Source organism: Streptomyces sp. NPDC048277, assembly GCF_040652235.1.
Classification (GTDB): domain Bacteria; phylum Actinomycetota; class Actinomycetes; order Streptomycetales; family Streptomycetaceae; genus Streptomyces.
The window spans coordinates 80,085-137,068 of the sequence record NZ_JBEZLQ010000031.1 but is presented as its reverse complement, the minus strand read 5'-3'; the positions used below and the strand labels follow the sequence as shown (position 1 = coordinate 137,068).

Genomic DNA, 56,984 nt, shown 5'->3' with positions numbered 1-56,984 from the left:
GGAGCTGGGCGCACATCGAGAGCAACTCCGGTCCCCTGTTCGTCTTCGGTTTCCTCGCCGCCTACCGGGGCGTGGTGCGGTTCCTCGGGCTGACCCTGCTGATCGCGCTGAGCAGCGGTGCGGTCGTCTGGTTCTTCGAGCGCGGCGATGTGGCGACGGTCGGCGCCAGCGGCCTGATCTTCGGGTACTTCGGCTACGTCGTCGTACGGGGACTCTTCGACCGGCACCTGATCGACACGCTGGTCGGAGTCGTCATGGGCGCCTCCTTCGCCTACCTGCTCACGGTCGCCGTGCCCGGCACACCGGGAGTGAGCTGGCTCGGACACCTCGGCGGGCTGCTCGGCGGCCTGGTCGGGGCATGGCTCTTCCGGGACCGCCGCGCGCGGACCGCCGCCGGGGGCGGCGGCACCGGCCGAACGACGGCCGGCGGCGCCCCGAAGGCACTCCCCGACACCCCGCGCGCCGACCTGTACAAGGAACTCGGCGACCTGGGCCTGCTCTGAAAGGCGTTTTCAGACACCACGGAACACACCGAGGGGCGGCACCCCCGCACAGGGTTGCCGCCCCTCTCTTGCGTGCCGGGGCCACCGTCCATCGGTCTTGAGGGTCGGGGACGGACGGCGGACCCGGGGTTCACAGGAGACCTGAGTCGGTCTCAGCGGTGGTCGCTGCCCGCCGACTGCGTCGCCGCCCGGCCCGCCTCCAGCCGCGCCACCGGGATGCGGAACGGGGAGCAGGAGACGTAGTCCAGGCCCACCTCGTGGAAGAAGTGGACGGACTCCGGGTCGCCGCCGTGCTCGCCGCAGACGCCCAGCTTCAGGTCCGGGCGGGTCGCCCGGCCCGCCTTCGCCGCCAGCTCGACCAGGGAGCCCACGCCGTCCTTGTCGATCGTCTCGAAGGGCGACACGCCGAAGATGCCCTTCTCCAGGTACGCGGTGAAGAAGGAGGCCTCCACGTCGTCGCGGCTGAAGCCCCAGACCGTCTGGGTCAGGTCGTTCGTGCCGAACGAGAAGAACTCCGCCGCCTCCGCGATCTGGGCCGCCGTCAGGGCCGCCCGCGGGAGTTCGATCATCGTGCCGATCGACAGCTTCAGGTTCGTGCCCGTCGCCGCCTCCACCTCCGCGATGACCTGGTCGGCCTCCTCGCGGACGATCTCCAGCTCCTGGACCGTGCCGACGAGCGGGATCATGATCTCGGCGCGCGGGTCGCCCTTGGCGTTCTTGCGTTCCGCCGCGGCCTCGGCGATGGCGCGGACCTGCATCGTGAAGAGGCCGGGGATGACCAGGCCCAGGCGGACGCCGCGCAGGCCCAGCATCGGGTTCTGCTCGTGCAGGCGGTGCACCGCCTGGAGGAGACGGAGGTCGTTCTCGTGGGACTCCTGGCGGGACTCGGCCAGGGCGACGCGCACGGAGAGTTCCGTGATGTCCGGGAGGAACTCGTGCAGCGGCGGGTCGAGGAGGCGGACCGTCACCGGGAGGCCGTCCATCGCCGAGAAGAGCTCGACGAAGTCCTTCTTCTGGAGGGGGAGCAGGGCGCTCAGGGACTCCTCGCGCTCCTCCTGCGTGTCCGCCAGGATCAGGCGTTCCACCAGCTCGCGGCGGTCGCCGAGGAACATGTGCTCGGTGCGGCACAGGCCGATGCCCTGGGCGCCGAAGCGGCGGGCGCGCAGGGCGTCTTCCGCGTTGTCGGCGTTGGCGCGCACGCGCAGCCGGCGCTTGCGGTCCGCGAACGCCATGATGCGGTGGACGGCCTCGACGAGTTCGTCGGCGTCCTGGGCGCCCGCGTGCATCCGGCCCTCGAAGTACTCGACGACCGGGGAGGGCACGACCGGGACCTCGCCCAGGTAGACCTTGCCCGACGAGCCGTCGATGGAGATGACGTCGCCCTCCTCGACCACGTGGCCGCCGGGGACCGTCATCCGGCGGCGCTTCGTGTCGACCTCCAGCTCCTCCGCACCGCACACACAGGTCTTGCCCATGCCGCGGGCGACCACGGCCGCGTGGGACGTCTTGCCGCCGCGGGAGGTGAGGATGCCCTCCGCCGCGATCATGCCGTCGAGGTCGTCGGGGTTGGTCTCCCGGCGGACCAGGATGACCTTCTCGCCCGAGCGGGACCACTTCACCGCCGTGTACGAGTCGAAGACCGCCTTGCCGACCGCCGCACCCGGCGAGGCCGCGATGCCCCGGCCGACCTGCTGCGTCTTGGCCTGCTCGTCGAAGCGGGGGAACATCAGCTGGGCGAGCTGGGCGCCGGTCACGCGCTGGAGCGCCTCGGTCTCGTCGATCAGGCCCTGGTCCACCAGCTGGGTCGCGATCCGGAAGGCCGCCCCTGCGGTGCGCTTGCCGACGCGGGTCTGGAGCATCCACAGCTGGCCGCGCTCGATCGTGAACTCGATGTCGCAGAGGTCCTTGTAGTGGTTCTCCAGCGTCTCCATGATCTGCATCAGCTGGTCGTACGACTTCTTGTCGATCTGCTCCAGCTCCGCGAGGGGGACCGTGTTGCGGATGCCCGCGACGACGTCCTCGCCCTGGGCGTTCTGCAGGTAGTCGCCGTAGACGCCCTGGTGGCCGGAGGCGGGGTCACGGGTGAAGGCCACGCCCGTGCCGGAGTCGGGGCCCAGGTTGCCGAAGACCATCGAGCAGACGTTGACGGCCGTGCCGAGGTCGCCGGGGATGCGCTCCTGGCGGCGGTAGAGCTTGGCGCGGTCGGTGTTCCAGGACTCGAAGACCGCCTTGATGGCGAGGTCCATCTGCTCGCGCGGGTCCTGCGGGAAGTCCCGGCCGGCCTCGGTCTTGACGATCTTCTTGAACCTGGTGACGAGCTTCTTGAGGTCGGCCGCCTCCAGGTCGGTGTCGACGGTGACCTTCTTGGCCTCCTTCGCCGCGTCCAGGGCCTCCTCGAAGAGTTCGCCGCCGACGCCGAGGACCGTCTTGCCGAACATCTGGATGAGGCGGCGGTAGGAGTCCCACGCGAAGCGGTCGTCGCCGGCCTGCTTGGCCAGGCCCTGCACGGATTTGTCGGAGAGGCCGATGTTCAGGACGGTGTCCATCATGCCGGGCATCGAGAACTTGGCGCCGGAGCGGACCGAGACCAGCAGGGGGTTGTCGGACTGGCCGAGCTTCTTGCCCATCCGCTGCTCCAGCGCGTCGAGGTGCGCACTCACCTCGTCACGCAGTGCCACCGGCTCCTCGCCACTGTCGAGGTAGACCTTGCAGGCTTCCGTCGTGATCGTGAAGCCGGGGGGAACGGGGAGTCCCAGGTTGGTCATCTCGGCGAGGTTCGCACCCTTGCCACCAAGGAGGTCCTTGAGGTCCTTGTTTCCCTCGGTGAAGTCGTAAACGAACTTCGCTACGTGGGGTTCTTTGTTTTCCGACACGGGTCTCGACTCCCTCGAGGACGCGGTGGCTGCCCTGACGTCGAGGAACATACCCAGATCGAAGGCGCCTGGGTACGTCTACTTGCGTGTCATGCGCCCGTAACCCGTCGTCCGCCAGTGGATCGAAAGTCAAAGCTTGGCAAGCGAAGACCGGGTTGTGTTTTCACTTCCTGAACGCAAGACCGCTCACTGCTGCACTATTTCGCTCAGATGAGCAGAGAGACTGCACGTCTGATTTCGATCGATGAACGATCAAGGGGTGGCACCCAGTGCCACCCCTTGAGGAAGTGCAGTCGCCCATGATCCGCTCATCTGAGCGCAACCCTTATCAAGGGTGGCGAGAATCACGCTGCCACAGACCGCCCGGGTTCACCATGCGGACACCGGAACGGAACGGAAAACGGAACCGCAACGCAGGGGTCACATACCGAGCGCCAGCAGCCGTTCCTCCACCCGCTCCGGTGCGTACAGATGCTCCACGACCAGCGCCCCGGCCCCGATCAGCCCCGCCCGCTCCCCCAGCCGCGAGGTGACGACGTCCAGGTGGGCGGTGGAGCGGGGCAGCGCCCGCTGGTAGAGCAGCTCCCGTACGCCGGTGAGGAACGAGGTGCCCGCCAGATCCCCGGCGATCATCAGCACGCCCGGGTTCAGCAGGGTCACGACGGTGGCGAGGACGTCTCCGACCATGCGGCCGGCCTCCCGCGCCAGCGCCGCCGCCTCCGGGTGGCCCGAGGCGAGCAGATCGCGCACATCTGAGCCGGACGCCGCCGGAACCCCGGCCTCCGCCAGCCTTCGGGCCACGGCACCCCCGCTCGCGACGGCGGCGAGGCAGCCGTACGAACCGCAGCGGCACTGCGCCTCCGCGCCCACCCGGATATGGCCGATGTCCCCGGCGCCGCCGTCGATGCCCCGGTAGATCGAGCCGTCGACCACGACCCCGGCCCCGATACCGGTCGAGACCTTGACGAGGACGAACGCCGAGCAGCCGGAGTACCCGGTGCGCTGCTCCCCGTACGCCATCAGGTTCGCGTCGTTGTCCACCAGGACCGGGACCGGCGGGGCGCCCGTGTGTTCCGTGAACGCCCCGGCCATACGGCCTCTTATGTCGTAGCCGTCCCAGCCCGGCATGATCGGGGGCTGGACGACCCGGCCGGTGTCGGTGTCCACGGGGCCCGGCACCGCGAGGCCCACCCCGCACACCTCGGCCGCCCGGTGTCCGGCCTTCTCCAGCAGCTCGGCGAACCAGCGGCCGAGTTCGCCGAGCACGGCGCCCGGGCCGTCCTGGATGACCAGGGTGCCGGAGTGCTCCGCGAGGATCTCGCCGGTCAGGGACAGTACGGCGGCCCGGGCGTGCCGGGTCTCCAGGTCGGCGGCGAGGACCACCGCGTGGGAGTCGTCGAACTCGAGGGTGATGGAGGGGCGTCCGCCGAGCGGGGAGTCGACCGGGCCGCCGGCGCCCTCGCGCAGCCAGCCCGCGCGGAACAGGCGGTCCAGGCGCTGGCCGACGGTCGCGCGGGAGAGTCCGGTGACCTGCTGGAGCGCACCGCGCGTCACGGCCCGTCCGCTGCGCACGAGTTCGAGCAGTTCACCGGCGCTCGCCTGACCGCCGCCCCTGCCGACCCTGCCGGTGGTACCCGTCCTGCCGGTGCTTCCCGGACGTCCGGTCATGCGCACCCCCTTGTGTTTCTCAAGCTTGCATTACATATTGAGTTTTGCGTGTTAAATAGACGTAACCCTACGGTAGCCACTGCCAAACCCGGCCGGCCGAACGTCTTCGGGGAGTCCCGAGTGGATCGCACTGCCCAGCTCACCACCCCTGCGCTCGATCGCGAGATTGCATACGATCCGCCGCCCCTGTCCACGACCGGGCCGGGGTCCCTGCACGTCAGGGCCGCCCGGGTGCTCACCGACAACTGGACCGGCACCTCGACCGTGCCCTCCCGGAGCCTGTATCCGCACCAGTGGTCCTGGGACTCGGCGTTCATCGCGATCGGGCTGCGGCACCTCTCGCCGCTGCGCGCGCAGACGGAGCTGGAGACGCTGCTGGCCGCCCAGTGGGCCGACGGGCGGATCCCGCACATCGTGTTCAACCCCTCCGTACCCCTCGACGCGTACTTCCCGAGCCCCGACTTCTGGCGCTCCTCGACCGCGGGGCGCGCTGCGGGCGCCCCGCGCACCGTACAGACCTCCGGGATCGTGCAGCCACCGGTGCACGCGCTGGCGGCCTGGCTGGTGCACCTCGCCGACCCGGGGCTCTCGCGGGCGCGCGGCTTCCTGGCTGCCGTCTACCCACGCCTGGCCGCCTGGCACCGCTATCTGCTGCACCGGCGCGACCTGGGCGGCGGCGGTCTGGCCTCCGTCGTACACCCCTGGGAGCAGGGGATGGACAACAGCCCCTGCTGGGACGCCCCGCTCGCCCGGGTCGCCCCGGCCCCGGCACGCTCCTTCCGGCGCGCGGACCTCGACCACGGCGCCGCCGAGGACCGGCCGACGGACCTGGACTACGGGCGGTACGTGCGGCTGGCCACGGACTACCGGGACGCCGAATACGCGGACCGCACCAGCGAGTTCGCCGTCGAGGACCCCGCCTTCAACGCGCTGCTCATCGCCTCCGAGCACGCTCTCGCCCGGATCGCACGGGAGTTGGGGGCGACCGGCACGGCCCGGCACGCGCGGGCACAGCGGCTGACGGCGGCGCTGGTGGACCGGCTGTGGGACCCGGAGAAGGAGATCTTCCTGTGCCGGGATCTGCGGGGCGGCGGTCTGCTCCCCGAGCGCAGCGTCTCCGGGCTGGTCCCGCTGCTGCTGCCCGAGCTGCCGCGCGAGGTCGCGACCGCGCTCGTACGCACGCTGAGCGGCCCGCACTTCGGCACCGGTACGCGGCTGGTCCCCAGTTACGACCTGCTCGGCGAGGCCTTCGACCCGCACCGCTACTGGCGCGGGCCCGCCTGGTTCAACACCGGCTGGCTGCTGGAGCGGGGGCTGCGCGAGCACGGTGAGCGGGAGCGGGCGGACGCGCTGCGCGAGGCGGTCGTACGGACGGCCGACGCGAGCGGGTTCGCCGAGTACGTCGACCCGTACACGGGCGAGGCGTGCGGCGCGACCGGGTTCAGCTGGACGGCGGCGCTCGCGCTCGATCTGCACCACCAGCGGCCCGCACCGCACGGCGAGCCGCACGGTGAACCACACAGCGCACGTCAAAACCTGGACAAGAGCTGACAAAACGAAGTGTCCCCAGGGGCACCGGCACGTTCGAACTGAAGACAAAGGAGGGGACCGGGGATGACGGACCGGCATCATCTGCTCGTGCACGGCGCGACGTTCGCCGCCGTGGACGACCGCGGCGACATCAGCGGCGTCCGGGGCGGCGGTTCCCCGGACGGGTTATTCGTACGGGACGCCCGGCACCTCAGCCGCTGGCAGCTGACGGTGGACGGGGCGCTGCCCGAGGTGCTCACCCCGGTCACCGACGGGGACGGCACACGCTGTGTCCTGGTCCCGCGCGGCGGCCGCCAGGAACCGCCCGCGCACACGCTCTTCCGGGAACAGGCCGTCGGCGACGGCTCGTTCGTGGAGTCCCTGCGGGTCACCAGCAACCGCCCGGTGCCCACCACGATCCGCCTCGCGATCACCGCCGACGCGGACTTCACCGACCAGTTCGAACTCCGCGCCGACCACCGCACCTACGTGAAGTCCGGGGCCGTACGCTCCCGGCAGGTCCTCGACGACGGGCTGGAGTTCGGCTACCGCCGGGGCGAGTGGAGGTCCTGTACGACGATCACCGCGGAGCCCGCGCCGGACGGCGTGGAGGAGACCGGGACCGGCGCGCGGCGGCTGGTGTGGACGCTGGAGCTGGAACCGCACGGTACGGCCGAGTTGATCCTCCGGGTGATCGGGCGCCCGCACGGCGACCGGCGGGCGCTGCGCGTGCCGCGCGACCCGGCCGCACTCAACGAGCAACTCCTTGCCATAGAAGGCGAGTTCGTGGAGGGCGTCGCCTTCCCGACCGGCTGGCCGGAGCTGGCGGCGGCCTGCGCCCGCGGCCTCGCCGACCTCGCCGCGCTCCAGGTGCCGGCCACCGGACCGGACGGCGAGGAGCTCAAGGTCCCCGCCGCGGGCGCCCCCTGGTTCCTCACCCTGCTCGGCCGCGACGCCCTTCTCACCTCGCTCTTCGCCCTCCCCTACCGCCCCCGGATGGCCGCCGCCACCCTCCCGGCACTCGCCGCCACCCAGGCGAACGAGGCCGGCGCGAACTCCGTCGCCCAGCCCGGGAAGATCGTCCACGAGGTGCGGCACGGGGAACTCGCCCACTTCGGGCAGGTGCCGTACGGGCGTTACTACGGATCCGTGGACGCGACGCCGTTGTTCCTGATCCTGCTCGGCGCGTACGTGGAGCAGACCGGGGACACGGAGATGGCCCGGCGGCTCGAACGCAACGCCCGTGCGGCGGTGGGGTGGATGCTCGACCACGGCGGGCTGACCTCGCGCGGCTATCTCGTCTACCGCGCGGACAAGGGCGGGCTCGCCAACCAGAACTGGAAGGACTCCCCCGGCGCGATCTGCTCCGCCGACGGCAGCCGGCCGGTCGGGACCGTGATGGCGGCGGGGGCGCAGGGGTACGCGTACGACGCGCTGCGGCGGACGGCGTGGGTGGCGCGGACCGTGTGGAACGACGAGACGTACGCCGCGCTCCTCGAACAGGCCGCCGGTGATCTGCGGGACCGCTTCCAGCAGGACTTCTGGATGCGGGAGTCGTCGTTCCCCGCGCTGGCCCTGGACGGGGAGGGCCGGCCGGTCGACGCGCTCGCCTCCGACGCGGGGCACCTGCTGTGGTCCGGGCTGCTGGACAAGGAGTACGGCGAGGTGGTCGGGCGGCGGCTGCTGGAGCCGGACTTCTTCTCGGGGTGGGGGGTACGGACGCTGGCCGCGGGGCAGGCGGCGTACCACCCGTTGTCGTACCACCGGGGGTCGGTGTGGCCGCACGACAACGCGCTGATCGCGTTGGGGCTGGCGCGGTACGGGCTGCATGACGAGGCCCGGGCCGTGGCGCACGGGCTGGTGGACGCGGCGACGGCCGGGGGGCACCGGCTGCCGGAGGTGTTGGCCGGGTACGGTCGGGACACGCACCCGGAGCCTGTTCCCTATCCGCACGCCTGTGTTCGGGAGTCCCGGTCCGCGGCGGCTCCTCTGGCGCTGTTGACTGCGGTCGGGGGTGCGTAGGGTTGGGGGCGCTGTATTTGCCCGGTGTTTGCCGGAAGGCCTGAACAGGGGTCTTGTGTGGATCGTACGGAAAGTCGGCGGGCCCAAGCCTCCCCAAGCGTTGGTCCGCCCATTCCGTTTCACGGGTCTCGCACGGAAGGACCTCCGGGTTGCCTCAGCACACGAGTTCACGCCAGTCATCCAGTACGGCCGGGGAGACCGAGGCTGAGGTCGAGGCGGTCGTCGCCGAAGAGAGCGTCGAGGAGAAAGCCGACGCCAGGTCCGAGGCCGAGGCCGGGGCCGAAGAGACAGAAGAGGCAGCGGTGGCCGAGAAGACGGCCGTGCCCGAAGAAGCCGCCGCAGCTGATGAGGCCCCGGCCCCCGAAGCCGCACCCGAAGAAACGGTCGCCCCCGACGCCGTACCCGAAGAAGCGGCCGTCTCCGACGAGGGGTCCGGCGCCGGAGCCGTGCCCGAGGCGGCTCCCGACGAGGTCACTCCCGCCCGGCGCCCCCGGATATGGCAGCGCTGGCGGAAGGAGCACCCCGGCGCCGCCCGTGTCCTCTCCATCGCCCTGACCGTCCTGTCCGCCCTCCTCGTCTACACGTGCCTGCTGATGCCGAACACGCTCAGCGGGCTGAAGCTCGTGACGTTCGTGCGGATTCCGGCCGAGGGGATCATGGGCGCGGTCGTGCTGCTGAGTCTGCCGCGCCGGGCGCGGCTGATCCTGTCGGCGCTGGCCGGGGCGGTCGTGGGCGCGCTGGCCGTCGTCGACCTGTTCAACATGGGGTTCGTCGACTATCTGGGGCGGCCCTTCAACATCATCCTGGACTGGTCGCTGCTCCCCGACGCCCGCGGCTATCTCGCGGACACCCTCGGCGGGACCGTCGAGCTCGCGATCACCGTCGGTGCCGTCCTGCTGATCTTCCTGGTGATCGGGCTGGTCGCGCTGGCCACCGTGCGGGTCTCCAACCAGCTCACCCGGGTCCGGGCGAAGGCCACCCGGGGCACGCTGATCGTCGGCACGGTGTGGATCACCTGCAACGCGCTCGGGCTGTCGATCGCCGGGTCGCCGATCGCCGCGCAGAAGGCGACCGCCGTGCTGAAGTCGCAGGTGCGGACCGTCGAGGTGACGCTGAAGGACGAGTCGGAGTTCCGGAAGGTCGCCAAGGTCGACGCCTTCGGGAACACCCCGGGCTCCCAGCTGGTGCCGGCCCTGCGCGGCAAGGACATGATCTTCACGTTCATCGAGAGCTACGGCCGCAGCGCCATCGAGGACCCGATCGAGGCGCCCGGGGTCGACAAGACGCTGGACGCGCAGACGGCGATGCTGAAGAAGGCCGGTTACGCCGCGAAGAGCGGCTGGCTGACGTCGGCGACGTACGGCGGCAGCAGCTGGCTGGGGCACTCCACGACCATGTCCGGGCTGTGGGTCAGCAACCAGCAGCGGTACCAGACGGTCATGGCCAGCGACCACCTGAGCCTGACCAAGGCGTTCAAGAAGACCGGTGACTTCGACACGGTCGGTGTGATGCCGGGTATCCAGAAGGGCTGGCCGGAGCAGAGCTTCTACGGCCTCGACAAGGTCTACAACGCCTTCCAGCTGGGTTACAAGGGACCGAAGTTCAGCTGGTCGACGATGCCCGACCAGTACGCGCTGCAGCAGTTCCAGGACCGGGTGCACAGCAAGAAGACGGCCGACGGCAAGTCCCGGATGTCGTTCCTGATCCTGACCTCCAGCCACCAGCCGTGGGCGCCGATCCCGAAGATGGTGCCGTGGGACCAGCTGGGCGACGGCTCGGTCTTCAACGCGATCGAGAAGGCCGGCAACAAGGCGGCGGACGTCATCGCCGACACCACCAAGTCCCGCCAGGAGTACGGCAAGTCGGTGCAGTACTCGGTGACCGCGCTCACCCAGTGGCTGCAGCGCTACGGCAACGACAACACGGTGCTCGTCTTCCTCGGCGACCACCAGCCGATCGCCCGGGTCAGCGGCAACCACGCCAGCCGTGACGTGCCGATCTCGATAGTTGCTAAAGACCCGAAGGTCCTTGACGCGATCGACTCCTGGAACTGGACCGACGGTCTGCGCCCGGCGCACAACGCCCCGGTGTGGAAGATGAGCTCGTTCCGCGACAAGTTCCTGACGGCGTACGGGTCGACTCCGCACCCGAAGACGAACTGAGCGCGTCGGCTGCGCGGCTCGTCCGGTGCGGGCCGGTGGGGGCTGGTCGCGCAGTTCCCCGAGCCCCTACGGGGCGCTCAGCCGCCGGACGTGTCCAGTTCTGCTTCCTCGCCGATCCCCGCGCAGTCGTACGGGTCCTTCAGCCAGCCGTCCGGCAGGACCACCCGGTTGTTGCCGGAGGTGCGGCCGCGGGGGCCGTCGGCGCCCGTGGGCCAGGGCTGGTCGAGGTCCAGTTCGTCGAGGCCCGCGCGGAGTTCGGCGAGCGAGGACGTGATGGCGAGGCGCTTGCGCATCTCGCTGCCGACCGCGAAGCCCTTCAGGTACCAGGCCACGTGCTTGCGGAAGTCGACGACACCCTTGGACTCGTCGCCGATCCACTCGCCGAGCAGCGTGGCATGCCGGACCATGATGTCGGCGACCTCGCGGAGGGACGGCTTGAGGATCTCCTGCTCCCGGCCCTCGAAGGCCGCGACCAGGTCCGCGAAGAGCCACGGCCGGCCCAGGCAGCCGCGGCCGACCACGACTCCGTCGCAGCCCGTCTCGCGGACCATCCGGAGCGCGTCCTCGGCCGACCAGATGTCGCCGTTGCCGAGGACCGGGATCTCCGGGACGTGCTCCTTGAGGCGGGCGATGGCCTCCCAGTCGGCGGTGCCGCCGTAGTGCTGGGCGGCGGTGCGGCCGTGCAGGGCGATCGCGGTGACGCCCTCCTCGACGGCGATGCGGCCGGCGTCGAGGTAGGTGATGTGGTCGTCGTCGATGCCCTTGCGCATCTTCATGGTGACCGGGAGGTCTCCGGCGCCGGAGACGGCCTCGCGGAGGATCGCGCGGAGCAGGTTCCGCTTGTACGGGAGGGCCGAGCCGCCGCCCTTCCTGGTCACCTTGGGGACCGGGCAGCCGAAGTTCAGGTCGATGTGGTCGGCCAGGTCCTCCTCCGCGATCATGCGGACGGCCTTGCCGACGGTGGCCGGGTCGACGCCGTACAGCTGGATCGAGCGCGGCTTCTCGGTCGCGTCGAAGTGGATCAGCTGCATGGTCTTCTCGTTGCGCTCGACCAGCGCCCGGGTCGTGATCATCTCGCTGACGAACAGACCCTTGCCGCCCGAGAACTCCCTGCACAGGGTCCGGAAGGGCGCGTTGGTGATCCCCGCCATGGGGGCGAGGACGACCGGCGGCAGGACGGTGTGCGGGCCGATCTGGAGGGGGGACTCGGGCGTGGGCATTGCCCCATTGTCGCGCATGCGCGGGGGACGCCGGCCGGGGGCGGACAATGATCATGTATCGGTCATTAGTTAGCGGCACTATTAGTTAGACACACTATCGAAGCGGGCGTACGATGGGACGCATGCCCGAGCTGACCCCCCGCCGCCGCATGCTCGTGCTCGCGATCTGCTGTATGAGCCTGCTGATCGTGAGCCTCGACACGACCGCCCTCAACGTCGGCCTGCCGTCCATGCAGCGCGAGCTGCACGCCTCCACGGCGGGCCTGCAGTGGACCATCGACGCGTACACGCTCGTCCTGGCCTCGCTGCTGATGCTCGCGGGGTCGACGGGCGACCGGGTCGGCCGCAAGAAGGTCTTCATGACCGGCCTGGTGGTCTTCTCGATCGGCTCGCTGCTGTGCTCGCTCGCGCCGAACCTGGAGTCGCTGATCGCGTTCCGCATGGTCCAGGCGGTGGGCGGCTCGATGCTCAACCCGGTGGCGATGTCGATCATCACCAACACCTTCACCGACCCGCGCGAGCGGGCCCGGGCGATCGGGGTGTGGGGTGCGGTGGTCGGCATATCCATGGCCGCGGGACCGCTGGTCGGCGGCCTGCTGGTGGAGTCGGTCGGCTGGCGCGCGATCTTCTGGGTCAACCTCCCGGTGGGCGTGGCGGCGGTGCTGCTGACGCTGCGCTTCGTGCCGGAGTCCCGGGCGCCCAAGGCCCGCCGCCCCGACCCGGTCGGGCAGGTGCTGGTCATCGCTCTCTTCGGCTCCCTGACCTACGCGATCATCGAGGCGCCGACGGCCGGGGCGGGCACGGTGCTGCCCTTCGCCGCGGTGGCCCTCGCCGCCCTCCTCGGACTGCTCTGGTACGAGCCCCGGCGCGACGAACCCCTGATCGACCTGCGCTTCTTCCGCTCGGCACCGTTCAGCGGGGCGACGGTGATCGCGATCAGCGCGTTCGCCTCCCTGGGCGGCTTCCTGTTCCTGTCCACGCTCTACCTGCAGAACGTGCGCGGCCTCGACGCCCTGCACGCGGGTCTGTGGATGCTGCCGATGGCGGTCCCGATGTTCCTGTGCGCGCCGCTCGCCGGCCGCCTGGTCGCCGCCCGGGGCCCGCGCCTGCCGCTGGTGGTGGCCGGGGTCGCGATGACGGCCAGCGCGGTGCTGTTCGCGGCCTTCGAGGCGGAGACCTCCAACACCACCCTCTTCCTCGGCTACGTCCTGTTCGGCATCGGCTTCGGCTTCGTGAACGCCCCGATCACCAACACGGCGGTCTCCGGCATGCCGAGGTCCCAGGCCGGGGTCGCGGCCGCGGTCGCCTCGACCAGCAGGCAGCTGGGCCAGACCCTGGGCGTCGCGGTCATCGGCGCGGTCCTGGCCTCGGGGATCGGCTCGTCCTCGTACCGCCAGACCTTCGTGGCGGCCGCCCGCCCCGGCTGGTGGATCCTCGCGGTCTGCGGTGCGGCGGTGCTGACCCTGGGCGCCCTCACGAACGGCCGCTGGGCCCGCACCACGGCCGAGCGCGCGGCCGAGCGCCTGGAGTCGGCGGAGATCCGGCAGGTGGTGGGGGCCGGGGAGCGGGTCTGATCCGTCGCCGGCGGCCCTCAGCAGGAGCGCATCATGCGCTGGTGGCGGGTCCGTACCGCACGGCCGAGGGCGCCCAGGGCCAGGGCCTGGAGCAGGGCCGACACGACGATCGTGGACACGAAGAACCAGTCCGGCGTCCGGGCCGGGTCCCATGCCGTCCTGCACAGCGCGCCGACGAGCAGGAACGCGGGGAAGGTGACCAGCGGCGGCCAGGCCCAGGCGTAGCCGGGGTCCGGGTCCTGGCCGGAGTCGATCGCGGCCTTGACGACGACGAGGGCGACCAGGGCGAGATAGGCCGCCGAGAGACGGTTGGCGACCGTCAGCCGTACGAGCGTGCGGACTGTGCCTGATTCCATCGGACGCCCCCTGAAGTAGCCGTGTTCGCTCCCTCCCTGCATCCTCGGACGGCGGCCGGGCCCTGTCCTGAGTACGGGTACTCAGTCCCGCTCGGCGGGGACCGCCAACTCGTGCAGTTCTGCCACCCGTTGCCGGGACTCCTCGTCCACCGGCACATAGGTGACCATCCGCGCCCCGGACTCGGGGTTCAGCCACAGGTCCGTGTGGTCCAGGCTGAGGAGTCCGACGTACGGGTTGAGGAACTGCTTGGTCCTGGTGTTGCGCAGGCCCGTCACCTCGTACCGCTCCCAGTACTCGCGGAACTCGGGGGACTCCGCCGTCATACGCTTGACCAGCATCTTCCAGGCCGGCTCGCCGAGGTGGCCGGCCATGGCGACGCGGAACTTCGCGGCGATCAGCCGGCGGGTCTCCTCCAGGTGCACGATCGCGCGGCGCCAGTCGGGGTGGGTGTAGACCAGGATCAGCAGGTTGCGGTCCTCGGGCGGCACCGCGTCGAGGTCGCCCGTCAGACGGGCGTAGGTGCGGTTGTAGGCGAGGATGTCGTAGCGGCTGTTCTGGATGCAGGCCGGGATCGGCTCCAGGGCTCGGAGCATCTCCTCCAGGGCCGGGGTGACACCCGTGCAACTGGCCGCCGGGGTCGGGTCGACGGCCTCGGCCAGCTGGAAGAGGTGGGCGCGCTCGCTGCCGTCGAGCATGAGGGTGCGGGCGAGGGCGTCCAGGACCTGGACGGAGACCTGGATGTCCCGGGCCTGCTCCAGCCAGGTGTACCAGGTGACGCCGACCGCGGAGAGCTGTGCGACCTCCTCGCGGCGCAGGCCCGGTGTGCGGCGGCGGGTGCCCTGCGGCAGGCCCACCTGCTCCGGGGTGATCCGCTCACGGCGGCTGCGCAGGAACGCGGCCAGTTCGTGCCGCCGGATGCAGGAACTCCGTACCGCCGGAGCCTTCGTCGCACGAGCCGCCGCATCACGCGCCATGGTGGTCATGCCTCCAGCGTGCCGTGCGGCCGATCCTGTTTCCAGGTACTCGTTCTACCAGGATAAGGAGACTCTGGTACCAGTCTGAGCGAGCCAGCATTCTCGATGCCATGACCGAAACCGTCACCACTCCGGCCGTACGGTCCCCCTCCGCGCCGCCGGCGCTCGGCGGGCCGGGACTGTTCACCGTCCTGCTGGCCGCGGCCCTTCCCCTCATCGACTTCTTCATCGTCAACGTCGCCCTGCCCACCATCGGGACCGACCTGCACGCGAGCGAGGCCGTCCTGGAACTCGTCGTCGCCGGGTACGGCGTCGCCTACGCCGTGCTGCTGGTGCTCGGCGGCCGGCTCGGCGACCTGTTCGGGCGCCGCCGGCTCTTCCTCGGCGGCATGGCCGCGTTCGGGCTGACCTCGCTGGCCTGCGGACTGGCGCCCGGCGCCTGGTCGCTGGTGGCCGCCCGGGTCGCCCAGGGCGCCGCGTCCGCCGCGATGCTCCCGCAGGTCCTGGCCACCATCCAGGCCACCACCACCGGCGGCCGCCGCGCGAGGGCCATGAGCCTGTACGGCGCCACCGCCGGCCTCTCCATGGTCGCCGGGCAGATCCTCGGCGGGGTGCTGGTCGCCGCGGACATCGCGGGCACCGGCTGGCGCTCGGTGTTCCTCGTCAACGTGCCGGTCGTGGTCCTCGGGCTGGTGCTCGGCGCACGGTTCGTGCCGGAGACGCGGTCGCAGCGGCCCGAGCCGGTCGACGGGCCGGGGACCGTGCTGCTGGCCCTCTCCCTGCTCACGCTGCTCGTCCCGCTCACCGAGGGCCGGGCGGCGGGCTGGCCGCTGTGGACCTGGCTGTCGCTGGCCGCGTTCCCGGGCGTGGCCGTCGCCTTCTACGCCGTGGAGCGCCGCGCCGACCGGGCGGGCCGTACCCCGCTGGTCCCGCCCAGCCTGTTCGCGCTCGTCTCGCTGCGCCGGGGGCTGGCGCTGATGCTGCCGTTCTCGATCGGCTTCAGCGGGTTCATGTTCGTGATCGCCGTGGCCCTGCAGAGCGGGGAACACCTGGACCCGGTCCCGGCGGGGATGGCGCTCGCGCCGATGGCCGTCGCCTTCCTGTTCGTCTCGCTCGCCGGGCCGCGGCTGATCTCCCGGTACGGCAGCCGGGTGGTGACCGCCGGGTCCGTGATCCAGGGGATCGGCGTGGCCCTGATCGCGCTGGCCGCCTGGCGGGACTGGCCGCACCTGGGCTTCGTGGCACTGCTCCCCGGGGGCGCGGTCGCCGCCGCCGGTCAGGCCCTCCAACTCCCCAACGTGCTCCGGCTGGTGATGTCGGAGGTGCCGCCCGCGCGGGCCGGGGTGGGCAGCGGCGTGATGGTCACCACCCAGCAGTCCGCCCTCGCCCTCGGCGTGGCGACCCTGGGCACCCTGTTCCTCTCCCTGGTCCCGCACCAGGGCATGCGCGACGCCCTGGTCACGACCCTGCTGGTGCAGCTGGGCCTGGTGGTACTGACGGGACTGCTCAGCCTGCGGCTGCCGCGCACGGTGAACTGAGCGGGCGGTCACCTCGGCCCGCCGCCCGGGCGGTGGGCCGAGCGGCCCTCAGCCTCCCGCTCACGCACAGCGGCGAGCCGGGGCCGAGCCGCCGCCTCAGCCTCCGACCGCCCCAGCCTCCCGCCACCCCGGACAGCGGGCCAACCGAGCCGCCGCCCCGGCAGCCCGCCGCCGCGGGCGGTGGGCCGAGTGGCTGTCGGCTTTGGCGGGCCGGGGGCCCTCAGTTCGCGGGGCCGCCCAGCTCGAACCAGACGATCTTGCCGATGCCCAGCCGGGTCGTGCCCCAGCGCCGGGCCAGTCTGTTCACCAGGTACAGGCCGCGCCCGTGCTCCTCGTCGGGTGACGCCCGGCGCAGCCGGGGCAGTTGGGGCACGTCGTCGCCGACCTCGCAGCGCAGCACGTCCGTACGGAGCAGCCGCAGGCTGATCGGACGGGAGGCGTGCCGTACGGCGTTGGTGACGATCTCGCTGACCAACAGCTCGGCGGTGTCGGTGAGTTCCTCCAGGCCCCAGCCGGCCAGGGCCTGCCGGGTGAGCCGGCGGGCCCGGCCGGGGGCGCTCGCCTCCGGTTGCAGGGTCCAGTACGCCACATCGCTCGGCGCGATGCCGTCGAAGCGGGCGGCGAGCAGCGCGATGTCGTCGTCCCGGTCGCCGGGGCCGAGCATGTCCAGCACCTCGTCGCAGAGGGCTTCGAGCGGCGGCGGCCGGTCGGGGCCGGTCAGCTGGGCGGTGGCGGCGAGCTTCTCGCGCAGTTGCTCGATGCCGGTCCACACGTCGCGCAGCCGGGACTCGACCAGGCCGTCGGTGTAGAGGAGCAGGGTCGCCCCGGCGGGCGCGTCCAGTTCGACCGCCTCGAAGTCGATGCCGCCGACGCCGATCGGGGCGCCCGGCGGCACCTGGAGGACCTCGGTCTTGCCGCCCGGGTGCAGCAGGATGGGCGGCGGGTGACCGGCGTTGGCGACGGTGATGCGGTGCGAGACGGGGTCGTAGACGACGTACAGGCAGGTGGCCATGCGGTCGGTGCCCAGGCGCTGGGCCTGCTCGTCGAGGTGGTGCAGGACCTCCTGCGGGGGCAGGTCGAGACCGGCCAGGGTCACCGCGGTGGTGCGCAGCTGGCCCATGACGGCGGCGGAGGTCATGGAGTGCCCCATGACGTCGCCGACGACGAGGGCGACCCGGCTGCCGGGCAGCGGGATGGCGTCGTACCAGTCGCCGCCGACGCGTGCGGTCTCGGCGGCGGGGAGGTAGCGGAACGCCAGCCGGACGCCGGTCGGCTTGGGCAGGGTCTGCGGCAGCATCGCACGCTGGAGCCGGTCCGCGATGAAGGCCTCGCGGCTGTACAGCACGGCCTTGTCGACGCCGAGCGCGGTGTGGGTGGCCAGCTGGGCGGCGACCAGGAGGTCGGCGGGCTCGAACGCCGGACGCTCCGGGCGGCGCAGGAAGACCACCGCGCCGGTGACCCGGCGCCGGCCGCGCAGCGGGGCGAGGATCGCGTGCGACCCGGCCCACCCGTTCAGCCCGCTGTCCTCGCCGACGAGTTCGCTGAGCGCGGCGCGGGTCGCCCGGTCGTCGGCGAACACCGGCCGGACCCCGCGCAGCACCTCGGCGAGGGCGCCGCCGGGCACCACCTCGCTCCAGTCGGCCGCGTCGAGGTCGTCCTGTTCGTCGTCCACCGTCTCCACCGGCCAGACCAGGCCCTCGGCGGCGGGGCCCTTCATCCGGTCGGTGCGGCGCAGTCGCAGTGTGTCGGGGCCGGTGGGGCGTTCGTCGCCGACCGGGAGCGGGTCGCGCAGGTAGACGAGGGCCGCGTCGGAGTACGTCGGTACGGCGGCCCGGCACAGGCCGAGCACGATCTCGTCGGTGTCGAAGCCGCGCGCGATCCGCCGGGTGGCGGCGCCGACGTAGCGCAGGCGGTCCTCGTCCGGGGCCTTGGGCGCGTCGGCGGGCCGGACCCGCGGGGTCGCGGTGTCCTCGCTCACGCCCAGCGCGGCCTGCGCCGACAGCGTGTCCGCCAGGGCGATGTCGTCCGCCACGAAGTCCTCCCGGTCCGGTCGCCGCAGGAACACCGCCACGCCCACGACGGCGTCGGGCGCACGCAGCGGGGCGAGCAGGACACGGTTGCCCTGCGGGAGCCGGGGAGCCGTCCCGAGGAGTTCGGCGAGGGCCTCCTCGACGTCGTCCTGGCCTCTGCCCCGCGTTCTGCCGCATCTCAGGAACCCGGCCAGCACGCCGTCGGACGGCACCACGGCCTCGGCCGGGGGAGTACCGCCCATGACCGCGCCGAGTTCGGCCGGCACCCCGTCCAGCAGCAGCGTCAACTGCCCGGACCGGTCCGGTCCGTGGTCCGCGAGGTAGACGAACGCCCCGTCCGCCAGCTCCGGCACGGTCGACAGGCACAGTTCCCTGACGACCTGGGCCGCGCCCTCGGCGCGTGCGATCCGGCGGCCGGAGACGGCCAGGAAGCGTTGAGGATCCGGCAGCATTCGCCTCTCCGTGCCGGTGGCCGCATCAGGAAGTCAGCAAGGTCGCTCTCATCTTGAGCCAGGGTCAATTCCCTGTCCAGGGTTTCCGCCGGTACACCAAGTCCGGTTCACGGTCCGACGGTTGGTTCGCGCAGCCGGAACAGCCCGCCGATCGGCCGAAACGGGCGCCCCGGACACGGCTTGGCCAACTCGGCGTGAAGAAATCCCCGTTGATGTTCGTCTTGCTGCACACTCCTCCCGTCGACACGTGCCGAACGGCAGATCGGGCACTGACTCCGGAGGCGTTATGCCGCAGATCGACTCGAGCAAGGTCAGCCGCTGGGACCAGCACGGCCGGGAACACACGGTCCGTGTGCAGCGCACCGGCATCCAGCGCACGATCAGGTGCGACACCTGCGGCTGGCGGCAGGGCGCGCAGTTCCTGCCCTGGCTGAAGGCCGAGGAGCATCTGGCCGAGGCCCACCAGGCCACGGTGGACCCGGCGGGGGCACAGCCCTCCCGATGACTTTCCGCCCGCGTGGGAGTCGTACACACGACCGCACCCACCGGAAGGACGCCCGATGACCGTGACCCCGCTGTACACCGCCCTGCGCCGCCGTGTCGACGACGGAACGGTCCCCGGAGCCGTCGGGCTGCTCGCCCGGGGTGACGACGTCGAGGTCGTCACCGTCGGCGCCGTGGACACCGGGGGCTCCGCCCCGATGGCCCGGGACTCGATCTTCCGGATCGCGTCGATCACCAAGCCGGTCACCGCGGCGGCCGTGCTGCTGCTGGTGGAGGAGGGCCGGATCGGGCTCGCCGACCCGGTGGCGAAGTGGCTGCCGGAGCTCGCGCGGCCGATGGTGGTCCGCACGCCGGCGAGCCCCGTCGACGACGTCGTCCCGGCGGACCGCCCGGTCACCGTCGAGGACCTGCTCAGCTTCCGCACCGGCTGGGGCTTTCCCGCGGACTTCTCGCTGCCCGCCGTGCAGTCCCTGTTCACCGTGCAGCGCGACGGCCGCTTCCTCCAGGACTGGCCGGACCCGGACACCTGGCTGGGCCGCCTCGCCCAGGTACCGATGCTCCACCAGCCGGGTGCGGCCTGGCTGTACGGCACCTCGTCCGATCTGCAGGGCATTCTGGTCGCGCGCGTGTCGGGCGGTACGTTCCCCGACTTCCTGGCGGAGCGGATCTTCGAGCCGCTGGGCATGCGGGACACGGCGTTCGAGGTGCCGGCGTCGAAACGGCACCGCTTCACCTCCGCCTACGCCCCCGCCGAGGACGGCACCCTGCGCCTCGTGGACGCCCCGGACGGCGGGTGGAGCAGCCTGCCGCGCTTCCACTCGGGCGGCGGCGGTCTGGTCTCCACGGCCGACGACTGGCTGGCCTTCGGCCGGCTGCTGCTGAACGCGGGCACCGGCCCGGACGGCCGCCGGCTCCTCTCCCCCACCTCGGTCAGCCGCATGACCACCAACCACCTGACGGCGGCCCAGCGCGAGAACGCCGCCCTCTTCCTGGAGGGCCAGGGCTGGGGGTACGGCGGCCAGGTCGACGTCACCCCGGCCGACCCCTGGAACGTCCCGGGCCGCTACGGCTGGGTCGGCGGCACCGGCACCACCGCGCACATCGTCCCGGCCACCGGCACGGTCACGGTCCTGCTGACCCAGGCGGCCATGACGGGCCCGACGCCGACGCCGCTGATGCGGGACTTCTGGCGGGTCACGGCGCAGGCCGGCCGTTAGGCCGTTCGAGTGACTTTCGGCGGTGGGAATCGCGAGGTCAACACACATATCGCCACCTGCGGACTTTACCGAACCCATGCGCGTCCCCCACCCGTTCCGAAACCGCTCGGACCGCCCCCCGGGTCGCCGCCCGGCGCGGCCCGGCCAAGCCTGGAGGAGTTCCCCGTCCCCTTCGACAGGAGCTCTGCCATGCACCGCACCCAGCACCACACGGTGTCCCGTGCTCTCGCCGCCGGCGCCCTCTCCCTGGCCGTGCTGTCGGCCGGGACCGCCGGCGCCTTCGCCGCGCCTCCCAAGCCGAGCCCGACGCCGACCATGACCAGCCCGAAGCCGGGTATGGCCAGCCCGAAGCCGGGCAACGCCAGCCCGAAGCCCGGCATGACGAGCCCGAAGCCGGGCCACGCCAGCCCGAAGCCGACCCCGCCCATGTCCGGTATGGGCTCGATCACGGCCAGGGCCAGCAAGGCCTCGGTCATGACCGGTGAGCCGGTGACCTTCACCGGTCGTACCTCGGGGCTGAAGGTGGGCTCGCCCCTCGTGCTCCAGCACGAGGTGAGGGGCAAGTGGGTCCCGCTCAAGGCGAACGCGAAGGTCAAGAACGGCAGTTCCTACGCCCTGACCACCTCGTTCAGGACGAAGGGGACCGAGCACGTGCGGGTCGCGGCCGTCGGCAAGAAGGTCTACTCCCCGACCGTGACGGTCGACGTCACCTGAGCCCCCGCACCAGCAGCTCGACCAGAGCCGCGAAGTCCTCCTCGGCCTCCGGCCGCTCCCACTCGCGGGCATGACCCGGGTCGTGGAAGCGGCCGGTGGCCTGGAAGACGGTACGGGCCGCGACGGCGGGGTCGGGCACGGCGAAGACGCCGGTCCCGACCCCGTCCCGGATGATCTCGGTCAGCTGGCCGGTCAGGTCGGCGATGTGCCCGGTGACCGCCGGGCCGTTCTCGTCGGCCAGCACCATGTAGGTGGCGAACAGCTCCGGGTCGGCGCCCGCCTTGCGCCGCTTCGCGTCGAACAGGGCCCGCAGCCAGGCCCGCAGCCGGGCCTCCGGCTCCCGGTCCTCGGCCACGATCCCGGACAGCGCGGCCGAGGTGCGGTCCAGCCAGCGCTTGGTCACCGCCTCCCGCAGCGCCGCCTTGGTCCGGAAGTGCCGGTAGACACTGCCGTGGCTGACACCGAGCGCGCGGGCCACGTCCACCACGGTGGCCTTGGCGGGGCCGTGCCGGCGCAGCACCTCCTCGGTCGCCTCGAGGATGCGCTCGGCGGTCAGGGTCGGGGGCGGGGAGGTCGCTGCCATGGCCTAGACGGTACCTGGGCCGGCCTGCCGCGCCATGATCACTGCTCGGTGCCGAGCGTGGCCATCTGGACGGCCGGATAGCGGGTGCCCGCCGCCGCGTCCGCCGGTACGGCCTCCTCGATCGCCGCCAGCTCGGCCGCGTCGAGGGTGACGTCCAGCGCGCCCAGCGACTCGGCCAGCCGCTCTCGGGTGCGGGCGCCGATGAGCGGCACGATGTCGTTGCCGTGCTGCGCGCCCCGGGACAGGACCCAGGCGATGGCGATCTGGGCGACCGAGACGCCCTTCTCGTCGGCGATCTTGCGCAGCGCCTCGACGAGGTCGAGGTTGTGCTGGAGGTTCTCGCCCTGGAAGCGGGGCGAGTGGGCCCGGTAGTCGCCCGCGCCGAGCTGCCGGTCGCGGGTGAAGTGGCCGGAGATCAGGCCCCGGGAGAGCACTCCGTACGCCGTGATGGCGATGCCCAGTTCACGGGTGGTGGGCAGGATCTCCCGCTCGATGTCCCGGGTGATGATCGCGTACTCGACCTGCAGGTCGGAGATGGGCGCGGTGGCGGCGGCCCGCCGGATGTTGTCCGCGCTCGCCTCGCTGAGGCCGATGTGCCGGACGTAGCCCTGCTCTACCAGTTCCTTGATCGCGCCGACCGTCTCCTCGATCGGGACGTCCGGGTCGACGCGGGCGATCCGGTAGACGTCGATGTGGTCGACGCCGAGGCGCTGGAGGGAGTAGGCGGCGAAGTTCTTCACCGCGGCCGGGCGGCCGTCGTAGCCGAGCCAGCTGCCCTCGGGGCCGCGCAGCGCGCCGAACTTCACGCTGACCAGTGCCTGTTCGCGGCGGGCCGCGGGGGCGGTGCGCAGGGCCTCGCCGATCAGCATCTCGTTGTGGCCCATGGCGTAGAAGTCGCCGGTGTCGAGCAGGGTCACGCCGGCTTCGAGGGCCGCATGGACCGTGGCGATCGACTCGGCGCGGTCGGCCTCGCCGTACAGCGCGGACATGCCCATGCAGCCGAGGCCGAGGGCGGAGACCTGGGGACCGGTGGAGCCGAGGGTGCGGGTGTGCATCGTCATGGCTCCACCTTGGCATGACAGCTGACAGATTTCAATATTTGTCAGCTGTCATGCAGGTCGGGGCGGAACGGAGCCGCGGCACTTCGGCCGCGGGAAACACGACGCCCACCCGCCGCCCGATCTGGTCGGGTGGCGGGTGGGCGAAGGAGGTGGAGGTCAGCAGCCCAGCAGGCGCCCGGCGAGGTAGCCCTCGATCTGGTCGAGGGACACGCGCTCCTGCTTCATCGAGTCACGCTCGCGCACCGTCACGGCGTTGTCCTCGAGCGTGTCGAAGTCGACGGTCACGCAGTACGGCGTACCGATCTCGTCCTGACGGCGGTAGCGGCGGCCGATCGCGCCCGCGTCGTCGAACTCGATGTTCCAGTTCTGACGGAGCGCCTGGGCGAGGCCCTTGGCCTTCGGGGACAGCTCGGGGTTGCGGGACAGCGGCAGGACCGCGACCTTCACCGGGGCCAGGCGGTGGTCCAGGCGGAGCACCGTGCGCTTCTCCAGCTTGCCCTTGGCGTTCGGCGCCTCGTCCTCGACATAGGCGTCGAGCAGGAACGCCAGCATCGCGCGCCCGACACCGGCCGCCGGCTCGATGACGTACGGCGTCCAGCGCTCGCCGGCCTCCTGGTCGAAGTAGGAGAGGTCCTGGCCGGAGGCCTTGGAGTGGGCGCCGAGGTCGTAGTCGGTGCGGTTGGCCACGCCCTCCAGCTCGCCCCACTCGTTGCCGCCGAACTGGAAGCGGTACTCGATGTCAGCGGTGCGCTTGGAGTAGTGGGAGAGCTTCTCCTTCGGGTGCTCGTACCACCGCATGTTCTCCTCGCGCAGGCCCAGGCCGGTGTACCAGTTCCAGCGCTGCTCCATCCAGTACTCCTGCCACTTCTCGTCCTCGCCCGGCTTGACGAAGAACTCCATCTCCATCTGCTCGAACTCACGGGTGCGGAAGATGAAGTTGCCGGGCGTGATCTCGTTGCGGAAGGACTTGCCCATCTGCGCGATGCCGAACGGCGGCTTGCGGCGCGAGGTGGTCTGCACCTGGGCGAAGTTGGTGAAGATGCCCTGGGCGGTCTCCGGGCGCAGGTAGGCGACCGAGCCGGAGTCCTGGGTCGGGCCGAGGTGGGTGGAGAGCAGACCCGAGAACTGCTTGGGCTCGGTGAACTGGCCCTTGTTGCCGCAGTTGGGGCAGTTCACGTCCGCCAGGCCGTTCTCCGGGAGGCGGCCGTGCTTGGCCTCGTAGGCCTCCTCCAGGTGGTCGGCGCGGAACCGCTTGTGGCAGGCGGTGCACTCGGTCAGCGGGTCCGTGAAGGTGGCGACGTGACCGGAGGCCACCCAGACCTCCGGGGCCAGAATGACGGACGAGTCGATACCGACCACGTCCTCGCGCGACGTCACCATGTAGCGCCACCACTGGCGCTTCAGGTTCTCCTTGAGCTCGACACCCAGCGGCCCGTAGTCCCAGGCGGCGCGCTGGCCGCCGTAGATCTCACTGCACGGGAATACGAAGCCACGGCGCTTGCTCAGGCTGACGATGGTGTCGATCTTGTCGGCGGCCACGGTGCTCTCTTCATTACGACGACGGGCGACGAAGCGGCTCCTCGACGGTGCGTTCGGAGCGAGCTTCAGAGCGAATGCCTCAGGTTACCGGCGTGGGCTCCCCCTCGACCAAATCGGTGCCGCTTACCAGCCTCTCACCCAGGCTTGTTGACAACGGTTTCCATGTTTGTTGAAAATGACTCTCATGAACGTACGACGACGCCTCATACCCGCGGCCGCCGCGACCACCGTCACCGCACTCGGCATAGCGACCCTCACGGCCTGCGGCGGCGACGCCACGGCGGCCCAGACCGGCAAGTTCGACGTCGTCGCGTCGTTCTACCCGATGGCCTTCCTCGCCGACCGGATCGGCGGCAGCCACGTCCACGTCACCAGCCTCACCTCGCCCGGCCAGGAGCCGCACGACCTGGAGATCAGCCCGAAGCAGATCATCGGGATCGAGAAGTCCGACGCGGTCCTCTACCTCAAGAACCTCCAGCCCTCCGTGGACGACGCGGTCGCCCAGTCGTCCGTGGGCACGAAGATCGACGCGGCCTCCCTGACCACGCTGGAGAAGCACGGCAACGAGGTCGGCGGGCACGCGGCCTCCCACGACACCTCCGAGAACAAGGAGCTGTCCGGCCTCGACCCCCACATCTGGCTGGACCCGGTGCGCTACGCCCAGGTCGCCGAGGGCGTCGGCAAGGCCTTCGAGAAGGCCGACCCGGACCACGCGGCCGACTACCGGAAGAACACCGCGGCCCTGGTGAAGAAGCTGGACGCGCTCGACACCCAGTTCAAGAACGGGCTCGCGCACACGAAGTCCAAGGTCTTCATCACCACTCACGCCGCCTTCGGCTACCTCGCCGAGCGCTACGGCCTGACCGAGGAGGCCATCAACGGCCTGGACCCCGAGTCGGAGCCGAGCGCGGCCCGCGTCCGGGACCTTGAGACCATGGCCAAGGCCGACGGCGTCACCACCGTGTTCTACGAGACGCTCGTCAGCGACAAGACCGCCAAGACCATCGCCGCCGACGCCGGGCTGAAGACGGACGTCCTCGACCCGATCGAGGGCATCACCGCCAAGTCCCGCGGCAAGGACTACTTCGCGGTCCAGGAAGCCAACCTCAAGGCACTCCAGCAGGCGCTGGGTGCCGAATGACGGGAGACGAGATGACCGGCGAGCCTGTCATATCCCTGCGCCGGGTGACCGCCGAACTGGGCTCGCGCCCCGTCCTGCGCGGCATCGACCTCACCGTGCACCGCGGTGAGGTCGTCGCGCTGCTCGGCGCGAACGGCTCCGGCAAGTCGACGGCGATCCGCACGATCGTCGGCCAGGTGCCGGCCAGCGGCGGCGAGATCACGCTCTTCGGCACCCCGCGCCGCGCCTTCCGCGACTGGTCCCGGATCGGCTACGTCCCGCAGCGCACCACCGCCGCGGGGGGCGTCCCCGCCACCGTCACCGAGGTCGTCTCCTCCGGCCGGCTCTCCCGCACCCGCTTCGGCCTCTTCCGCAAGGCCGACCACCAGGCCGTACGGCACGCACTCGGCCTGGTCGGCATGGCGGACCGGGCCAAGGACAACGTCGAGGCGCTCTCCGGCGGCCAGCACCAGCGGGTGCTGATCGCCCGCGCCCTGGTCGCCGAACCCGAACTGCTGATCATGGACGAGCCGATGGCGGGCGTCGACCTGGCCAGCCAGGAGATCCTCGCGGCGACCCTGCGCGAACAGGTCGCCCAGGGCACCACGGTCCTCCTCGTCCTGCACGAACTGGGCCCGCTGGAGCCGCTGATCGACCGCGCGGTCGTGCTCCGCGACGGCTGCGTCCTGCACGACGGCCCGCCGCCGCGCGCGGTCGGCCAGCACGCCCTGCCCGGCCACGACCACGTCCACCCCCACGACGAGCACACTCCACTGCGCACGGGACTGCTGAGCTGATGGACTTCCTGAACTACGCCTTCATGCAGCGGGCGCTGCTCGCCGCCGTCCTGGTCGGCATCACCGCGCCCGCCGTCGGCATCTACCTGGTCCAGCGCCGCCAGGCCCTGATGGGCGACGGCATCGGCCACGTGGCGATGACCGGCGTCGGCCTCGGCTTCCTCCTCTCCGCCTCCCCCGTCTGGATGGCGACGGCGGTCTCCGTCCTCGGCGCCGTAGCGATGGAACTGATCCGCTGGTACGGCCGCACCCGCGGCGACATCGCCCTCGCGATGCTCTTCTACGGCGGTATGGCCGGCGGCGTGATGCTGATCAACCTCGCGCCCGGCGGCTCCAACGCCAACCTGATGTCGTACCTCTTCGGCTCGCTGTCGACGGTGTCGCAGTCGGACGTGACCGCGATCTGCCTGCTGGCGGCCTTCGTGCTGCTGGTCACCCTCGGTCTGCGCCGGCAGCTGTTCGCGGTCAGCCAGGACGAGGAGTTCGCCCGGGTGACGGGCCTGCCGGTACGGGCGCTGAACCTGCTGACCGCGATCACCGCGGCGGTGACCGTGACGGTCGCGATGCGCGTGGTGGGCCTGCTGCTGGTCTCCGCGCTCATGGTCGTCCCCGTCGCCGCGGCCCAGCAGCTGAGCCGCAGCTTCGCGGCCACGTTCGCGATCGCCGTCGCGATCGGTGTGACGGTGACGATCGGGGGCACGATCACGTCGTACTACCAGTACGTCCCGCCGGGCGCGACGATCGTGCTGCTGACCATCGCCGCGTTCATCGTGCTGAGCGTGCTGGCCGCGCCGCTGGCCCGCCGACGCGCCCGCGCGGCCGCCGCGGGGCGGCCTGCCGGGGACCCGGCGGAGTGCGCGATTCCGGCCGGCCGGGAGGCCGCCGACGAGGTCGGCGTCTGACCGCCCTCGGCGCGGGCTGGCACAATGGCCCGGCAGAAGCAGTGATGTGAGGAGGCAACCGGTGACGACCGCTGGACCGCCCGTGAAGGGCCGCTCGACCCGCCAGCGGGCAGCCGTGGCGGCGGCCCTGGACGAGGTCGAGGAGTTCCGCAGCGCGCAGGAACTGCACGACATGCTCAAGCACAAGGGCGACTCGGTGGGCCTCACCACGGTGTACCGCACGCTGCAGTCGCTGGCCGACGCCGGCGAGGTGGACGTCCTGCGCACGTCCGACGGCGAGTCGGTGTACCGCCGGTGCTCCACGGGGGAGCACCATCACCACCTGGTCTGCCGGGTGTGCGGCAAGGCGGTGGAGGTGGAGGGACCGGCGGTCGAGAAGTGGGCGGAGGCGATCGCGGCGGAGCACGGGTATGTCAATGTGGCCCACACCGTGGAAATCTTCGGCACGTGCGCGGACTGCGCCGCGGGTTGAGCCGTAGTTCGACTGCAGGCCGGTGGGGGCTGGGCGCGCAGTTCCCCGCGCCCCTTACAGGGGCGCTTCAGTCCCGTCCGAAGCAGTGCTCCAGTTCGTTCAGGTCGTAGAACTTGCTGCCCTTCGCGACCGGCTTGCAGCCCTGCTTGAAGGCGATCTCCTTCTCGTTGTAGAGCATGCGCACCAGGTAGTCGTCGCCCTTCTTGAAGACGTCCCACTGGATGTTGGAGGCGAGGGAGGCGGCCTCGGCGCCGCGCCAGGGGTTGTTGGCGTAGGTGTAGTCCGTGCCGGGGGTGGCCGCCTTCTCGCTGCCGGGCAGCCGCATCAGCGCGGCCAGCGGGATGATCTCCTCGGCGTGGGTGAAGCGGAGTTCCGCGCCCAGCGTGCTGGTGCCGTCCCGCTTGGCCTCGGCCTGCTTGAAGAAGTCGTCGAGCAGGACGCCCGCCATCTTGTAGGTGATGTCGCTGTCCGAGAAGCTCGGGCCCTTCTCGTAGAAGTCCTCGGCGTCGCTGTGGTAGCCGAACCAGGCCGCGTCGCGCGGGGCGAGGTAGCGGTCGAAGTCCCAGCCCCTGCCGTCCGGGCTCTCCTCGCTCATGGCGGGGGCGATGGCGTAGAGGTTGTAGACGGCGGTGGCGGCGGTGATGTCGTCGGCGGTGGAGGCGAATTCGCCGTTCACCACGCGCTGCACGAACGCCGGCTTGAAGAGCTTGCCCAGGACCCGGGCGGCCGCCCGGTGCGAGGCCGGCTGGTCGGTGACCGACTTCAGGGTGGCGGCCAGGCGCTCGTCGCTCGCCAGCCACTTCTGGTAGTCGGCGCCGCCGGACGACTTGTGGAAGTAGAGGAGGTTCTTGTCGACGCGGGCCGTGCCCAGCGAAGCCTTCAGCGCCGGGTCGGCGTCGGTGAGGGCGGTGGAGAAGACCGTACCGCTGTCGACCGCGCGGCCCTGGCCGGAGCTGACGACGTCGATCTTCTCGCCGTTCGCGGCGATCGAGGAGAACAGGGACGGCAGGCGCTTCTCCAGGCGGACCGCGGTGGCGCGGAGTTCGTCCTTGCCCCGGCCGCTGAGGTTGCCGTAGCCGACCGCGCTCATGGCCGCTTCGAGGGCCTGCACGTCCGGGCCGAACTTCTCGCCGAGCGGGGTGAGTTGGCCGTCGGCCTCGGCCTGGTTCCAGAGCGCGAGGATCGTGTCGCCGTCCTCGCCGTCGGTGGCGGAGCGGGACCCGTGGCGGGAGACGTTCTCGGTGAAGACGGCGGTGTAGCCGGCGGGCGGCTGCTGGTAGGTCCGCGGGTTCTGCCCGGGGGCGTAGACGGCCTTGGTGCCGTAGCTGTCCCGGTGGACGGACCCGGTGTCCGTGGCGTGCGCGGGCAGCGCGGTGAGGAGCAGCGCGCCGAGGGAGAGAACGGGGATGACGCGCTTCATGAGGACCGCTCCAGGGACGGGAGACCGGCGGATGGCCAGGATGGATCTTCCGCATCCTCGACGGCCCTCATGAACGGCGGATGGCCGTCAGATGCCGGACGGGTCCTCCTCCGTGCGGCCCTCCATCGCCAGCAGCTCCTCGTTGGGGATGGCGCCGCCGAACCGCCGGTCGCGGGAGGCGTATTCGACGCACGCCCGCCACAGGTCGCGGCGGTCGAAGTCGGGCCAGAGCACGTCCTGGAAGACCATCTCGGCGTAGGCGCTCTGCCAGATCAGGTAGTTGGAGGTGCGCTGCTCGCCGCTGGGCCGCAGGAACATGTCCACGTCCGGCATGTCCGCGTAGTACAGGTGCTTCTGGAGGGTCTTCTCGGTGACCTTCGCCGGGTCGAGCCGGCCCGCCTTCACCTCCTCCGCGATCGCCTGCACCGCGTCGACGATCTCGGCGCGGCCGCCGTAGTTCATGCAGAAGTAGAGGGTGAGCAGGTCGTTGCCCTTGGTCTGCTCCTGGGCGACCTGGAGTTCCTTGGCGACCGACTTCCACAGCCGGGGCATCCGGCCCGCCCAGCGCACCCGGACGCCGAGTTCGTCGAGGGTGTCGCGGGACTTGCGGATGAAGTCGCGGTTGAAGTTCATCAGGAAGCGGACCTCTTCGGGCGAGCGCTTCCAGTTCTCGGTGGAGAAGGCGTAGAGCGAGATGTTGCGGACGCCGATCTCGATCGCGCCCTGCAGCACGTCGACGACCCGCTCGGCGCCGACCTTGTGTCCCTCGGTGCGCGGCAGCCCGCGCTCCTTCGCCCAGCGGCCGTTCCCGTCCATGACGATGGCCACATGGTTCGGGACCAGCTCGCCCGGGAGCTTCGGCGGGCGGGCACCGGACGGGTGCGGCTCCGGCGTCCTGTGATCACGGCGCCGGCCACCCAGGATCCCGCGTACGACCATGTGCTTCTCGACTCCCTCTAGCTCTTCTCTACATACCTGAGCGAGCGCAGCCCCCGCTCCAGGTGCCAGTGCAGATAGGCGGACACCAGGCCACTGCCCTCCCGGACGTGCCGTGCCTCGGCCGCGTCCGCCGTCTCCCAGTCTCCCGTAAGCAGCGCGCCGAGCAGCACCAGGGTCTGCGGCGAGGGTACGACGCTGCCGGGCACCCGGCAGTCGACGCAGACGGTGCCGCCCGAGCCGACCGAGAAGAAGCGGTTCGGACCGGGCATCCCGCACTTGGCGCAGGCGTCGAAGCTGGGCGCGTAGCCGTTGACGGCGAGGGAGCGCAGCAGGAAGGCGTCGAGGACGAGATGGGGGGCGTGCTCGCCCCGGGCGAGGGTCCTGAGCGCCCCCACCAGCAGCAGGTACTGCTGCACGGCCGGCTCGCCCTCGTGGTCCGTGAACCGCTCGGCGGTCTCCAGCATGGCGGTGCCGGCGGTGTAGCGCGCGTAGTCGGTGACGATCCCGCCGCCGTACGGCGCGATGGTCTCGCTCTGGGTGCACAGCGGCAGCCCGCGCCCGACCAGCTCGCTGCCGCGGGCGAAGAACTGCACGTCGACGTGGGAGAAGGGCTCCAACCTGGCCCCGAACTTCGACTTGGTCCGCCGGACCCCCCGCGCCACGGCCCGCACCCGCCCGTGGCCCCGGGTGAGCAACGTGATGATCCGGTCCGCCTCGCCGAGCTTCTGGGTGCGCAGGACAATGCCGTCGTCCCGGAAGAGACTCATGGCGCACCGACCCTTGGCTGGGGGTGCGGGGGTCGGCCCCCGCGTGGCTGCAGCATGATCCGGTCCGCCTCACCCAGCTTCTGGGTGCGCAGCACGATGCCGTCGTCGCGGAACAGGCTCATGGCCCCATTCTGCCCTGCCGGGGCAGGGGAGCGGTCCGCCGCGGAACCTTCAAGGGACCTCGCCGCGGCTTCGGGCGTTGGCGTGGGCGGTGGCCGCGCTGAGCCGTTCGGCCTGGGTCGCGACGCGCACGGTGTCCGGGTGGGCGTCCCACTCGCGTCCTCCCCCGTACGGCCGCAGCTGCACATACGGGCCCTCGTGCCCCATGACGATGCCCAGTCGTCCGGTGCGGGTGTCGACGGCGCAGGACCCGATGGGGAGGCTCTTCGCGTTCACCTCACCTGGCTCCCCCGTCACTGGGAATTTCACGCTTCGCATCACCGGTGTGGCGCTGCGTGCCTAGACTCGGCCGGAGTCTGTGCCGGACGTCCTTGCCGGAGGCATGGTCGGCCCGGCGGGCCGGGCAACGCCCTACATCAGCCCCGCGCCCGCGAGGAACTTCCCGACGCACTCGGTCTCCGCCTCCGACAGCGCCACCTGGGGCTCGGCCGTGGCCGGGCACTCGATGACGCCCCGCAGGTACAGCGCGGCCTTGAACGCCCCGAGCGCCGCCGAACTGCCGCCCATCCGGGCCGGGTTGCCGACGCCGGTCATCCGGAAGAGGGCGCACAGCCGCTCCTGTTCCGCCTGGGCCCGGTCCCAGTCGCCGGACCGGCACAGGCGGTGCAGGCGGACGTACCCGTCCGGGTCGACGTTGGCGAGACCCGGTACCGCCCCGTCCGCGCCCAGTGCGAGGGCCGAGTCGACGGTCAGCTCCGAACCCGTCAGCGCGCTGAAGCCGGGCAGGCCGCGCGAGCCCGTGACGACCTCGCGGAAGCCCGCCAGGTCGCCGCTGGAGTCCTTGAGCCCGGCCAGCACCCCGTCGGCGGCCAGTTCGAGGACCAGGTCGGCGGGGAGCTTGGTGTGGACGGCGGCCGGGATGTCGTAGGCGATCACCGGGACGGACGACCGCTCGGCGACCAGGCGGAAGTGGCGGGCGGTCTCGGCGGGGTGGGTGCGGGTGTAGAAGGGGGCGGTGACGACGACCGCGTCCGCGCCGGCGGACGTGACGGACGCGACGTGGTCCAGGACCCGGGGGGTCGTCATGTCGATCACGCCGGCCAGGACCGGCAGCCGGCCGGCCGCCTGGGACACCACCGTCTCCGTGACCAGCCGGCGCTGCCGGTCGGTCAGGTACGCGGCCTCCGACGTCGAGCCGAGCACGAACAGGCCGTCCACCCCGGCCGCCACCAGATGGTCGACGAGCCTGCGCAGGGAGGGGACGTCCACCTCGCGGTCCGGGGTCAGGGGCGTGCAGACGGGCGGTACGACACCGGTGAGCGGGGTGGGCAGGGTCATCAGGTCTCCCTGGGCAGGCTGTGGCTCGGCTGGTCCTCCTCCAACGGATGGTGACAGCGGTAGCGGTGGCCGGGGCATGACGCGGCCGTGAAGTCAGGCATGCGGACGGCACACTCGTCGTCCGCCCGCCAGCAGCGGGTGCGGAACGGGCACCCGGACGGCGGGCGGGTGGCCGAGGGGACCGGACCGGTGAGCGGGATGGGGTCGACGGGGTTCAGCAGGCCGGGGGTCGCCGAGAACAGGGCCCGGGTGTACGGGTGCCGGGCATGGCCGGTGGCCTCGGCGGCCGGGGTCTCCTCGACGATCCGGCCCAGGTACATGGTGATCACCCGGTCGCTCATCCGCCGTACCGTCTGGATGTCGTGGGAGACGAACACCAGCGCCAGGCCGAGGCGTTCCCGCAGGTCCAGCAGGAGGTTCAGGATCTGGGCGCGGACCGAGACGTCCAGCGCGCTGGTCGGTTCGTCCGCCACCACCAGGTCGGGGTCCAGGGCCAGCGCCCGGGCGATCGCCACACGCTGGCGCTGGCCGCCGGAGAGCTGACCGGGCAGGGCCTCCGCGAGGGCGCGGGGCAGGCCGACCAGGGCCATCAACTCCCGTACACGGTCCTCCCGTTCGGCCCGGGTGCCGCGCTCGTGGACGTCCAGCGGGTCGCGCAGGATCCGGCGTACGGGCAGCCGGCGGTTCAGGGCCGTCGAGGGATCCTGGAAGACCAGGCCGGTGCTCGCGCCGACCGTGGCACGGCGTTCGGCGGCCGGCATCGACCACAGGTCGCGGCCGTGGAAGGCGACCGTGCCGGCCGTCGGCCGCTGGATGCCCACCAGCACCTTCGCCAGCGTCGACTTCCCGCACCCCGACTCGCCGACCACCCCGACCGTCTCGCCGGGCGCGACGGTCAGGTCGGCGCCGGTCAGCGCGTACACCCGGTCCCGGGTGAACAGGCCTCCCCCGCGGGCCCTGTGGACCACGTGGACGCCGGACAGCTCCACCGTGCTCATGTCACCGCCTGCGTGCTCGCGAGGTCGACGGCCGGGTGGTGGCAGGCCGCGGTGTGGGTGGGGGTGCCGAGCAGGGCCGGTGGTGTCGTACGGCAGATCTCGCTCGCCGCCGGGCAGCGGTCGCTGAAGCGGCACCCTGCCGGGAAGTCGGCCGGGGAGGGCACCACGCCCCTGATCTGGGTGAGCCGTTCGGCCCCGGACTCCAGGGACAGCACGCTGCCGAGGAGGCCTCGCGTGTAGTGGTGGGCGGGGGCGGCGACCAGTTCGGCGGTGACGCCGGTCTCGACGATCCGGCCGCCGTACATCACCGCCACCCGGTCGGTGACGTCGGCGACGAGTGCGAGGTCGTGCGAGACGAGGACCAGCGCGAAGCGGAGTTCCTCGCGGAGGCGGAGGAGGAGTTCCATCACCTGGGCCTGGACGGTGACGTCGAGGGCGGTGGTCGGTTCGTCGGCGATGATCAGGCGGGGGTCGCGGGAGAGGGCCATCGCGATCAGGACGCGCTGGCGCTGGCCGCCGGAGAGTTCGTGGGGGTGGCTCCGGAGGGTTCGGGCGGGGTCGAGGCCGACGAGGGCGAGGAGTTCGGCGGGGGTGCGGTGCGCTCCGCGACGGACCAGTTGTTTGAGCTGGGCGTTGATGGTCATGGAGGGGTTGAGGGAGGAGAGGGCGTCCTGGTAGACCATCGCGAGTTCGTGGCCGAGGAGGCGGCGGTGGGGGGTGGTGAGGTCCACGGGCGGCTGCGGGTGGGTGGGGGCTGGTCGCGCAGTTCCCCGCGCCCCTTCGGGGGCGAACCAGATCTGCCCGTTGACTCGTGCCGTCTTCGGCTGCAGGCCCATGATCGACAGAGCCGTCAGGGACTTTCCGCAGCCCGACTCCCCCACCAGGCCCAGGACTTCGCCGGGGTGGATGTCGAAAGCGATGCCGTCCACGATGTTCACGCCCCGGTGGCGGTCCGGGAAGGCGATCGTGAGGTTCTCCACGGACAGGACCGGGGGGCCGTCCCGGGAGGGCAGGGGGCGGGCCCGGGCGCGGAGCCGCTCCCCCGCCTCCGTCAGGCCGGGCAGTTCCAGGGCCATGGCCTCCCCCGGTTCGGGTGCCTCGACCGGGTCCGGGGCCGCCTCCACCTCCCTCGGCGGCGGTGCCGCCCACGCGTCCGAGACGCCCTCGGCGAGGACGTTCAGGGAGAGGACCGTGAGGAGGATCAGCAGGCCGGGGAAGACCGTCGCCCACCAGCCGCCCGTCAGCACCATGTTCTTGCCGTCCGCGATGACGCTGCCCCAGGACGGGTCCGGTGGCCGTACGCCCGCGCCGATGAAGGACAGGGACGCCTCGAAGACGACGGCCTCGGCGACCTGGACCGTGCAGAAGACCAGGACGGGGGCGGCGCAGTTGACGGCCACGTGGCGGAGCACGATGTGGGGGGTGCGGGCGCCGACCACCCGTTCCGCCGTGACGTAGTCCTCGCCGTACTGGTCCAGGACGTTCGCCCGTACGACCCTGGCCACCGGCGGGGTGAAGAGGAAGGCGATCGCGCAGATCAGGACCGTGATGCCGCCGCCGAAGACGGACACCAGGACGGCGGCCAGGGCGATGCCGGGGAATGCCATCACCACGTCCAGGCAGCGCATCAGCGTCTCGTCGACGCCCTTGCGGGAGGTGGCCGCGAGCGCCCCGAGGAGCGCGCCGGCGACCAGGGCGAGGCCGGTCGCGCCGAGGCCGATGGCGAGGGACCAGCGGGCGCCGTACATCAGCCGGCTGAGGATGTCCCGGCCGAGGCTGTCCTGGCCCATCCAGTGGCCGGCGGAGGGGTGCCCGGTGCCGTCGACGGGGGCCTGCTGGGCGAGGGGGTCGTCGGGGGCGAGGAGGGGCGCGAAGACGGCCACCAGGACGACCGCGGCCAGGAATCCCAGGGCCGGCCTCGACAGCGGCGAGAGTCTGCGCAGTCGTACGCCCGGACGGGCCAGCGCGGCGGTGAGGCCCGTGCGGGTGAACGTCGTCATGCCGCCTCCCTCAGACGCGGGTTGACCAGCAGGTAGAGGATGTCGATGACGAGGTTGACGACGACGAAGCCGGTCGCGGTGGTGAGGACCACGCCCTGGATGACGGCCGGGTCGCCGTTCTGGACGGCGTCGATCATCAGCTTGCCCATGCCGGGCAGGGCGAAGACGGTCTCGATGACGACCGCGCCGCCGAGCAGGTAGCCGACGCGCAGGCCGAGCACGGTCAGGGGGTTCACGAGCGCGTTGCGCAGGACGTTGCGGCCGACGACCACGTGGGGTGGCAGGCCGCTGCCGATCGCCGTGCGGACGTAGTCCTTGTCGAGTTCCTCCACCACCGAGGTGCGGACGATCCGGGTGAGCTGGGCGGCCACCGGGAGGGAGAGCGCGAGGGCGGGCAGGGCCATGGTCCTCAGCCAGCCGGTGACGGAGTCCTCGGGGTTGATGTAGCCGCCGGACGGGAACCAGCCGCGGTCGACCGCGAGGTACTGGATCATCAGCAGCGCCAGCCAGAAGGCGGGGGCGGCGACGCCGACGAGGGACAGGACGCGGATGGCCTGGTCCGGCCAGCGGTCGCGGTGGATGGCCGCGACGACGCCTCCCGGCAGCGCCAGGGCGACGGCGATGCCGAGGCCCAGGAAGGTCAGCTGGAGGGTGAGCGGGAGGGCGGTGACGACCTGGTCGAGGACCGGGGTGCGGGTGAGGGCGCTGGTGCCGAGGTCGCCGTGGAGCAGGTCGCCGACGAAGTGGACGTAGCGGACGGGCAGGGGGTCGAGGAGGCCGTTGCGCTCCCGGAAGTCGTGGAGTTGCCGCGGGGTGGGGTTGGCGCCCTGGAAGAACGCGGACGCCGGGTCGACGTCGGAGAAGCGCATCACCAGGAACACGAACAGGGCGATGCCGAGGAGCAGCGGCACCAGCAGGGCGACGCGGCGCAGCAGGATACGGAGGACGGCGGCCATGCCGTCAGGCCCACTTGGCCGTCAGGACGTTGATGCCGGGGTAGGGCTGGGCCCTTATGCCGGTGAGTTCGCGCGGGTTCCAGGCGGTGATCAGCTCGTTGTGGACGACCGGGTAGAGGACGGCCTGTTCGGCGACGATGTCGATGTAGTCCTGGATCATCGTCTTCTTCTTGTCCGGGTCCGGTTCGCGGGTGGCCGCGTCCATGTCCGTGAAGAGCCGCTTCGCGACAGCGTTGTCGGCCCAGCGGGCGTAGCCCGTCCAGAGGTTCTCGGGGCCGTAGTTGTAGTGCATGATCAGGTCGGCGTCGAGGCCGAACTGGTTGGGGTTCGAGACGGCGGCGACGACCTGGTAGTCCTGTTTCTGGTCCATCTTGGTGAACACGGCCGTGGTCTCCTGCGGGGACAGGGTCGTGGCGACGCCGATCGCGTCCCAGGACGACTTGATGGTGGGCAGGCAGTCGACGAGCCAACTGACGTTGACCGCGAGGATGTTCACGTGCAGACCGCTGACTCCGGCCGCCGTCAGCAGGGCTCGCGCCTTCGCCGGGTCGTAGTCGTAGACCGTCTTCGCCCTCCGGTAGGCGGGGTTGGCCTCGTTCAGGAACGAACTCGCGGGTTTTCCGTGGCCCTTGAGGGCGACCTCCACGATCTTCCGCTTGTCGATGGCGTAGTGCAGCGCCTGCCGGACCCGGACGTCGTCGAAGGGCCGGTGCCGGGTGTTGAACATGAGGAACGCGTTGTTCATCCCGGCGCCGCCGCCGACCGAGAGGCCGCCCTGTTCGAGGCGGGGGATGTTGGCGTACGGGATGTTGTCGGAGATCTGCGCGCCCGCGTCGGCCCCGGAGATCCGGGCCACGCGGGAGGCGGCGTCGACGATCGTCAGCCAGTTCATGCGCCGGATGGCGGGTCTGCGGGGGCCGTTGTAGCGGTCGTACGCGGCGAAGGTGGTGTTCGACTTCGGGTGGTGGGCGGTCTGCCGGTACGGTCCCGAGCCGACCGCCAGCCCCCTGATCGCGTCGTCCCAGGCGCCGGGCCGGGAGAACACGTGCCGCGGCATGACCTTGGCGAGGGTGAGGCGGGCGATCCCGTCCGGGAAGGGGAACCTGAGGACCAGGTCGACGGTCCGGGGGCCGGCCTTGCGGGCCTCCTTCAGCCAGCTCGCGAAGAATCCCTGGGCGAGGGTCTGGGTGCCCGGGTCGAGGATCCGGTCGAAGACGAAGACGACGTCGTCCGCGGTGACGGGCTTCCCGTCGTGGAAGGTGGCCCCTTGGCGCAGGGTGAACCGCCAGGTGGTGGCGTTCGGGTCGGCGGGCAGCCGGGTGGCCAGCGCCGGGTAGGGGGCGCGGGTGATCGGGTCCGTGTCGGCCAGGCCCTCGTAGATGTGGTTGTTGGCGGCCATCGCGAACGCGGACGCGGTCTGGGTCGGGTCCCAGCTGCCGTCGTTGCCGTAGCCGATGACGGCCGTCAGGGTGCGGTCGGAGCCGTTGCCGCCGAGGTCGATCGTGGACCTGGGGCCGCAAGCGGTGAGTGACGACAGGGCCGCTGCCGCGCCGAGCGCGCCTGTGTGTGTCAGGAACGTCCTGCGGCCGTGGGTCGCCTCGTCGCGCACGGAGCCTCCAGCGTGGGGTCTGGAAAAGGGGACGTCCTGAGTCCGGCCGGTAGCGCGACCATAAGAGGGGGTTCCGGGGCGGTCAAGGCGACGCACGCGAATGGCGTAAACCGCCAGAGGTGGGACCAATGACGCTGCGAAACGACATGAGTTGGCGCCGGTCAGCCGGGTCCGGGTGTGTTCCAGGGGCGGAGCTTGTCGGGGTTGCGGACCGCCCAGATGCGGGTGACCCGGCCGTCGGCGAGGTCGAACGCCGCGACGGTCACGGTGACACCGGCGTGCCGGGCGACGAGGCCGGGGCGGCCGTTGACGGTCCGTTCGAGGAGGGTGGGGGCCGGGGTCCGCCCGGCCATGCGGGCCAGGTAGCGGGCGATGCGCTCGCCGCCCTCGACCGGGCGCAGGACACTGCTCGCCAGACCGCCGCCGTCGGCGGTCATGGTGGCGTCGGGGGCGAGCAGGCCGACGAGCGCCTCGATGTCCCCGGCCTCCCACGCCTCGCGGAACCGCCGCACCAGCGCGGCCTGTCCGGCGGCGGGCCCGGCGGGGGCTCCGGCCGCCCGCACCCGCCGGCGGGCCGAGGCCGCCAGCTGCCGGCAGGCCGCGGGGGTCCGGCCGACGATCGCGGCGATCTCGGCGAAGGGGTACCGGAAGACGTCGTGCAGGACGAAGGCCACGCGCTCGGCCGGTGTCATGGTCTCCAGGACGACCAGGAAGGCCATACCCACCGACTCGTCGAGGGTGATCCGGTCGGCCGGGTCGGCCGGCCCGGTGCCGGTACCGGGCCACTCCGTGCGGTCGGGGAGCGGCTCCGGGAGCCACTCCCCGACGTAGCGTTCGCGCCGCACTCGCGCCGAGCCGAGCAGGTCCAGGCAGATCCGGCCGGTCACGGTGGTCAGCCAGGCACCGGGCGACCCGATGTCCGCCCGCCGCCCTGGTGACAGCGCGTACCAGCGGGCGTAGGCCTCCTGCACGGCGTCCTCGGCCTCGGTCAGGGAACCGAGCAGCCGGTAGGCGAGGCCGGTCAGCCGGCGCCGTTCCCCGGCCACCGGTCCGTGGGCCGCCCCGGCCCCGGCACCCCCGTCTGCTTCCGTCCTCGTCACTTCGGCCCCCCGTGACCGTCCGCGTCCGGTCCGCCGGGTCGCCTCACATTTCGCGGGGCTGTGTCGTCGGACTACCGAGACAGTACCGATCACCGCCGCGAGGCGGCGAAGGGAGACCGTGCCATGACCACCACAGACCGGGCCACGACCACCGCACGGCCGGCCACGAAGCCGGACAGTTCCACGTTCGTGCGGGTCGCGATCGCCCTCCAGACTCTGGCGATCTTCTTCCAGGCGGTCACCGCGGGGGTGCTGCTGTCCCACCACGGCGAGCTGCTGCACGGCGTCGGGGCGCGGGTGATGTACGGGGCGTCGATGCTGTACGTGCTCGCGGCGGTGCTGGCCTGGCGGCCGGGCGGCGCGAGTCCGCGTCCGATCCTGTTCGCGTCCGGCTTCCTCGTGCTCGCCTCGGTGCAGGTGGTGCTGGGGATACTGCGGGTGCCGTCGGTCCATGTTCCCCTGGGGGTGGTGATGTTCGGGCTGAGCGTGCTGGCACTGGGGCGGGCGCTGTCCGGGGGTTCTGCCGCGCGGGCGGAGTGAGCGGGCGGTGCCGAAGCGGAGGGGGAGACGGGGATGACGGGCAGGACGGGTGGGACGGCAGGGTCGGTACGGCGGGCGTGGGCGTCGGCGGTGGCCCTCGTACTGCTGGGGCTGGGACTGCTGGGGGTGGCCGCCGCCGTCGCCGGGCTGCTCCCTGGACGGGTCGCGCAGGAACGGGCGTTCCTCTCGGCCCGCCCGTGCGGCGCGGGGGAACGCGCGGGCTCCGGGGACTGTCTGCGTACGATCCGGGGCACCGTGCTGTCCGCCGGGCCGGTCAGGAGCGGGCGGACGACGGTGTTCCGGGTGCGGCTGCGCCCTCCGGTGGAGGCCCCCGCCGACCGGGCGCTCGATCTCGACTCGGTCGCGATGTCCGATCTGGAGCCGGGTGACGCGGTGACGGTCACCGCGTGGCGGGACGTCCAGGTCGCCGTCGGTCACGACGGGGCGACCGAGCGGCTGGGCGGGCTGCCGGACGAGCGGGCCGCGCCGGTCGCCGGGACCGCGCTGGCCGCCGTCTGGCCGGCGGTGCTCGCCTTCGTCGCCGCGTTCGGCACCGTGCGCCGGGCCCGCCGTGCAGCCGTGGGCCGGCCCTTCGTGCCCCGGGTCCGGTTCGGCCTGCTGAAGACCCTCTTCGTGGTCGCGCTGCCGATCGCCGCGGGGATCTTCGCGGGATCGGTCTGGGACGCGTGGACGGCGGTGGTGATGACCGCGGTGCTCACCACGCTGGTGGCGGTCCCGGCCACGGTCCTCGCCCTGCGCTGGGACCGCGACTCCTCCCCCGCGACCGCGGCGGAGCCGACGGCCTGAGCCGCCACCCGGCCCACCCGGCCCACGTAGGACTGCTTGGGGGTGCGTGGGGCTGCATGGGGCTGCATGGGGCTATGCAGGACTCGCGATGCGCCGGAACTCGATCGTGTCGTACGCCGTTCTCGTCCCCGTCTCGTACAGCACCCCCACCGTGGCCTTGTCCACCTGGACCAGGTCCGAGTAGGCCGCCTTGCGGTCGGAGAGGGTGAGGAGCTTGTCGAAGGTGATGCCCTCGTCCGCGCTGGTCCACAGGGCCATGGCCTTGCGGGCCGTCGGGACGGACGGGGCCGAGAAGAGCAACGGGGCTTCGGAGCCGCGGAGTTGGAGGGTGGAGCCCTCGACCACGGGGACCTGGTGCAGCGTCGGCTGGGGGGTGAAGGCCTCGTCCAGGGTCTCGGCGCCGTCACTCGACCAGGCGTCCAGACGGTTGCCCGGGACCGAGCCGTTCTGGTCGCGGGCGTTGAAGTAGATGCGGCCGTCGGGGAGTTGGGCGGCGGTCGTCTCGTTGGCGTTGTCGTGGCCGGTGTAGGAGTCGTCGACGAAGCCGAGGTGCCAGGCGCGGCCGCCGTCGTCGCTGTAGATCGCGTGGCCGCCGTAGTACTTGGCCTCGCTGCCGGTGTCGGAGGAGCCGGCGGGCGGGGCGGCGGAGTGGTCGGCGGCCACGACCAGGCGGCCGCGGTGCGGTCCCTGGGTGAGCGCCACGGCGTGGCCGGGCCCGGTGGCGTACCAGCGCCAGCGGGAAGGTTTCACCTGGGCGGTGATCTCGTGCGGGTTGGTGAAGTGGCGGCCGTCGTCCCGGCTGCGCTGCACGAACACCCGGCGGCCCTGCCCCTTGCCGACCTGGCCGCGCATGATCTGCGCCTCGCTCACCGAGCCGTCGTTGTAGGAGGTCACCAGGACGATCTGGCCGCTCCTCGGGTCCACCACCGGCGCCGGGTTGCCCCGGGTGTTCCCCCTGCCGTCGGCCACCACCCGGAGCGGGCCCCAGCTGCAGCCGCCGTCGGTGGAACGTCTCAGCACGACGTCGATGGCACCGCTGTCCCCGGCGGTGCTGTGCCGGCCCTCGGCGAAGGCGAGCAGCGTGCCGTGCGCGGTGCGGACGACGGCCGGGATGCGGTACTGGGCGTAGCCGCCCTCGCCGGAGACGTACGGCACGGAGGACTCGCAGCCGGTCGCCCAGGCCCTGGGCTCGACCGTGAACGCTCCGAGGATCAGGGCGGCGGTCAGGGAGATCCGGCTCAGTCGGGTCACAGGAGACACATGGCTCACTCTTCCATGGTGCTCCCGGCCACCGCCCCCGCACTCCCACAACACCCGAACGGGTGGCCCGGTTTGGCAGACCGTCAGTTTCCCCGGGGGCGTCAGGACGGTGTGCGGGCCGCCGCCAGCAGCCGGGTCACATCGTCGGCGCAGATGGTCAGGGCCGCGCCGACCGTGCCGAGGACCTCGCGTTCGGCGTGGGTGTAGGGGCCGTCGGCGAGCGCGATCCGGGCGGCCTGGAGGAGCAGGGACTCACGGCCGCCGGGGGCGAGGTGCGGGGCCAGCGGGTCGAGGGCCTCGTGCAGCTCTATCGCGAGGCTCGCGCCGCCCGGCTGCTCGAACACCCGGCCGGTGTCGGCGGCGAGCGCGTCGACCAGCGCGCTCAACCGGTCCTCGGTGGCGTCCTCGAACCCGGCCGCGCGGACCGCGGCGGCCGCCGCCTCCAGGGACGTACGCGCGCAGGTGCCGCCGGCCGCGAGGACGGCGAGGGCGACGGTGTGCACGGCGTCGCGGAGCATCGCCGAGAAGCGGGAGGTGGTGGGGTGGTCGAGGACGTCGGTGCCGTAGTGGTGACGGCAGGCGGCGCACTCCACGACCGGCCCGGTGGTGCCGCGCGGCAGGACGGGCACGCCGAGCAGGGTGAAGCGGCGGCGGCCGGTGAGCCGCTGGTAGTTGCGGTCGCCTCCGCAGCCGGGGCAGAAGAACTCGCCGTCGCCGACGGGTGTCCACGCGGTACGGGTGCCCAGAATGCGGGCAGGCCTGACGTTCCGGCTGTCTCGTCCCCGTACTGGCAGCACGTCGCACCTCCGTAACGCCGTGGCAACATCGCCACCGCTGGCGTGATGTTAGCCACATGGAGGAGGCATAGTCAGTACCGCGTACGAGACCTTTCCGTGATCTTCATGGGCGGATGGCCGATACACAGCGGGGCCCCGATCACCGTATGCGGTGATCAGGACCCCTAAAGCGCCGGTCAGAGCGGTTATCGCGCCGCGCGGTTGACGGCGGAGACGACCGCCTTCAGCGACGCACGCGTCGTGTTCGCGTCGATGCCGATACCCCACAGGATCTTGCCGTCGATCGCGCATTCGATGTACGAGGCGGCCTGCGCGGAGGCGCCCTCGCTCATCGTGTGCTCCTGGTAGTCCAGGAGCCGTACGTCGATGCCCAGGCCCTGCAGCGCGTCGAAGAACGCGGAGATCGGGCCGTTGCCGGAGCCGGTCAGGACGGTGTCCTCGCCGTCGACGGTGGCCTCGACGGTGAGGGTGTCGGTGCCGTCGGTGTCGGTGGTCGACTGGCCGGTGCGGACCTGGATACGGCCCCAGGGGTTCTCCGGGTTCGGCAGGTACTCGTCCTGGAAGACCGCCCAGATGTCGGCGCCGGTGACCTCGCCGCCCTCGGCGTCCGTCTTGGCCTGGATCAGCTTCGAGAACTCGATCTGCATCCGGCGCGGCAGGTCCAGCTTGTGGTCGTTCTTCAGGACGTAGGCGATACCGCCCTTGCCGGACTGCGAGTTGACCCGGATGACCGCCTCGTAGGAGCGGCCGACGTCCTTCGGGTCGATCGGCAGGTACGGGACCGCCCACTCGATGTCGTCGACGGTGACGCCCTTCGCGGCCGCGTCGGCCTCCATGGCGTCGAAGCCCTTCTTGATGGCGTCCTGGTGGGAGCCGGAGAAGGACGTGTAGACCAGGTCGCCCACGTACGGGTGGCGCGGGTGGACCTCCATCTGGTTGCAGTACTCCCACGTACGACGGATCTCGTCGATGTCGGAGAAGTCGATCTGCGGGTCGACGCCCTGCGAGAACAGGTTCATGCCCAGGGTGACCAGGTCGACGTTGCCGGTCCGCTCGCCCTGCCCGAACAGGCAGCCCTCGACGCGGTCGGCGCCGGCCATCAGCGCCAGCTCGGCGGCGGCCACGGCCGTACCGCGGTCGTTGTGCGGGTGGACGGAGATGACGACGTGCTCGCGGCGGGAGATGTTGCGGCTCATCCACTCGAAGCGGTCCGCGTGCGTCGACGGGGTCGAACGCTCCACCGTGGCGGGCAGGTTGAGGATGATCTCGCGGCCCGGACCCGGCTGGTAGACGTCCATCACCGCCTCGCAGACCTCCAGCGCGAAGTCCAGCTCGGTGTCGGTGAAGATCTCCGGCGAGTACTGGTAGCCGAACTCGGTCTCCGGGCCCAGCAGTTTCTCGGCGTACTCCATCACCAGGCGGGTGCCGTCGACGGCGATCTGCTTGATGTCGTCCTTGGAGCCGCGGAAGACGACCCGGCGGAAGACCGGGGCGGTGGCGTTGTACAGGTGGACGGTGGCCCGCCTGGCGCCCTTCAGCGACTCCACGGTCCGCTCGATCAGGTCCTCACGGGCCTGGGTCAGCACGGAGATCGTGACGTCGTCGGGGATCGCGCCCTCTTCCTCGATGATCGAGCGCACGAAGTCGAAGTCGGTCTGGCCGGAGGCGGGGAAGCCGACCTCGATCTCCTTGTAGCCCATCTTCACCAGCTGGTCGAACATCCGGCGCTTGCGCTCGGGCGACATCGGGTCGATCAGGGCCTGGTTGCCGTCGCGCAGGTCCGTGGAGAGCCAGCGGGGGGCGACGGTGATCCGGTTGTCCGGCCAGGTGCGGTCCGGGATGTCGACCTGCTCGTAGCGGCCGTACTTGTGGATCGGCATGCTGCTGGGCTGCTGGCGGTTCGCCATGATTGCGGGGCTCCTAGTGGGTGTCCGGAAGGACGGCCGACGACGCAACGCGAAGCTCCGCGGGGAGGGAGTCGACCTGGACTACAGGCCCTCGCCGCGGCAGCTAAGAAGAAGCAGCCCGAAATGCATGATGCGAAGCATGCTAGCCGAGGCCCTTCGGACGCGGGGCGTCGTATCAGTATGCGGGACCGCCGAGGGAAATACCGAGAAAAATAGTACAAAACGTGCGCCATACCACTCCCCCTCACGGAGGGTGGTCAATTGTCGCGGTATTTCACCAATCATGGTTGCGGGTAGTGACACTGGCGTGACTCAGTGCGATGGTGCGGTGCATGACGACCAACGGGGGCTTTGAGCCCGTCATCCGCCGCACACCCGTCTTCTGCGGGATCGTGCCGCCGCACATCCTCGACCACCTGGCCCGGCACGAGGACCAGGCGCTCTCCGACTCGGCGCTGCGCACCCTGCAGCACGACTCCGCGGCCCGCATCCGCCGCCGTATCACCGCGGTCCGCACGGCGGCAGCGGCCGTTACGGCCCCGGCGGCCCCCGACAGCACTCCGCACCGCACCATCTACGACGCCGGGCACGGCACCGACCTGCCCGGCACCGAGGTCCGCGCGGAGGGCTCCGAGCCCGGCCAGGACGCCACCGTCAACCGTGCCTACGCCGGCCTCGGCGCCACCTTCGAGCTGTACCTGAAGGCGTACGAGCGCGACTCCATCGACGGCGAGGGACTGCCGCTGAACGCGAGCGTCCACTACGACCGCGACTACGACAACGCCTTCTGGAACGGCGAGCAGATGGTGTTCGGCGACGGCGACGGCGTGATCTTCACCGACTTCACCAGCTCCGTCGACGTCATCGGCCACGAACTCACCCACGGCGTCACCCAGTACACCGCCAACCTGGAGTACTACGGCCAGTCCGGCGCCCTCAACGAGTCGGTCTCGGATGTCTTCGGCTCGCTCATCAAGCAGTACTCCCTCGGCCAGACCGCCGACCAGGCCGACTGGCTGATCGGCGAGGGCCTGCTCGCCCCCGGCGTGCACGGCGTGGCGCTGCGCTCGATGAAGGCCCCGGGCACGGCCTACGACGACACCCGCCTCGGCAAGGACCCGCAGCCCGCGACCATGGCGGACTACGTGAAGACCCACCAGGACAACGGCGGCGTGCACATCAACTCCGGCATCCCCAACCACGCCTTCTACCTGCTCGCCTCGGCCCTCGGCGGCAACGCCTGGGAGCGGGCCGGGCAGATCTGGTACGACGTGCTCACCGGCGGCGCGCTGCGGCCGAGCGCGAACTTCGCGGACTTCGCGAAGCTCACGGTGGCCGCGGCCAAGGCCCGCTACAAGGAGGGCGAGGAGACCGAGGCGGTGCTCAAGGCCTGGACCCAGGTGGGGGTGCACACCGGCTGAGTCCGTACTACACAGGAACCCATGCGTATTCAGGTGAGGCGTACGGGCGGGTTCGCGGGCATCGAGCGCCGGGCCGAGGTGGACACCTCGGGACGGCCCGACGCCGAGGAGTGGCAGACCCTGGCCGAGCACACGCTCGCGGCCGGCCGGGGCGCGCCGCCGCCCGGGGTGCCGGACGGCTTCGCGTACGAGATCACGGTGGACGGGCGGACGGTGTACGCGGCCGATCCCCGGCTGACCCACGAGCAACGCGAACTGATCTCGAAGGTGCTGAAGGAAGGCGCGTGACCCTCGCGCGCAATGGGTAGTTCACGCCCGGGCGTTGACTTCTATTACCAGGGGTAAGGATGATCCCGCCCATGGCGACTGAAGCGGGCCGTCCGATGCCCCCTCTCCCCCGTTTCCCCGACGGTTTCCTCTGGGGTGTGTCGACCTCGGCCCACCAGATCGAGGGCGCGGCCGACCGGCGCGAACCGTCCGTGTGGGACGTGTTCGAGGCGGAACCGGGCCGGATCAAGGACGGCTCCACGGCGGCGGTGGCCTGCGACCACTTCCACCGCCACACCGAGGACGTGGCCCTGCTGAAGGAGCTGGGCGTCGGCGCGTACCGCTTCTCGATCTCCTGGCCGAGGGTGCGCTCGACGGGCGGCCTGGACTTCTACGACCGTCTCGTGGACGAGCTGTGCGCGGCGGGCGTACGCCCGGTCCCCACCCTCTTCCACTGGGATCTGCCGGCGGCTCTGCAGGAGGAGGGCGGCTGGCTGGTCCGGGACACGGCGGCCCGCTTCGCCGACCACGTCTCGAAGGTCGCGGACCGGCTCGGCGACCGGGTGCGGAAGTGGATCACCCTCAACGAGCCCGCCGAGCAGACCCTGTTCGGTTACGCCCTGGGCGCCCACGCCCCCGGCAAGCAGCTGATGTTCGACGCGCTCCCGGTCGCCCACCACCAGCTCCTCGCCCACGGCCTCGCCGTCCAGGCGCTGCGCGCGGCCGGTGCCGCCGACATCGGCATCGCCAACTCCCACGGCCCGACCTGGCCGGCCTCGCAGGAGCCGGCGGACCTGGAGGCGGCCGCGTTCTACGACCTCCTCCTCAACCGCCTGTTCGCCGAGCCGGTCCTGCTGGGCGAGTACCCGGACGGGATGGGCGACCTGATGCCGGGCGACGTCGCCGCCGACCTCAAGGTGATCGCCGAGCCGCTCGACTGGTACGGCGTCAACTACTACGCCCCGACGAAGGTGGGCGCCCCGCAGGGCACCGAGATCGAGTTCGGCGGTCTCACGCTCCCCGCCGAACTCCCCTTCTCCGTCCAGGACATCGAGGGCGTCCCGGTGACGGACTTCGGCTGGCCGGTGGTCCCGGAGGGCCTCACCGAGCTGCTGACGGGCTTCCGCGACCGCTACGGCGACCGGCTCCCGCCCGTCGTCATCACCGAGAACGGCTGCTCGTACGAGGGCCTGGACGACCAGGACCGTATCGCCTACCTGGACGGCCACATACGCGCGCTGCACCGGGCGGTGGAGGCCGGGGTGGACGTGCGCGGCTACTTCGTCTGGTCGCTGCTCGACAACTTCGAGTGGGCGGAGGGGTACGCGCGCCGGTTCGGTCTGGTCCACGTGGACTACGACACCCTGGCGCGGACGCCGAAGTCGTCGTACGGCTGGTTCCGGGACGTGCTGCGGGCGCAGAGATGACGGCCCCGTCCAGGGCGGTGCCCGCGCTCGCGGAGCCGGTCGAGGAGGTCGGCCGGGGCTGGACGGCCGCCCTGTCCTTCGCCAACGGGGCGATCTGGGTGGGGTGGTTCGGCCCGCTGCAGATCCTGCTCGCCTCCCAGGCCAAGGACTTCGCGCCCGGCTCCGGGATGTCGAAGGAGACGATGCTGGCGTGGGTGACCGGCATCGGTGCCGTGGTCTCCCTGCTGGCGAACCCGGTCTTCGGCGCGCTGTCGGACCGTACGACGTCCCGCTGGGGCCGCCGTACGCCGTGGATCGTGGTGGGCACGGCGGGCGGGGCGCTGTCGCTGCTGCTGCTCGCGGGCGCCGGCGGTCTGTGGACGATGACGCTGGGCTGGTGCCTGGTCCAGCTGGCGCTGAACGCGGCGTTCGCGGCGGTGACGGCGGCGGTGCCGGACCGGGTACCGAGGCTCCAGCGGGGCCGGGTGGGCGGCTGGCTGGGGGCGGCGCAGATCCTCGGCGTGGTCGGCGGCACGGGGCTCGCGACGGCCGCCGGGGGCATCGGCGCGGGCTATGTGGCGTGCGCGGTGTTCACGGTGGTGGGCGTGCTGCCGTACGTGCTCCGCCACCCGGATCTGCGGCTGGCGGCGGAGGACCGGCCGCCCTGGTCCTGGCGCGGCTTCCTGGCGGGCTTCTGGCTGAGTCCGCGCCGCTATCCGGACCTGGGCTGGGCCTGGCTGACCCGGTTCCTGATCAACCTCAGCAACTCGCTGGTGCTGCTGTACCTCCTCTACTACCTGCGCGACCGCCTCCACTACCACGACCCCGACCAGGGGGTGCTGATCCTGACGGCGGTGAACGGGCTGACGCTGATGGCGACGGTCGTGGTCGGCGGGGTCTGGTCGGACCGGGTGGGCCGGCGCAAGCCGTTCGTCATCTGGTCCGGGACGCTGATGGCGGTGGCGACGGCGCTGCTGTCGGCGTGGCAGACCTGGCCGGGGGCGATCGTCGCGGCGGCGGTGCTCGGGATCGGCTTCGGCGTGTTCACCTCGGTCGACTTCGCGCTGATGACCGACGTCCTGCCGAAGGCCGTGGACCGCGGCAAGGACCTCGGCGTGATCAACGTGGCCAACGCCCTGCCGCAGGTCGCGGCACCCGCCCTCGCCGCGCCGATCGTCACGTACCTGGGCGGCTACCGGGTGCTCTACCTGGTGGCGGCGGTGATCGGGCTGGCGGGGGCGGGGCTGGTGAAGCGGATACGGGGCGTCGACTAGCCCGGTTCCTACAGGGCGCCGGCGTCCCGCGCGGTCCAGACGCTGGGGTAGAGGGGCCGGAAACCGAGATCCCGGCGGATCTTCCGGGTGGACACGATCCCGAACCAGGGGTCGGGGTCCGTGCGGGTGTACATGTCCTCGGGCACCTCGACGCCGTTGAGCTGGTGCAGCTCGACCGTCGTGACGGGGGCGTCGTCGCCGATGTTGTAGACCGGGCCGTTCACCGCCGGGGCGTACAGGAGGCGCAGCAGGCCCTGGGCGACGTCCGCGTGGTGGGCCATGTGGAGGCGCTGGGCGGGGGCCCAGTGCGCGGCCCAGGCCATGGCGTTGACGAGGTGCGGGTCTCCTTCGCCGTAGACGAAGGGCAGCCGCCCGACGCGTACCTCCATGGCGCCGCCGAGCGCGAGCAGTTCCCGCTCGGCCGCGATCTTGGACTCCGGGTAGGCGCCCCACATCCGTCCGCCGGGCCGGCTCTCGTCGTCCTCGGTGAGCGGGCGGCCGCGCCCGGTGCCGTACACGTTGTTGGTGCTGACCTGCACGAACCGCCGTACCCCGGCGGACACCGCGGCCCGCCCGAGCGCCACGGCCGCGTCCCGGTTGACCGCCCAGGCCTCCTCGTCGGGGACCCCGCGGAAGGACGCGGCGACGTTCACGACGGCGTCCACCCCGGCGACGGCCTTACCGAGCGCCTCCTCGTCCCGCAGGTCCCCGACGACGGCCTCGGCGCCCAGCCGGGCGAACGGCTCGCCACGGGCCGCGTCCCGCACGAGCACCCGTACCCGCTCCCCGGCCTGCAGCTGCCCCAGCAGCCGGGGTACGAACCGCCGCCCGACCTGTCCGGTCGTACCGGTGACGAGAGTGATCATGGCCATCTCCTTGGTCCTGGTGTCACCTTTGTTCTGGTGCCACCACCCTCCGTCCCGTCCGGGACGGCCGGGAGAGACCTCCCGATCAGGGGACCGGCAGTCCCTGGATAAGCCGGACGCCCCCGGCCACCCTGGAGGGGTGAACCGCACCGAGCTCGCCGACTTCCTGCGCCACGCCCGCGGCCGCCTGGACCCCTCCGACGTGGGCCTCGCGCCCGGCGCCCGGCGGCGCACCCCCGGCCTGCGGCGCGAGGAGGTGGCGTCGCTGGCCGGTATGTCGGCGGACTACTACACCCGCCTCGAACAGTCCCGGGGCCCGCGCCCGTCACGCCAGATGCTGACGGCGCTGGCCCGCGCGCTGCGCCTGACGGAGGACGAACGGGACCACCTGTTCCACCTGGCCGGTGAGGAACCCCCGCGCCGGGAGGCGACGAGCACCCATGTCCGCCCGGGCCTCCTCCTGGTGCTGGACCGGCTGCACGACACCCCGGCGCTGGTGACCACGGACTTCGGTGAGGTCCTCGCCCAGAACGCGCTGTCGCGGGCACTCAGCGGTGACGTCCTGGCCCGCCCGCCCCGGGACCGCAACCTGCTCCGCCGCTACTTCCTGGACCCGGCGACCCCCGACATGTTCCCGCCCGAGGACCGGCCGGCGCGGGCCCGCGAGCACGTGGCCAACCTGCGGGCGGTGGCCGCGGCCCGCCCCGGCGACCCGGCCCCCGCCGCCCTGGTCGCCGAACTGCTCGCGGGCAGCGCGGAGTTCGCCGGTCTCTGGGCGGAGCACGAGGTGGCGGTACGGCGCGCGTCGACGAAACGCTTTCTGCACCCGTCCGTCGGCCTCCTGGAACTGGACTGCGAGGTCCTGCTCAACGCCGACACCCACCAGCAACTCGTCGTCCACACGGCCCGCCCGGGCACGGAGTCCTACGAACGCCTGCAGCTGCTACGGGTGGTGGGCCTGCAGGACCTGAGCCCGACACCACACTGACCGGCCTCAGAACCCCAGCCGCCGCAGCTGCTTCGGATCCCGCTGCCAGTCCTTGGCCACCTTCACATGGAGGTCCAGGCTGTATCGATATGCGGCTACCGCCGCGCGGCCGGTGTGCCCAGCAGTGCCCCGCCCTGCTTGCGGAACGTGATGCCGACCTCCATCAGGCGCCGACCACCACGCCCCGCCCACCCCGACTCAGAACCCCAGCCGCCGCAGCTGCTTCGGATCCCGCTGCCAGTCCTTGGCGACCTTCACGTGCAGGTCGAGGAACACCGGTGTGCCGAGCAGTGCCTCGATCTGCTTGCGGCTCTTGATGCCGACCTCCTTCAGGCGCTTGCCCTTGGGGCCGATGATGATGCCCTTCTGGCTGGGGCGCTCGATGAACAGGTTGGCGTGGATGTCCAGGAGGGGCTTGTCGGCGGGGCGGTCCTCGCGCGGGAGCATCTCCTCGACGACGACGGCGATGGAGTGCGGGAGCTCGTCGCGGACGCCCTCCAGGGCCGCCTCGCGGATCAGCTCGGCGATCATGACCTGTTCCGGCTCGTCGGTCAGGTCGCCCTCGGGATAGAGCGCCGGGCCCTCGGGGAGGAGCGGCACGAGCAGGTCGGCCAGCAGACCCACCTGCTTGTCGGCGACCGCCGACACCGGCACGATCTGGGCCCACTCGAAGCCGAGCTCCTTGCCGAGCTGGTCGATCGCGATCAGCTGCTCGGCGAGGGTCTTGGAGTCGACGAGGTCGGTCTTGGTGACGACGGCGACCTTGGGGGTCTTCCGGATCCCCGCGAGTTCCTTCGCGATGAAGCGGTCACCGGGGCCGATCTTCTCGTTCGCCGGCAGGCAGAAGCCGATGACGTCGACCTCGGCCCAGGTGGTGCGGACGACGTCGTTCAGCCGCTCGCCGAGCAGCGTGCGCGGCTTGTGCAGGCCGGGGGTGTCGACCAGGATCAGCTGGGCGTCCTCCCGGTGCACGATGCCCCGTACCGTGTGCCGCGTGGTCTGCGGCTGGTTCGCGGTGATCGCCACCTTCTGCCCGACCAGAGCGTTCGTGAGGGTGGACTTGCCCGCGTTGGGGCGCCCGACGAAGCAGGCGAAGCCCGCCCGGTGGACGGTCTCCGACGACTCCGACGGCTCGGTTGACTGGCTGCGAACGCTCATGGCCCCCATTCTCCCTGATCCACGACGCCCCGCCGCACCGTGAGATTTCGGTAACCCCGGCGCAACGAAACGTCACGGAAACACAGCCGTACGCAACCGGAAACGGGGACCGGTGACCCTCTGACGAGCCCCGACCCACGTTGGAGACGCCCGTGTACCTCGCCGCCGCGCACGCCGACACCGGTGACACCGCCTGGCTGCTCGCCGCCACCGCCCTGGTCCTGCTGATGACCCCGGGGCTGGCCCTGTTCTACGGCGGCATGGTCCGTACGAAGAGCGTCCTCAACATGCTGATGATGAGCTTCGTGTCGATCGCGCTGGTCACGGTGGTCTGGCTGGCGGGCGGGTACGCCCTGGCCTTCGGGGAGGACACGGGGGCCGGGCTGATCGGCGGCCTCGAACACGCCGGTATGCACGGCCTCGGGCCGGACAGCGTCCAGGGCACCGTCCCCACCCTGCTCTTCGCCACCTTCCAGCTCACCTTCGCGATCATCACCGCCGCGCTGATCAGCGGCGCGATCGCGGACCGGGCGAAATTCGGGGCCTGGCTGGTCTTCGTGCCGGTGTGGGCGCTCCTCGTATACGTTCCCGTCGCGCACTGGGTATGGGGCCCGGGTGGCTGGATCCTGCACCACCTCGGCGCCCTGGACTTCGCCGGCGGGCTGCCCGTCGAGATCACCTCGGGCGCCTCCGGACTCGCCCTGTGCCTGGCCCTCGGCCCGCGGCTCGGCTTCAAGAAGGACGCCATGCGTCCGCACAACCTCCCCATGGTCGTCCTGGGCGCAGGTCTGCTCTGGTTCGGCTGGTTCGGCTTCAACGCCGGCTCCGCGATGGGCGCCAACGGCCTGGCCGCCGCCGTCTTCCTGAACACCCTCGCCGCCGGCTGCACCGGCCTGCTCGGCTGGCTCTTCGTCGAGCAGAAGCGCGACGGACATCCCACGACGCTGGGCGCGGCCTCCGGCGCCGTCGCCGGCCTCGTCGCCATCACCCCGTCCTGCGGCTCGGTCTCGCTGCTCGGCGCGCTGGTCGTCGGTCTCGCCGCGGGCGTGGTCTGCTCGTACGCCGTGAGCTGGAAGTTCCGGCTGAACTACGACGACTCGCTCGACGTCGTCGGCGTCCACCTGGTCGGCGGTGTCATCGGCACCCTGCTCATCGGCCTGTTCGCCGAGAAGGCCATGACCGGCTCCGCCGAGGGCCTCTTCTACGGCGGCGGGCTCGCCCAGCTCGGCAGGCAGGCGGTGGCCGTCGTGGTCGTCGCGGTGTACGCCTTCACCGTGACGTACGGCATCGGCAAGCTGATCGACAAGGCCATGGGCTTCCGCGCCGACGAGGACCAGGAGCACACCGGCCTGGACCTTACGGTGCACGCCGAGACGGCTTACGATCACGGGGTCCTGGGCCACGGCGCCCCGGTCGGCCACTCCGTCCTCCCCACCGCCCAGAAGGTCAAGACCCAGCCATGAAGCTGATCACCGCGATCGTCAAGCCCTACCGCCTCGACGCGGTGAAGACCGCCCTGCAGGAGATCGGGGTGCACGGCCTGACCGTGACCGAGGCCAGCGGCTACGGCCGGCAGCGCGGCCACACCGAGGTGTACCGCGGTGCCGAGTACCAGGTCGACCTGGTGCCCAAGGTCCGGATCGAGGTCGTCGTCGAGGACGCCGACTCCGAGGCCGTGATCGACACGATCGTCAAGGCCGCGCAGACGGGGAAGATCGGGGACGGGAAGGTGTGGGCGCTGCCGGTGGAGACGGTCGTACGGGTGCGGACGGGCGAACGCGGCCCCGACGCGCTCTGAGGGCCCTCAGGACTCCGCCGGGCGACGGCAGCCCCCGGCCCCGGCGCGATCTGGCGAACAGCGCGCCGCCCGCCGCCCCGGCGACGAAGGCCAGCGCCACCACCAGCCACGGCAGCGCGAGGAACGACGCGCTCGCCGACTCCCTGGTGCCGGTCGCGCTGGCCGTCAACGTCACGTCCCCCCAGTCGAGTTGGGGTGCGCCCCGCCAGCGGGCGGTGAGCCGGACGCTCTCTCCCGGCAGCAGCTCGGAGGGGATGCCGGTGAGGTCGCGGCTGAGCAGCGTGCGCCCGAACAGGCCTTCCGCGCGCAGTCGCACCTTCGGGTCGAGGGTCACGTTCCCGGTGTTGTGCAGGGTGTAGGAGACGGTGGCGGTGCTGTTGCCGAGGCCGGGCACCCAGGGCTGGTGGTGGCTGATGTGCACGTGCTCGACGGCGATGGCCGGCAGTGTCGGCCCGCTCACTCGCAGATAGACCCGGGCGCCGACGGCCCGCTGGACGCCGAGCGCCAGGGAACCGGCCCCGGGGTCGACCTTCTCGTCGAGCGCCACGATGGCCCCCGGGTGGTCGCCGGGCTCGGCCCCCTGCGGCACACGCAGCGTGAACGGAACCGTGACCGTCTGGTGCGGGGGCACGGTGACCCGCGTCTTCGCGACCCTCGCCCAGGCCCCCACCCCCCGCATCCTCTCCTTCACCGTCCGGACGGCGAAGCCACCGTCCCGTGCGGTGTTGTAGGCGTCGGCCGCGTACAGCCGGAAGGTCAGCGGCGTACCGGTCTTGTTGGCGACGGCCACCTTGTCGGTGATCGTCTCGCCGGGGTCGAGGGAGAGATAGAAGTACGGCCGCGCAGCGATTTTCGAGGCGACCGGGTAGACGGACCAGCTGCCGTTGTCGGCGGCGCGCGCGGGACCCGCCGTGACGGCGGCACCGAGGACGCCGAGGAGCAGGCTCAGGAGGAGGGCATACGGCTTGGCGCGACGACGCATGGGTGCGGACCCCCGGTCGGAAACGGTCGGGTGGTGGCCGGTCGTGTGAACGTCCGGCCACCACGGTGGAGTCGGCTCAGGTGAGCGTCAGGGTCAGGACTCCGGAGTACGACCCCGGAGGCGTGAACGCCGGTACGTCCAGGGAGAGTCCGGCGTCGACCGTGAACTCACCGCCGGTGAGCGTGCCGTCCGGGGTCGACGCGAGGGTCGCTCCGGAACTGCCGACGGTGCCCGCGGAGCCGGCCGCGCAGGTGCTCGGGCTGCCCGACTTGGTCGCGCAGCTCGGGGTCCAGCTCAGTTTCCCGGCATCGATCTTGGCGCCGGGACCGGTGAAGTCGGTGACCTTGCCGGTGAGCGACCAGCCGGCCGGACCGCCGCGGAAGTCCTTGACGGTGACGGTCTGCAGGTTGCCCGTGGACGCCCCGCCCTGGCCGAAGTCGACCGCCGACAGCGCGACGGAGTCCCCGGCCTGGGACATGGACAGGGTCCCCGCCTTGACGGTGGTCGTCAGCTTCTGGCTGCCGGCCGGCACGGGGGTCGTGTCGTTGACGACGTAGGCGGCGGGCCCGGCCCCCAGGTCGGCGCTCCACGCGCTGCCCTCGTACGCCACGATCCCTGTCGTCGTCTTGTCGTTGACGGTGATCGGGGCGCTGAAGGAACCGTCGGAGCCCGCGGTGGCGGTCGCCGTGTCCGCGGTCTGGGTGTCCCCGGACCGCCCGGCGAGGGTCACGGTCGCGCCGGGCGTGAAGTTCTGGCCGCTGACGGTCACGCTGTCACCAGGGTTCCCGGAGGCCGAACTCAGGCTGATGGCACGGTTGTTGACCGGGGTGGTGGCGGTCGCCGTGACGGTCTCCGACACCGGGGCGGGCGGGTTGGTGACCGTGCACGGGGTGTCCAGCTCCAGGATGTAGCTGGTGTGGATGTTGTAGTCACCGGGCGAGAGCGTGATCTGCCCCGGCGAGGTGACGGTGAACGTCCCGGTCATGGAGAACGACGGGAAGGTCCCGTACCCGGGCACCGGGTCGTTCTTCTTCGGCCCGGCCACCGTGACGTCGCCCGTCTGCGCACCGCCCAGGGTCACCTTCCCCGTCGGCGTCATGATGTCGGCCGGCAGGGCGAGGGCGGTGGGGTTGTTGGCGGCGGGCGTGACCACGGTGTAGGTCACGGTGACCGTGTCGCCGACCTTGGGGCTGGTGTTGTCCACCGAGATGTTCGCGGTGGTGGTGCCGTCGATGTCCGGCAGACCCGCGATGGCGGGCGGGACGCAGTGCGTGGCGAAGTCGACGTTCGTGCCGGCGGCACCGGCCGGGCAGGCCAGCGCGCCGCCCGCCGTGACCGCGAGCGCGGTCGCCCCGAACAGTGAGATCCAGCGCCACCGTCGGGGTCTTCGTGATCTTGGGGGTGAACCCATGGATGCCCCCTCCTGAGGGTTGCGGGCGCAGCGGCTCCTCTGCGCCGACAGGGGGCCATTGATGTGGAGGCCGCGTGAGAAGTCAATGGAGATGCCGCAGAAACCTGACGGTTCATCAGCTTCTGCGGCATCCGGAACGGACCCGTCAGGGTGCTCAGCTCATGACGAAGGGTCCGGGCGACTGGGCGGCGCTGGACGTACAGGTGACGGTGACGCCGAAGATGACCATCTTCAGCGAGCCCTTGTAGAAGTCCAGGCTGTCACCGGAGGCGACGGTGCCGGGGAGGGGGCCGACGGTGATGTCGTCACCGATGGCCATGGCCGGGTTCACGGTCCCGCTGAAGACGCGGGACGAGCCGGTCGAGTTGGCCATGGTGAGCGTGGAGGCGATGGAGTTCGCCGAGAGGGCGACCGGGGCGGTGATCGCACTGGAGGTGAGGGTGAGGGTGGCGCTGGTACCGGTCTGGGTCGCGGTGAGGGTGGCCGCGCCGCCGCCGAAGATGCCGCAGCTGGCGGTGACGGTCGCGGTGGTCGGGGTGACGGCGGCGGCCGAGGGCGCGAAGGCCAGCGCCGTGGCGGCGAGGGCTCCCGCCGCGAGTGCCGCACCGGTGGTGATTCGCTTCATGGGGATGGGGCTCCCTTCCCGTTGTCTGGGAATGCCATGTGGGGATGGCGACCCCGGTCCGGGTGGATGCGGGCACACCGCGGGGCGCCGTAGCCGACGAACCATCAGAATCTGACGGTCCGTCGGATTGCACGGTCCCATTGATGCGTGAGAGACACAGCCAGACAAGGTTGAATTCCGGCCGACCTGTCTGCGACGCGTGGGCGTGGGGGTGGGTGCGACGCCGAGGGGTGGTTGCGGGAGGGACGCGGGTGGGGGTGCGTGGGGGGGTGCTCGCGCAGTTCCCCGCGCCGCCGGCTGTGGCACTGCGCCGAAGGGGCGGTTGCGGAAGTGACACGGGTGCGGGTGCGTAGGGGGATGCTCGCGCAGTTCCCCGCGCCGCCGGCTGTGGCACTGCGCCGAAGGAGTGGTTGCGGAA

Annotated in this window: 49 protein-coding genes and 1 pseudogene (1 of these 50 only partly in view); 22 read left to right on the top strand and 28 right to left on the bottom strand. The window is 71.6% G+C overall.

All coding sequences use genetic code 11. The features are described 5' to 3' along the window. On the top strand, positions 1-503 hold the 3' portion of the coding sequence (locus tag AB0D85_RS44090) for a rhomboid family intramembrane serine protease (protein WP_362334173.1). 226 nt of this gene lie to the left of the window's left edge; 503 of the gene's 729 nt are visible here — the last part of the coding sequence; its start codon lies off the left edge, out of view; the stop codon is at positions 501-503. Positions 504-655: 152 nt separating this feature from the next. Here the strand turns inward: AB0D85_RS44090 and ppdK are convergent, their stop codons facing one another. After that, entirely contained in the window at positions 656-3,376 is a 2,721-nt protein-coding gene (gene ppdK, locus AB0D85_RS44085) for a pyruvate, phosphate dikinase (protein ID WP_362334170.1), read from the bottom strand. Between the two features lie 420 nt (positions 3,377-3,796). After that, complete coding sequence (locus AB0D85_RS44080; RefSeq protein ID WP_362334167.1) at positions 3,797-5,044, bottom strand: ROK family protein; 1,248 nt, start codon at positions 5,042-5,044, stop codon at positions 3,797-3,799. Between the two features lie 120 nt (positions 5,045-5,164). On the opposite strand from AB0D85_RS44080, the gene AB0D85_RS44075 reads away from it, so the two are divergent. The 3 genes from AB0D85_RS44075 (at position 5,165) to AB0D85_RS44065 (ending at position 10,758) form a co-directional block, all read left to right on the top strand. Further along, positions 5,165-6,595 carry a trehalase family glycosidase gene (locus AB0D85_RS44075; RefSeq protein ID WP_362334164.1) on the top strand — a complete coding sequence of 477 codons (1,431 nt, stop codon included), beginning with the start codon at positions 5,165-5,167 and terminating at the stop codon, positions 6,593-6,595. Between the two features lie 63 nt (positions 6,596-6,658). Further along, complete coding sequence (locus AB0D85_RS44070; protein ID WP_362334161.1) at positions 6,659-8,596, top strand: glycogen debranching N-terminal domain-containing protein; 1,938 nt, start codon at positions 6,659-6,661, stop codon at positions 8,594-8,596. A gap of 149 nt (positions 8,597-8,745) precedes the next feature. Beyond that, positions 8,746-10,758, top strand: coding sequence for a sulfatase-like hydrolase/transferase (locus AB0D85_RS44065; protein WP_362334158.1), 2,013 nt, complete (start codon positions 8,746-8,748; stop codon positions 10,756-10,758). A gap of 77 nt (positions 10,759-10,835) precedes the next feature. On the opposite strand, the gene dusB is transcribed toward AB0D85_RS44065, so the two are convergent. After that, positions 10,836-11,978 carry a tRNA dihydrouridine synthase DusB gene (gene dusB / locus AB0D85_RS44060; RefSeq protein ID WP_362334155.1) on the bottom strand — a complete coding sequence of 381 codons (1,143 nt, stop codon included), beginning with the start codon at positions 11,976-11,978 and terminating at the stop codon, positions 10,836-10,838. Between the two features lie 122 nt (positions 11,979-12,100). Here dusB and AB0D85_RS44055 point away from each other — a divergent pair, with 122 nt between their 5' ends. After that, positions 12,101-13,552, top strand: coding sequence for an MFS transporter (locus tag AB0D85_RS44055; protein ID WP_362334152.1), 1,452 nt, complete (start codon positions 12,101-12,103; stop codon positions 13,550-13,552). A 17-nt stretch (positions 13,553-13,569) separates the two neighbouring features. Here the strand turns inward: AB0D85_RS44055 and AB0D85_RS44050 are convergent, their stop codons facing one another. Further along, the gene (locus AB0D85_RS44050; RefSeq protein ID WP_362334149.1) at positions 13,570-13,908 is read right to left on the bottom strand and encodes a hypothetical protein; all 339 of its coding nucleotides are present in this window, start codon (positions 13,906-13,908) and stop codon (positions 13,570-13,572) included. A gap of 81 nt (positions 13,909-13,989) precedes the next feature. Beyond that, a complete protein-coding gene (locus tag AB0D85_RS44045) occupies positions 13,990-14,892 on the bottom strand; it encodes a helix-turn-helix transcriptional regulator (protein WP_362334145.1) in 903 nt (300 codons plus the stop codon). Between the two features lie 101 nt (positions 14,893-14,993). On the opposite strand from AB0D85_RS44045, the gene AB0D85_RS44040 reads away from it, so the two are divergent. Beyond that, positions 14,994-16,421, top strand: a complete 1,428-nt coding sequence (locus AB0D85_RS44040) for an MFS transporter (protein WP_362334142.1) — start codon at positions 14,994-14,996, stop codon at positions 16,419-16,421. Positions 16,422-16,641: 220 nt separating this feature from the next. Here the strand turns inward: AB0D85_RS44040 and AB0D85_RS44035 are convergent, their stop codons facing one another. Then, a complete protein-coding gene (locus AB0D85_RS44035; protein ID WP_362334139.1) occupies positions 16,642-18,903 on the bottom strand; it encodes a SpoIIE family protein phosphatase in 2,262 nt (753 codons plus the stop codon). 286 nt (positions 18,904-19,189) lie between these two features. On the opposite strand from AB0D85_RS44035, the gene AB0D85_RS44030 reads away from it, so the two are divergent. The 3 genes from AB0D85_RS44030 (at position 19,190) to AB0D85_RS44020 (ending at position 21,338) form a co-directional block, all read left to right on the top strand. Then, positions 19,190-19,408 carry a hypothetical protein gene (locus tag AB0D85_RS44030; protein WP_362334136.1) on the top strand — a complete coding sequence of 73 codons (219 nt, stop codon included), beginning with the start codon at positions 19,190-19,192 and terminating at the stop codon, positions 19,406-19,408. A 61-nt stretch (positions 19,409-19,469) separates the two neighbouring features. Further along, positions 19,470-20,624, top strand: coding sequence for a serine hydrolase domain-containing protein (locus AB0D85_RS44025; protein ID WP_362334206.1), 1,155 nt, complete (start codon positions 19,470-19,472; stop codon positions 20,622-20,624). 189 nt (positions 20,625-20,813) lie between these two features. After that, positions 20,814-21,338 carry a hypothetical protein gene (locus tag AB0D85_RS44020; RefSeq protein WP_362334132.1) on the top strand — a complete coding sequence of 175 codons (525 nt, stop codon included), beginning with the start codon at positions 20,814-20,816 and terminating at the stop codon, positions 21,336-21,338. On the opposite strand, the gene AB0D85_RS44015 is transcribed toward AB0D85_RS44020, so the two are convergent. The 3 genes from AB0D85_RS44015 to AB0D85_RS44005 all read right to left on the bottom strand — a co-directional run bounded on the left by AB0D85_RS44015 (position 21,331) and on the right by AB0D85_RS44005 (position 24,521). Beyond that, positions 21,331-21,921 (bottom strand): TetR family transcriptional regulator, encoded by a 591-nt coding sequence (locus tag AB0D85_RS44015; RefSeq protein ID WP_362334129.1) that lies wholly within the window; start codon positions 21,919-21,921, stop codon positions 21,331-21,333. The genes AB0D85_RS44020 and AB0D85_RS44015 overlap by 8 nt on opposite strands. 38 nt (positions 21,922-21,959) lie before the next feature. Next, positions 21,960-22,982 (bottom strand): aldo/keto reductase, encoded by a 1,023-nt coding sequence (locus AB0D85_RS44010; protein ID WP_362334126.1) that lies wholly within the window; start codon positions 22,980-22,982, stop codon positions 21,960-21,962. Between the two features lie 156 nt (positions 22,983-23,138). Beyond that, entirely contained in the window at positions 23,139-24,521 is a 1,383-nt protein-coding gene (locus AB0D85_RS44005; protein ID WP_362334123.1) for a glycine--tRNA ligase, read from the bottom strand. Positions 24,522-24,705: 184 nt separating this feature from the next. On the opposite strand from AB0D85_RS44005, the gene AB0D85_RS44000 reads away from it, so the two are divergent. The 4 genes from AB0D85_RS44000 to AB0D85_RS43985 all read left to right on the top strand — a co-directional run bounded on the left by AB0D85_RS44000 (position 24,706) and on the right by AB0D85_RS43985 (position 27,812). Further along, the gene (locus AB0D85_RS44000; protein WP_362334120.1) at positions 24,706-25,662 is read left to right on the top strand and encodes a metal ABC transporter substrate-binding protein; all 957 of its coding nucleotides are present in this window, start codon (positions 24,706-24,708) and stop codon (positions 25,660-25,662) included. An 11-nt stretch (positions 25,663-25,673) separates the two neighbouring features. Beyond that, a complete protein-coding gene (locus AB0D85_RS43995; protein WP_362334117.1) occupies positions 25,674-26,438 on the top strand; it encodes a metal ABC transporter ATP-binding protein in 765 nt (254 codons plus the stop codon). Then, positions 26,438-27,340 (top strand): metal ABC transporter permease, encoded by a 903-nt coding sequence (locus AB0D85_RS43990; protein ID WP_362334114.1) that lies wholly within the window; start codon positions 26,438-26,440, stop codon positions 27,338-27,340. The genes AB0D85_RS43995 and AB0D85_RS43990 overlap by 1 nt, the downstream gene beginning before the upstream one ends. A 61-nt stretch (positions 27,341-27,401) precedes the next feature. Next, positions 27,402-27,812 carry a transcriptional repressor gene (locus AB0D85_RS43985; protein WP_362334111.1) on the top strand — a complete coding sequence of 137 codons (411 nt, stop codon included), beginning with the start codon at positions 27,402-27,404 and terminating at the stop codon, positions 27,810-27,812. 67 nt (positions 27,813-27,879) lie between these two features. On the opposite strand, the gene AB0D85_RS43980 is transcribed toward AB0D85_RS43985, so the two are convergent. The 11 genes and pseudogenes from AB0D85_RS43980 to sigJ form a co-directional block, all read right to left on the bottom strand. Beyond that, the gene (locus tag AB0D85_RS43980) at positions 27,880-29,232 is read right to left on the bottom strand and encodes a histidine-type phosphatase (protein ID WP_362334108.1); all 1,353 of its coding nucleotides are present in this window, start codon (positions 29,230-29,232) and stop codon (positions 27,880-27,882) included. Positions 29,233-29,319: 87 nt separating this feature from the next. Next, entirely contained in the window at positions 29,320-30,171 is an 852-nt protein-coding gene (locus AB0D85_RS43975) for an isoprenyl transferase (protein WP_362334105.1), read from the bottom strand. 17 nt (positions 30,172-30,188) lie between these two features. Beyond that, positions 30,189-30,938: a DNA repair protein RecO gene (gene recO, locus AB0D85_RS43970; RefSeq protein ID WP_362334102.1), complete on the bottom strand. Its 750-nt coding sequence runs from the start codon at positions 30,936-30,938 to the stop codon at positions 30,189-30,191. 32 nt (positions 30,939-30,970) lie between these two features. Then, positions 30,971-31,060: pseudogene (locus AB0D85_RS43965) on the bottom strand (DNA repair protein RecO); the annotation flags it as partial. Between the two features lie 49 nt (positions 31,061-31,109). Beyond that, entirely contained in the window at positions 31,110-31,334 is a 225-nt protein-coding gene (locus AB0D85_RS43960) for a hypothetical protein (protein WP_362334211.1), read from the bottom strand. A gap of 135 nt (positions 31,335-31,469) precedes the next feature. Beyond that, entirely contained in the window at positions 31,470-32,396 is a 927-nt protein-coding gene (locus AB0D85_RS43955; RefSeq protein WP_362334099.1) for a dihydrodipicolinate synthase family protein, read from the bottom strand. Beyond that, a complete protein-coding gene (locus tag AB0D85_RS43950) occupies positions 32,396-33,394 on the bottom strand; it encodes an ABC transporter ATP-binding protein (RefSeq protein ID WP_362334096.1) in 999 nt (332 codons plus the stop codon). Before AB0D85_RS43950 ends, AB0D85_RS43955 begins: the two co-directional genes overlap by 1 nt. Then, positions 33,391-35,394, bottom strand: a complete 2,004-nt coding sequence (locus tag AB0D85_RS43945; protein WP_362334093.1) for a dipeptide/oligopeptide/nickel ABC transporter permease/ATP-binding protein — start codon at positions 35,392-35,394, stop codon at positions 33,391-33,393. The genes AB0D85_RS43950 and AB0D85_RS43945 overlap by 4 nt, the downstream gene beginning before the upstream one ends. After that, entirely contained in the window at positions 35,391-36,350 is a 960-nt protein-coding gene (locus tag AB0D85_RS43940; RefSeq protein ID WP_362334090.1) for an ABC transporter permease, read from the bottom strand. The genes AB0D85_RS43945 and AB0D85_RS43940 overlap by 4 nt, the downstream gene beginning before the upstream one ends. Positions 36,351-36,354: 4 nt before the next feature. Beyond that, positions 36,355-37,959, bottom strand: a complete 1,605-nt coding sequence (locus tag AB0D85_RS43935) for an ABC transporter substrate-binding protein (protein WP_362334087.1) — start codon at positions 37,957-37,959, stop codon at positions 36,355-36,357. Between the two features lie 161 nt (positions 37,960-38,120). After that, a complete protein-coding gene (gene sigJ / locus AB0D85_RS43930; RefSeq protein WP_362334084.1) occupies positions 38,121-39,059 on the bottom strand; it encodes an RNA polymerase sigma factor SigJ in 939 nt (312 codons plus the stop codon). Between the two features lie 123 nt (positions 39,060-39,182). On the opposite strand from sigJ, the gene AB0D85_RS43925 reads away from it, so the two are divergent. After that, positions 39,183-39,599: a hypothetical protein gene (locus AB0D85_RS43925; RefSeq protein WP_362334081.1), complete on the top strand. Its 417-nt coding sequence runs from the start codon at positions 39,183-39,185 to the stop codon at positions 39,597-39,599. 33 nt (positions 39,600-39,632) lie between these two features. Beyond that, entirely contained in the window at positions 39,633-40,406 is a 774-nt protein-coding gene (locus tag AB0D85_RS43920; RefSeq protein WP_362334078.1) for a hypothetical protein, read from the top strand. A gap of 72 nt (positions 40,407-40,478) precedes the next feature. On the opposite strand, the gene AB0D85_RS43915 is transcribed toward AB0D85_RS43920, so the two are convergent. The 3 genes from AB0D85_RS43915 to leuA all read right to left on the bottom strand — a co-directional run bounded on the left by AB0D85_RS43915 (position 40,479) and on the right by leuA (position 44,370). Continuing rightward, positions 40,479-41,657 carry a sialidase family protein gene (locus AB0D85_RS43915; RefSeq protein ID WP_362334202.1) on the bottom strand — a complete coding sequence of 393 codons (1,179 nt, stop codon included), beginning with the start codon at positions 41,655-41,657 and terminating at the stop codon, positions 40,479-40,481. A gap of 110 nt (positions 41,658-41,767) precedes the next feature. Further along, positions 41,768-42,463 carry a TerB family tellurite resistance protein gene (locus tag AB0D85_RS43910; RefSeq protein WP_362334075.1) on the bottom strand — a complete coding sequence of 232 codons (696 nt, stop codon included), beginning with the start codon at positions 42,461-42,463 and terminating at the stop codon, positions 41,768-41,770. Between the two features lie 185 nt (positions 42,464-42,648). After that, entirely contained in the window at positions 42,649-44,370 is a 1,722-nt protein-coding gene (gene leuA, locus AB0D85_RS43905; RefSeq protein ID WP_362334072.1) for a 2-isopropylmalate synthase, read from the bottom strand. A 332-nt stretch (positions 44,371-44,702) separates the two neighbouring features. Between leuA and AB0D85_RS43900 the strand changes: the two genes are divergently transcribed. The 4 genes from AB0D85_RS43900 to AB0D85_RS43885 all read left to right on the top strand — a co-directional run bounded on the left by AB0D85_RS43900 (position 44,703) and on the right by AB0D85_RS43885 (position 48,738). Next, on the top strand, positions 44,703-45,791 hold the full coding sequence (locus tag AB0D85_RS43900) for a M4 family metallopeptidase (RefSeq protein WP_362334069.1): 1,089 nt from the start codon (positions 44,703-44,705) through the stop codon (positions 45,789-45,791). Positions 45,792-45,812: 21 nt separating this feature from the next. Then, positions 45,813-46,079: a protealysin inhibitor emfourin gene (locus AB0D85_RS43895; protein WP_362334065.1), complete on the top strand. Its 267-nt coding sequence runs from the start codon at positions 45,813-45,815 to the stop codon at positions 46,077-46,079. A 71-nt stretch (positions 46,080-46,150) separates the two neighbouring features. Next, positions 46,151-47,485, top strand: coding sequence for a GH1 family beta-glucosidase (locus AB0D85_RS43890; RefSeq protein ID WP_362334062.1), 1,335 nt, complete (start codon positions 46,151-46,153; stop codon positions 47,483-47,485). Beyond that, a complete protein-coding gene (locus tag AB0D85_RS43885) occupies positions 47,482-48,738 on the top strand; it encodes an MFS transporter (RefSeq protein ID WP_362334059.1) in 1,257 nt (418 codons plus the stop codon). The genes AB0D85_RS43890 and AB0D85_RS43885 overlap by 4 nt, the downstream gene beginning before the upstream one ends. A gap of 8 nt (positions 48,739-48,746) precedes the next feature. On the opposite strand, the gene AB0D85_RS43880 is transcribed toward AB0D85_RS43885, so the two are convergent. Next, positions 48,747-49,604, bottom strand: coding sequence for an NAD(P)-dependent oxidoreductase (locus tag AB0D85_RS43880; RefSeq protein ID WP_362334056.1), 858 nt, complete (start codon positions 49,602-49,604; stop codon positions 48,747-48,749). 139 nt (positions 49,605-49,743) lie between these two features. Here AB0D85_RS43880 and AB0D85_RS43875 point away from each other — a divergent pair, with 139 nt between their 5' ends. Further along, complete coding sequence (locus AB0D85_RS43875; protein ID WP_362334053.1) at positions 49,744-50,592, top strand: helix-turn-helix transcriptional regulator; 849 nt, start codon at positions 49,744-49,746, stop codon at positions 50,590-50,592. Positions 50,593-50,790: 198 nt separating this feature from the next. On the opposite strand, the gene era is transcribed toward AB0D85_RS43875, so the two are convergent. After that, entirely contained in the window at positions 50,791-51,750 is a 960-nt protein-coding gene (gene era, locus AB0D85_RS43870) for a GTPase Era (protein ID WP_362334050.1), read from the bottom strand. Between the two features lie 152 nt (positions 51,751-51,902). Here era and AB0D85_RS43865 point away from each other — a divergent pair, with 152 nt between their 5' ends. Both AB0D85_RS43865 and AB0D85_RS43860 read left to right on the top strand, forming a co-directional pair. Continuing rightward, entirely contained in the window at positions 51,903-53,213 is a 1,311-nt protein-coding gene (locus AB0D85_RS43865) for an ammonium transporter (protein WP_362334047.1), read from the top strand. Next, a complete protein-coding gene (locus AB0D85_RS43860; protein WP_123977077.1) occupies positions 53,210-53,548 on the top strand; it encodes a P-II family nitrogen regulator in 339 nt (112 codons plus the stop codon). The genes AB0D85_RS43865 and AB0D85_RS43860 overlap by 4 nt, the downstream gene beginning before the upstream one ends. Here the strand turns inward: AB0D85_RS43860 and AB0D85_RS43855 are convergent. The 3 genes from AB0D85_RS43855 to AB0D85_RS43845 all read right to left on the bottom strand — a co-directional run bounded on the left by AB0D85_RS43855 (position 53,442) and on the right by AB0D85_RS43845 (position 56,566). Next, a complete protein-coding gene (locus AB0D85_RS43855; protein WP_362334043.1) occupies positions 53,442-54,530 on the bottom strand; it encodes a DUF916 domain-containing protein in 1,089 nt (362 codons plus the stop codon). The two genes, AB0D85_RS43860 and AB0D85_RS43855, sit on opposite strands and share 107 nt — an antisense overlap. Positions 54,531-54,606: 76 nt before the next feature. Further along, a complete protein-coding gene (locus AB0D85_RS43850) occupies positions 54,607-55,941 on the bottom strand; it encodes a beta-xylosidase (protein ID WP_362334040.1) in 1,335 nt (444 codons plus the stop codon). A 154-nt stretch (positions 55,942-56,095) separates the two neighbouring features. Next, complete coding sequence (locus tag AB0D85_RS43845; protein WP_362334037.1) at positions 56,096-56,566, bottom strand: hypothetical protein; 471 nt, start codon at positions 56,564-56,566, stop codon at positions 56,096-56,098. Positions 56,567-56,984 lie beyond the last annotated feature (418 nt).

Bases quoted from the DNA above. Each gene is read 5' to 3' on its own strand.
- AB0D85_RS44080 (WP_362334167.1), bottom strand. From the start codon at position 5,044: ATGACCGGACGTCCGGGAAGCACCGGCAGGACGGGTACCACCGGCAGG.
- AB0D85_RS44070 (WP_362334161.1), top strand. From the start codon at position 6,659: ATGACGGACCGGCATCATCTGCTCGTGCACGGCGCGACGTTCGCCGCC.
- dusB (WP_362334155.1), bottom strand. From the start codon at position 11,978: ATGCCCACGCCCGAGTCCCCCCTCCAGATCGGCCCGCACACCGTCCTG.
- AB0D85_RS44055 (WP_362334152.1), top strand. From the start codon at position 12,101: ATGCCCGAGCTGACCCCCCGCCGCCGCATGCTCGTGCTCGCGATCTGC.
- AB0D85_RS44050 (WP_362334149.1), bottom strand. From the start codon at position 13,908: ATGGAATCAGGCACAGTCCGCACGCTCGTACGGCTGACGGTCGCCAAC.
- AB0D85_RS44045 (WP_362334145.1), bottom strand. From the start codon at position 14,892: ATGACCACCATGGCGCGTGATGCGGCGGCTCGTGCGACGAAGGCTCCG.
- AB0D85_RS44040 (WP_362334142.1), top strand. From the start codon at position 14,994: ATGACCGAAACCGTCACCACTCCGGCCGTACGGTCCCCCTCCGCGCCG.
- AB0D85_RS44035 (WP_362334139.1), bottom strand. From the start codon at position 18,903: ATGCTGCCGGATCCTCAACGCTTCCTGGCCGTCTCCGGCCGCCGGATC.
- AB0D85_RS44030 (WP_362334136.1), top strand. From the start codon at position 19,190: ATGCCGCAGATCGACTCGAGCAAGGTCAGCCGCTGGGACCAGCACGGC.
- AB0D85_RS44020 (WP_362334132.1), top strand. From the start codon at position 20,814: ATGCACCGCACCCAGCACCACACGGTGTCCCGTGCTCTCGCCGCCGGC.
- AB0D85_RS44015 (WP_362334129.1), bottom strand. From the start codon at position 21,921: ATGGCAGCGACCTCCCCGCCCCCGACCCTGACCGCCGAGCGCATCCTC.
- AB0D85_RS44010 (WP_362334126.1), bottom strand. From the start codon at position 22,982: ATGACGATGCACACCCGCACCCTCGGCTCCACCGGTCCCCAGGTCTCC.
- AB0D85_RS44000 (WP_362334120.1), top strand. From the start codon at position 24,706: ATGAACGTACGACGACGCCTCATACCCGCGGCCGCCGCGACCACCGTC.
- AB0D85_RS43995 (WP_362334117.1), top strand. From the start codon at position 25,674: ATGACCGGCGAGCCTGTCATATCCCTGCGCCGGGTGACCGCCGAACTG.
- AB0D85_RS43990 (WP_362334114.1), top strand. From the start codon at position 26,438: ATGGACTTCCTGAACTACGCCTTCATGCAGCGGGCGCTGCTCGCCGCC.
- AB0D85_RS43980 (WP_362334108.1), bottom strand. From the start codon at position 29,232: ATGAAGCGCGTCATCCCCGTTCTCTCCCTCGGCGCGCTGCTCCTCACC.
- AB0D85_RS43975 (WP_362334105.1), bottom strand. From the start codon at position 30,171: ATGGTCGTACGCGGGATCCTGGGTGGCCGGCGCCGTGATCACAGGACG.
- recO (WP_362334102.1), bottom strand. From the start codon at position 30,938: ATGAGTCTCTTCCGGGACGACGGCATTGTCCTGCGCACCCAGAAGCTC.
- AB0D85_RS43955 (WP_362334099.1), bottom strand. From the start codon at position 32,396: ATGACCCTGCCCACCCCGCTCACCGGTGTCGTACCGCCCGTCTGCACG.
- AB0D85_RS43950 (WP_362334096.1), bottom strand. From the start codon at position 33,394: ATGAGCACGGTGGAGCTGTCCGGCGTCCACGTGGTCCACAGGGCCCGC.
- AB0D85_RS43945 (WP_362334093.1), bottom strand. From the start codon at position 35,394: ATGACGACGTTCACCCGCACGGGCCTCACCGCCGCGCTGGCCCGTCCG.
- AB0D85_RS43940 (WP_362334090.1), bottom strand. From the start codon at position 36,350: ATGGCCGCCGTCCTCCGTATCCTGCTGCGCCGCGTCGCCCTGCTGGTG.
- AB0D85_RS43925 (WP_362334081.1), top strand. From the start codon at position 39,183: ATGACCACCACAGACCGGGCCACGACCACCGCACGGCCGGCCACGAAG.
- AB0D85_RS43920 (WP_362334078.1), top strand. From the start codon at position 39,633: ATGACGGGCAGGACGGGTGGGACGGCAGGGTCGGTACGGCGGGCGTGG.
- leuA (WP_362334072.1), bottom strand. From the start codon at position 44,370: ATGGCGAACCGCCAGCAGCCCAGCAGCATGCCGATCCACAAGTACGGC.
- AB0D85_RS43900 (WP_362334069.1), top strand. From the start codon at position 44,703: ATGACGACCAACGGGGGCTTTGAGCCCGTCATCCGCCGCACACCCGTC.
- AB0D85_RS43895 (WP_362334065.1), top strand. From the start codon at position 45,813: ATGCGTATTCAGGTGAGGCGTACGGGCGGGTTCGCGGGCATCGAGCGC.
- AB0D85_RS43890 (WP_362334062.1), top strand. From the start codon at position 46,151: ATGGCGACTGAAGCGGGCCGTCCGATGCCCCCTCTCCCCCGTTTCCCC.
- AB0D85_RS43885 (WP_362334059.1), top strand. From the start codon at position 47,482: ATGACGGCCCCGTCCAGGGCGGTGCCCGCGCTCGCGGAGCCGGTCGAG.
- AB0D85_RS43880 (WP_362334056.1), bottom strand. From the start codon at position 49,604: ATGATCACTCTCGTCACCGGTACGACCGGACAGGTCGGGCGGCGGTTC.
- era (WP_362334050.1), bottom strand. From the start codon at position 51,750: ATGAGCGTTCGCAGCCAGTCAACCGAGCCGTCGGAGTCGTCGGAGACC.
- AB0D85_RS43860 (WP_123977077.1), top strand. From the start codon at position 53,210: ATGAAGCTGATCACCGCGATCGTCAAGCCCTACCGCCTCGACGCGGTG.
- AB0D85_RS43855 (WP_362334043.1), bottom strand. From the start codon at position 54,530: ATGCGTCGTCGCGCCAAGCCGTATGCCCTCCTCCTGAGCCTGCTCCTC.
- AB0D85_RS43850 (WP_362334040.1), bottom strand. From the start codon at position 55,941: ATGGGTTCACCCCCAAGATCACGAAGACCCCGACGGTGGCGCTGGATC.
- AB0D85_RS43845 (WP_362334037.1), bottom strand. From the start codon at position 56,566: ATGAAGCGAATCACCACCGGTGCGGCACTCGCGGCGGGAGCCCTCGCC.